This is a genomic window from Halolamina rubra, assembly GCF_000739555.1.
Lineage (GTDB): Archaea > Halobacteriota > Halobacteria > Halobacteriales > Haloferacaceae > Halolamina > Halolamina rubra.
Genome location: NZ_BBJN01000045.1, coordinates 1 through 54,914, shown reverse-complemented (window position 1 = coordinate 54,914; position 54,914 = coordinate 1). Strand labels below are relative to the sequence as shown.

57 protein-coding genes and 5 pseudogenes (1 of these 62 running past the window's edge) are annotated in these 54,914 nt (G+C 70.1%); 27 read left to right on the top strand and 35 right to left on the bottom strand.

Annotated elements, in window-relative coordinates:
• Positions 1–710, bottom strand: the 5' portion of a protein-coding gene (locus ACP95_RS12280) for a PGF-pre-PGF domain-containing protein (RefSeq protein WP_049981483.1). It extends 766 nt beyond the left edge of the window; the window shows 710 of its 1,476 coding nt (coding positions 1–710); it begins with the start codon at positions 708–710; the stop codon falls past the left edge of the window.
• Positions 711–1,195: 485 nt separating this feature from the next.
• On the opposite strand from ACP95_RS12280, the gene ACP95_RS12275 reads away from it, so the two are divergent.
• Entirely contained in the window at positions 1,196–1,765 is a 570-nt protein-coding gene (locus tag ACP95_RS12275; RefSeq protein ID WP_049981510.1) for a DUF7344 domain-containing protein, read from the top strand.
• A complete protein-coding gene (locus tag ACP95_RS16155; protein ID WP_049981482.1) occupies positions 1,762–2,316 on the top strand; it encodes a hypothetical protein in 555 nt (184 codons plus the stop codon). The genes ACP95_RS12275 and ACP95_RS16155 overlap by 4 nt, the downstream gene beginning before the upstream one ends.
• A 15-nt stretch (positions 2,317–2,331) precedes the next feature.
• Here ACP95_RS16155 and ACP95_RS12265 read toward each other — a convergent pair whose 3' ends face one another.
• Positions 2,332–3,537, bottom strand: coding sequence for a CaiB/BaiF CoA transferase family protein (locus tag ACP95_RS12265; RefSeq protein ID WP_049981481.1), 1,206 nt, complete (start codon positions 3,535–3,537; stop codon positions 2,332–2,334).
• An 85-nt stretch (positions 3,538–3,622) separates the two neighbouring features.
• Positions 3,623–4,267, bottom strand: a complete 645-nt coding sequence (locus ACP95_RS12260) for an HAD family hydrolase (RefSeq protein ID WP_049981480.1) — start codon at positions 4,265–4,267, stop codon at positions 3,623–3,625.
• Positions 4,268–4,418: 151 nt separating this feature from the next.
• Between ACP95_RS12260 and ACP95_RS16385 the strand changes: the two genes are divergently transcribed.
• On the top strand, positions 4,419–4,532 hold the full coding sequence (locus ACP95_RS16385; RefSeq protein ID WP_237560443.1) for a hydrogenase maturation nickel metallochaperone HypA: 114 nt from the start codon (positions 4,419–4,421) through the stop codon (positions 4,530–4,532).
• Between the two features lie 39 nt (positions 4,533–4,571).
• Here the strand turns inward: ACP95_RS16385 and ACP95_RS12255 are convergent, their stop codons facing one another.
• The gene (locus ACP95_RS12255; RefSeq protein ID WP_049981479.1) at positions 4,572–4,766 is read right to left on the bottom strand and encodes a cold-shock protein; all 195 of its coding nucleotides are present in this window, start codon (positions 4,764–4,766) and stop codon (positions 4,572–4,574) included.
• A gap of 116 nt (positions 4,767–4,882) precedes the next feature.
• Here ACP95_RS12255 and ACP95_RS15815 point away from each other — a divergent pair, with 116 nt between their 5' ends.
• From ACP95_RS15815 to ACP95_RS12240, 4 genes are read left to right on the top strand one after another with little or no spacing between them, the layout of a single operon-like run.
• Entirely contained in the window at positions 4,883–5,053 is a 171-nt protein-coding gene (locus ACP95_RS15815; protein WP_154018541.1) for a hypothetical protein, read from the top strand.
• Complete coding sequence (locus ACP95_RS12250) at positions 5,050–6,309, top strand: CaiB/BaiF CoA transferase family protein (RefSeq protein WP_082224681.1); 1,260 nt, start codon at positions 5,050–5,052, stop codon at positions 6,307–6,309. The genes ACP95_RS15815 and ACP95_RS12250 overlap by 4 nt, the downstream gene beginning before the upstream one ends.
• Positions 6,306–7,385, top strand: coding sequence for a LeuA family protein (locus ACP95_RS12245; RefSeq protein ID WP_049981478.1), 1,080 nt, complete (start codon positions 6,306–6,308; stop codon positions 7,383–7,385). Before ACP95_RS12250 ends, ACP95_RS12245 begins: the two co-directional genes overlap by 4 nt.
• Before the next feature lie 52 nt (positions 7,386–7,437).
• A complete protein-coding gene (locus ACP95_RS12240) occupies positions 7,438–8,370 on the top strand; it encodes an acetamidase/formamidase family protein (protein WP_049981477.1) in 933 nt (310 codons plus the stop codon).
• Between the two features lie 3 nt (positions 8,371–8,373).
• On the opposite strand, the pseudogene argF reads toward ACP95_RS12240, so the two are convergent.
• The 9 genes and pseudogenes from argF to ACP95_RS12195 form a co-directional block, all read right to left on the bottom strand.
• A pseudogene (gene argF / locus ACP95_RS12235) lies at positions 8,374–9,302 on the bottom strand (ornithine carbamoyltransferase).
• Positions 9,303–9,315: 13 nt separating this feature from the next.
• Positions 9,316–10,422, bottom strand: coding sequence for a [LysW]-lysine hydrolase (locus ACP95_RS12230; RefSeq protein WP_082224680.1), 1,107 nt, complete (start codon positions 10,420–10,422; stop codon positions 9,316–9,318).
• A complete protein-coding gene (locus tag ACP95_RS12225) occupies positions 10,419–11,561 on the bottom strand; it encodes an aspartate aminotransferase family protein (RefSeq protein WP_049981476.1) in 1,143 nt (380 codons plus the stop codon). The genes ACP95_RS12230 and ACP95_RS12225 overlap by 4 nt, the downstream gene beginning before the upstream one ends.
• Positions 11,558–12,454, bottom strand: coding sequence for an acetylglutamate/acetylaminoadipate kinase (locus ACP95_RS12220; RefSeq protein WP_049981507.1), 897 nt, complete (start codon positions 12,452–12,454; stop codon positions 11,558–11,560). The genes ACP95_RS12225 and ACP95_RS12220 overlap by 4 nt, the downstream gene beginning before the upstream one ends.
• A complete protein-coding gene (gene argC / locus ACP95_RS12215; RefSeq protein ID WP_049981475.1) occupies positions 12,445–13,485 on the bottom strand; it encodes an N-acetyl-gamma-glutamyl-phosphate reductase in 1,041 nt (346 codons plus the stop codon). Before argC ends, ACP95_RS12220 begins: the two co-directional genes overlap by 10 nt.
• Positions 13,482–14,387, bottom strand: coding sequence for a lysine biosynthesis protein LysX (lysX, locus tag ACP95_RS12210; RefSeq protein ID WP_049981474.1), 906 nt, complete (start codon positions 14,385–14,387; stop codon positions 13,482–13,484). The genes argC and lysX overlap by 4 nt, the downstream gene beginning before the upstream one ends.
• Positions 14,387–14,557, bottom strand: a complete 171-nt coding sequence (gene lysW / locus ACP95_RS12205; protein WP_049981473.1) for a lysine biosynthesis protein LysW — start codon at positions 14,555–14,557, stop codon at positions 14,387–14,389. The genes lysX and lysW overlap by 1 nt, the downstream gene beginning before the upstream one ends.
• 270 nt (positions 14,558–14,827) lie before the next feature.
• Entirely contained in the window at positions 14,828–16,333 is a 1,506-nt protein-coding gene (gene argH / locus ACP95_RS12200) for an argininosuccinate lyase (RefSeq protein ID WP_049981472.1), read from the bottom strand.
• The gene (locus tag ACP95_RS12195) at positions 16,333–17,565 is read right to left on the bottom strand and encodes an argininosuccinate synthase (RefSeq protein WP_049981471.1); all 1,233 of its coding nucleotides are present in this window, start codon (positions 17,563–17,565) and stop codon (positions 16,333–16,335) included. Before ACP95_RS12195 ends, argH begins: the two co-directional genes overlap by 1 nt.
• Positions 17,566–17,962: 397 nt before the next feature.
• Here ACP95_RS12195 and ACP95_RS12190 point away from each other — a divergent pair, with 397 nt between their 5' ends.
• Positions 17,963–18,457, top strand: coding sequence for a cation:proton antiporter regulatory subunit (locus ACP95_RS12190; protein ID WP_049981470.1), 495 nt, complete (start codon positions 17,963–17,965; stop codon positions 18,455–18,457).
• A 28-nt stretch (positions 18,458–18,485) separates the two neighbouring features.
• Positions 18,486–19,805 (top strand): cation:proton antiporter, encoded by a 1,320-nt coding sequence (locus ACP95_RS12185; RefSeq protein ID WP_082224679.1) that lies wholly within the window; start codon positions 18,486–18,488, stop codon positions 19,803–19,805.
• A 24-nt stretch (positions 19,806–19,829) separates the two neighbouring features.
• On the opposite strand, the gene ACP95_RS12180 is transcribed toward ACP95_RS12185, so the two are convergent.
• The gene (locus ACP95_RS12180) at positions 19,830–21,053 is read right to left on the bottom strand and encodes an aminotransferase-like domain-containing protein (RefSeq protein WP_049981468.1); all 1,224 of its coding nucleotides are present in this window, start codon (positions 21,051–21,053) and stop codon (positions 19,830–19,832) included.
• A gap of 95 nt (positions 21,054–21,148) precedes the next feature.
• On the opposite strand from ACP95_RS12180, the pseudogene lhgO reads away from it, so the two are divergent.
• Both lhgO and ACP95_RS12170 read left to right on the top strand, forming a co-directional pair.
• Positions 21,149–22,356, top strand: a pseudogene (gene lhgO / locus ACP95_RS12175) (L-2-hydroxyglutarate oxidase).
• The gene (locus ACP95_RS12170) at positions 22,349–23,818 is read left to right on the top strand and encodes an acetyl-CoA hydrolase/transferase C-terminal domain-containing protein (protein ID WP_049981467.1); all 1,470 of its coding nucleotides are present in this window, start codon (positions 22,349–22,351) and stop codon (positions 23,816–23,818) included. Before lhgO ends, ACP95_RS12170 begins: the two are co-directional and overlap by 8 nt.
• 22 nt (positions 23,819–23,840) lie before the next feature.
• Here the strand turns inward: ACP95_RS12170 and ACP95_RS12165 are convergent, their stop codons facing one another.
• The 3 genes and pseudogenes from ACP95_RS12165 to ACP95_RS12155 all read right to left on the bottom strand — a co-directional run bounded on the left by ACP95_RS12165 (position 23,841) and on the right by ACP95_RS12155 (position 27,197).
• Positions 23,841–24,065 carry a hypothetical protein gene (locus tag ACP95_RS12165; protein WP_049981466.1) on the bottom strand — a complete coding sequence of 75 codons (225 nt, stop codon included), beginning with the start codon at positions 24,063–24,065 and terminating at the stop codon, positions 23,841–23,843.
• Positions 24,062–26,049: pseudogene (locus ACP95_RS12160) on the bottom strand (TRAP transporter permease). The gene ACP95_RS12165 and the pseudogene ACP95_RS12160 overlap by 4 nt, the downstream one beginning before the upstream one ends.
• A gap of 89 nt (positions 26,050–26,138) precedes the next feature.
• Entirely contained in the window at positions 26,139–27,197 is a 1,059-nt protein-coding gene (locus tag ACP95_RS12155) for a TAXI family TRAP transporter solute-binding subunit (protein WP_049981465.1), read from the bottom strand.
• Positions 27,198–27,439: 242 nt separating this feature from the next.
• Here ACP95_RS12155 and ACP95_RS12150 point away from each other — a divergent pair, with 242 nt between their 5' ends.
• Positions 27,440–28,477 carry a mannonate dehydratase gene (locus ACP95_RS12150; protein WP_049981464.1) on the top strand — a complete coding sequence of 346 codons (1,038 nt, stop codon included), beginning with the start codon at positions 27,440–27,442 and terminating at the stop codon, positions 28,475–28,477.
• 43 nt (positions 28,478–28,520) lie between these two features.
• On the opposite strand, the gene ACP95_RS12145 is transcribed toward ACP95_RS12150, so the two are convergent.
• On the bottom strand, positions 28,521–28,787 hold the full coding sequence (locus ACP95_RS12145) for a hypothetical protein (RefSeq protein WP_049981463.1): 267 nt from the start codon (positions 28,785–28,787) through the stop codon (positions 28,521–28,523).
• Positions 28,788–28,958: 171 nt separating this feature from the next.
• Here ACP95_RS12145 and ACP95_RS15890 point away from each other — a divergent pair, with 171 nt between their 5' ends.
• Together ACP95_RS15890 and ACP95_RS12140 are read left to right on the top strand one after the other, a co-directional pair.
• The gene (locus ACP95_RS15890) at positions 28,959–29,195 is read left to right on the top strand and encodes a hypothetical protein (RefSeq protein ID WP_161782069.1); all 237 of its coding nucleotides are present in this window, start codon (positions 28,959–28,961) and stop codon (positions 29,193–29,195) included.
• Positions 29,138–29,866 carry a hypothetical protein gene (locus ACP95_RS12140; RefSeq protein ID WP_049981462.1) on the top strand — a complete coding sequence of 243 codons (729 nt, stop codon included), beginning with the start codon at positions 29,138–29,140 and terminating at the stop codon, positions 29,864–29,866. Before ACP95_RS15890 ends, ACP95_RS12140 begins: the two co-directional genes overlap by 58 nt.
• Here the strand turns inward: ACP95_RS12140 and ACP95_RS12135 are convergent.
• From ACP95_RS12135 to serA, 3 genes are all read right to left on the bottom strand, one after another.
• On the bottom strand, positions 29,863–31,248 hold the full coding sequence (locus tag ACP95_RS12135) for a M20/M25/M40 family metallo-hydrolase (RefSeq protein ID WP_049981461.1): 1,386 nt from the start codon (positions 31,246–31,248) through the stop codon (positions 29,863–29,865). The genes ACP95_RS12140 and ACP95_RS12135 overlap by 4 nt on opposite strands.
• A gap of 110 nt (positions 31,249–31,358) precedes the next feature.
• A complete protein-coding gene (locus ACP95_RS12130) occupies positions 31,359–31,850 on the bottom strand; it encodes a molybdopterin-dependent oxidoreductase (protein WP_049981460.1) in 492 nt (163 codons plus the stop codon).
• Between the two features lie 84 nt (positions 31,851–31,934).
• Positions 31,935–33,509 carry a phosphoglycerate dehydrogenase gene (gene serA / locus ACP95_RS12125; protein WP_049981459.1) on the bottom strand — a complete coding sequence of 525 codons (1,575 nt, stop codon included), beginning with the start codon at positions 33,507–33,509 and terminating at the stop codon, positions 31,935–31,937.
• A gap of 164 nt (positions 33,510–33,673) precedes the next feature.
• Between serA and serB the strand changes: the two genes are divergently transcribed.
• Positions 33,674–34,312, top strand: coding sequence for a phosphoserine phosphatase SerB (gene serB / locus ACP95_RS12120; RefSeq protein WP_049981458.1), 639 nt, complete (start codon positions 33,674–33,676; stop codon positions 34,310–34,312).
• 200 nt (positions 34,313–34,512) lie between these two features.
• Positions 34,513–35,637 (top strand): MBL fold metallo-hydrolase, encoded by a 1,125-nt coding sequence (locus ACP95_RS12115; protein WP_049981457.1) that lies wholly within the window; start codon positions 34,513–34,515, stop codon positions 35,635–35,637.
• 56 nt (positions 35,638–35,693) lie between these two features.
• Here ACP95_RS12115 and ACP95_RS12110 read toward each other — a convergent pair whose 3' ends face one another.
• Positions 35,694–35,912: a YgaP family membrane protein gene (locus ACP95_RS12110; protein WP_049981456.1), complete on the bottom strand. Its 219-nt coding sequence runs from the start codon at positions 35,910–35,912 to the stop codon at positions 35,694–35,696.
• A gap of 245 nt (positions 35,913–36,157) precedes the next feature.
• Here ACP95_RS12110 and trxA point away from each other — a divergent pair, with 245 nt between their 5' ends.
• Positions 36,158–36,514, top strand: a complete 357-nt coding sequence (gene trxA / locus ACP95_RS12105) for a thioredoxin (protein WP_049981455.1) — start codon at positions 36,158–36,160, stop codon at positions 36,512–36,514.
• An 81-nt stretch (positions 36,515–36,595) separates the two neighbouring features.
• On the opposite strand, the gene ACP95_RS12100 is transcribed toward trxA, so the two are convergent.
• A complete protein-coding gene (locus tag ACP95_RS12100; RefSeq protein ID WP_049981454.1) occupies positions 36,596–37,771 on the bottom strand; it encodes a pyridoxal-phosphate-dependent aminotransferase family protein in 1,176 nt (391 codons plus the stop codon).
• A 108-nt stretch (positions 37,772–37,879) separates the two neighbouring features.
• Here ACP95_RS12100 and ACP95_RS12095 point away from each other — a divergent pair, with 108 nt between their 5' ends.
• From ACP95_RS12095 to ACP95_RS12085, 3 genes are all read left to right on the top strand, one after another.
• Positions 37,880–38,191 (top strand): MTH1187 family thiamine-binding protein, encoded by a 312-nt coding sequence (locus ACP95_RS12095; RefSeq protein ID WP_049981453.1) that lies wholly within the window; start codon positions 37,880–37,882, stop codon positions 38,189–38,191.
• Positions 38,192–38,260: 69 nt separating this feature from the next.
• Complete coding sequence (gene mch / locus ACP95_RS12090) at positions 38,261–39,196, top strand: methenyltetrahydromethanopterin cyclohydrolase (protein WP_049981452.1); 936 nt, start codon at positions 38,261–38,263, stop codon at positions 39,194–39,196.
• Between the two features lie 3 nt (positions 39,197–39,199).
• A complete protein-coding gene (locus ACP95_RS12085; RefSeq protein WP_049981451.1) occupies positions 39,200–39,709 on the top strand; it encodes a hypothetical protein in 510 nt (169 codons plus the stop codon).
• On the opposite strand, the gene ACP95_RS12080 is transcribed toward ACP95_RS12085, so the two are convergent.
• Both ACP95_RS12080 and ACP95_RS12075 read right to left on the bottom strand, forming a co-directional pair.
• A complete protein-coding gene (locus ACP95_RS12080) occupies positions 39,706–40,107 on the bottom strand; it encodes a hypothetical protein (protein WP_049981450.1) in 402 nt (133 codons plus the stop codon). The two genes, ACP95_RS12085 and ACP95_RS12080, sit on opposite strands and share 4 nt — an antisense overlap.
• Before the next feature lie 46 nt (positions 40,108–40,153).
• A complete protein-coding gene (locus ACP95_RS12075; RefSeq protein WP_049981449.1) occupies positions 40,154–41,773 on the bottom strand; it encodes a GTPBP1 family GTP-binding protein in 1,620 nt (539 codons plus the stop codon).
• 203 nt (positions 41,774–41,976) lie between these two features.
• On the opposite strand from ACP95_RS12075, the gene ACP95_RS12070 reads away from it, so the two are divergent.
• Positions 41,977–42,792, top strand: a complete 816-nt coding sequence (locus ACP95_RS12070; protein ID WP_049981448.1) for a hypothetical protein — start codon at positions 41,977–41,979, stop codon at positions 42,790–42,792.
• Positions 42,793–42,860: 68 nt separating this feature from the next.
• Positions 42,861–43,229, top strand: coding sequence for a winged helix-turn-helix transcriptional regulator (locus tag ACP95_RS12065; RefSeq protein ID WP_049981447.1), 369 nt, complete (start codon positions 42,861–42,863; stop codon positions 43,227–43,229).
• Here the strand turns inward: ACP95_RS12065 and ACP95_RS15385 are convergent.
• On the bottom strand, positions 43,226–43,858 hold the full coding sequence (locus ACP95_RS15385; protein WP_049981446.1) for a sensor histidine kinase: 633 nt from the start codon (positions 43,856–43,858) through the stop codon (positions 43,226–43,228). The two genes, ACP95_RS12065 and ACP95_RS15385, sit on opposite strands and share 4 nt — an antisense overlap.
• Positions 43,855–44,190, bottom strand: a complete 336-nt coding sequence (locus ACP95_RS15885; RefSeq protein WP_049981445.1) for a hypothetical protein — start codon at positions 44,188–44,190, stop codon at positions 43,855–43,857. Before ACP95_RS15885 ends, ACP95_RS15385 begins: the two co-directional genes overlap by 4 nt.
• Before the next feature lie 124 nt (positions 44,191–44,314).
• Between ACP95_RS15885 and ACP95_RS12050 the strand changes: the two genes are divergently transcribed.
• The 3 genes from ACP95_RS12050 (at position 44,315) to tpiA (ending at position 46,223) form a co-directional block, all read left to right on the top strand.
• Positions 44,315–44,926: a class I SAM-dependent methyltransferase gene (locus ACP95_RS12050; protein WP_049981444.1), complete on the top strand. Its 612-nt coding sequence runs from the start codon at positions 44,315–44,317 to the stop codon at positions 44,924–44,926.
• A gap of 69 nt (positions 44,927–44,995) precedes the next feature.
• Positions 44,996–45,520, top strand: coding sequence for a multiprotein bridging factor aMBF1 (locus tag ACP95_RS12045; RefSeq protein WP_049981443.1), 525 nt, complete (start codon positions 44,996–44,998; stop codon positions 45,518–45,520).
• Between the two features lie 58 nt (positions 45,521–45,578).
• The gene (gene tpiA, locus ACP95_RS12040) at positions 45,579–46,223 is read left to right on the top strand and encodes a triose-phosphate isomerase (protein WP_049981442.1); all 645 of its coding nucleotides are present in this window, start codon (positions 45,579–45,581) and stop codon (positions 46,221–46,223) included.
• A gap of 105 nt (positions 46,224–46,328) precedes the next feature.
• On the opposite strand, the gene ACP95_RS15810 is transcribed toward tpiA, so the two are convergent.
• The 8 genes and pseudogenes from ACP95_RS15810 to ACP95_RS12005 form a co-directional block, all read right to left on the bottom strand.
• Positions 46,329–46,667: a hypothetical protein gene (locus tag ACP95_RS15810; RefSeq protein ID WP_154018539.1), complete on the bottom strand. Its 339-nt coding sequence runs from the start codon at positions 46,665–46,667 to the stop codon at positions 46,329–46,331.
• Between the two features lie 207 nt (positions 46,668–46,874).
• On the bottom strand, positions 46,875–47,156 hold the full coding sequence (locus tag ACP95_RS12035; protein WP_049981441.1) for a hypothetical protein: 282 nt from the start codon (positions 47,154–47,156) through the stop codon (positions 46,875–46,877).
• The gene (locus ACP95_RS12030) at positions 47,156–48,202 is read right to left on the bottom strand and encodes a hypothetical protein (RefSeq protein WP_049981440.1); all 1,047 of its coding nucleotides are present in this window, start codon (positions 48,200–48,202) and stop codon (positions 47,156–47,158) included. Before ACP95_RS12030 ends, ACP95_RS12035 begins: the two co-directional genes overlap by 1 nt.
• Positions 48,203–48,312: 110 nt before the next feature.
• A pseudogene (gene dinB, locus ACP95_RS12025) lies at positions 48,313–49,649 on the bottom strand (DNA polymerase IV).
• Positions 49,650–49,733: 84 nt separating this feature from the next.
• Positions 49,734–50,162, bottom strand: coding sequence for an HTH-type transcriptional regulator LrpA1 (lrpA1, locus tag ACP95_RS12020; protein ID WP_049981439.1), 429 nt, complete (start codon positions 50,160–50,162; stop codon positions 49,734–49,736).
• 101 nt (positions 50,163–50,263) lie between these two features.
• On the bottom strand, positions 50,264–51,202 hold the full coding sequence (locus ACP95_RS12015; protein WP_049981438.1) for a thiamine pyrophosphate-dependent enzyme: 939 nt from the start codon (positions 51,200–51,202) through the stop codon (positions 50,264–50,266).
• 3 nt (positions 51,203–51,205) lie between these two features.
• Positions 51,206–53,095 (bottom strand): 2-oxoacid:acceptor oxidoreductase subunit alpha, encoded by a 1,890-nt coding sequence (locus ACP95_RS12010; protein ID WP_049981437.1) that lies wholly within the window; start codon positions 53,093–53,095, stop codon positions 51,206–51,208.
• Positions 53,096–53,227: 132 nt separating this feature from the next.
• Positions 53,228–53,449 (bottom strand): hypothetical protein, encoded by a 222-nt coding sequence (locus tag ACP95_RS12005; protein WP_049981436.1) that lies wholly within the window; start codon positions 53,447–53,449, stop codon positions 53,228–53,230.
• Positions 53,450–53,583: 134 nt separating this feature from the next.
• Here ACP95_RS12005 and ACP95_RS16650 point away from each other — a divergent pair.
• Positions 53,584–53,871 (top strand): annotated as a pseudogene (locus tag ACP95_RS16650) (PKD domain-containing protein); the annotation flags it as partial.
• A 315-nt stretch (positions 53,872–54,186) separates the two neighbouring features.
• Positions 54,187–54,914 (top strand): hypothetical protein (locus ACP95_RS15800; RefSeq protein WP_154018537.1); only part of this gene is annotated, 728 nt, incomplete at its 3' end.

The window sequence follows — 54,914 nt, the reverse complement described above, 5'->3', positions numbered from 1 at the left end:
ACCGTGTACGAGCGGTTCGGGCTGGTCACCGCGAGCCGGTCCAGGGTGAGGTTACCGCCGCTGAGGAGCGCGAGCGGGCCGGCGTCGAACTCGGTCGACGCCCCGGGTTCGGCGCTGAGGGCGGTGAACCGGCGGGAGTCCTCGGTCGGCGCGACCACCCGCGTCGCGAACCCGTCGACCGACGCGGTTTCTGTCGCGGTGTCCGCGGCGAGCTTGTTGGTGTCGCTGGCGGCCGTCGCGGGCTCGGCCACCCGCGAGTGGATCGTGATGTCGTCCACGAACCCGTCGACGCGGCCCGTCGTGTCGACCGTGAGCGAGACGGCGACGGACTCGTTGGGCGCGAGCGTGACGTTGTTCGCCTCGGACTGGATCGGCTCGCCGTCGACGGCGAACGTCACGGCGTCGGAGCCGTGTGTCAGCCAGACGTGGGCGTACCGGGAGCCGTTGTACCGCACCCGGAACACGTCGCCGATGGTCGTCCGGCCGTCGGCGTTGACGCCCTCGCCGTCGATGTCGGGGTTGGAGGGAGAGAGGTCGACGACGAGCTCGTCGTCGGCGTCGAGGTAGGCGTAGTCGCTGCTCGGCGCCAGGGCTACGTCTTCGCCGAGCTGGTCGGTCGGGCCGGCGAACAGCGGCGAGGCTGCCGACGGGAACGCGAACGTTCCGGCGAGGACGAGCGTGATGGCGAGGGCGAGCGTTCGGCGGTTCACTGTGGATCGATTGTTTCGTGATCCCCGCCCCGCAGGCGGGGGTGTTACCTCTCAGTTACCATGCACGTACCGTAGTATTGGTACCGCTGAACTGGGTTCAGGGAGTGCTTGTACCGCCGCTGACCTGGCCGGTGGTGTCTACACGCTGTTCAGGAGGCGCGTGTCGCGACCTCGAAACGAGTTCCCTCAGAGACAGGTGAACGACAGGCGTCTGACGTTGTATGAGCGGTTCGGAGCCTACAACTATCCCCTTCTCGTCCGTGGGTTTCGTCGGAAATGGCGGTTAGTATCAGATTACAGTACAAGACGAGAACCGGGGAATATAGCGTTCAGGCCGCTCCTGATGCTGTTTCACGAACTTCGCAGATTTATGACTACCCTACCTATCTACTAAACTATACCTAGTGTTTATGTGGCACTACACTAACATTCTCACTGTGTCATCCTCAACGCAGAGCCGCCAACAGGGGGAGGTTGCCGGCGAGGTGGTCTCGGGATCGGTCGGGGCGGAGTCCCCGAACCTCTCCGACGACGAGCTGTTCGAGGTGCTCTCGAACCGCCGTCGTCGATACACCGTCCACGCACTGGAGGAGACGGATGGCGCAGCAGAGATCGGCGACGTGGCCGAACAGGTAGCCGCCTGGGAGTACGACGTGGCCGTCGACGAGGTGTCCTACGAGGAGCGAAAGCGGGTGTACACGGCGCTCCAGCAGTCACACCTCCCGATGATGGACGAGGCGGGCATCGTGGAGTTCAACAAGGACCGGGGGCTGGTCGAGCCGACGGCGTCGCTGAACGACATCGAGGTGTACATGGAGGTCGTTCAGGGGAACGAGATCCCCTGGAGCGTCTACTACCTCGGGCTCTCGGGCGTCGCCGCCACGCTCACCGGGGCGGTGTTCCTCGAGGCCTGGCCGTTCGCCCTGTTCCCCGACGTGGCGTGGATGAGCGCCCTCACCGCGATGTTCGCCGTCTCCGCGGTCGCCCACACGTACTACGCCCGGGGGCAGCGCATCGGCGAGAGCGACAAACCGCCCGAACTCAGGCGAGAATGAACCACCGACGCGCGGTCAGCGTCCTGTTCGCAGCTGCGGCGGCGACGATGCTCGTCACCGCGAGCTTCGGCTTCACCGGCGTCAGCGCCGACCGCGGCGTCTCGGTCGCCGTCGTCGAGTCCGAGAACGCGTACGTGGGGGTCTCCGTCTGTGAGACGGACAGGGGCAGTGATAACGGCTCGAACCCGGTGAAGGTCACCGTCTCCAACCAGTTCTCCGCGCCGTTTACTGTCACGTTGATCTCGGGTGACGGCAAATCAGTGGAACCGAACCCGAACAAGGCCGAAATCGAGCCCGGTGATACCAGGATGTACCCCAACGCGTTCGGCGAGGAGCAGGTGACGGTCGAGGTCGTCGGCGGCCTCGACGCCTCCGTCACCGCGGAGGTCGGTGAGCAGTGTACTAATGGCATTTCCGCTACCACCCACGGGAACGGAACGGCGACGCCGACTGTGACGCCGACCCCGAGTTCGAACGACACTGCCACCGAAACGCCGACTCCCGAACCGACGGCGACACCGACACCGACCCCCACGCCGGACGACGCCTGATTCGCCCCAGCCCGCTCAGACCGCGCCCTCTTCCTGCAACCGTTCGATCTCCTCGTCGCTGTACCCCAACTCCGAGAGCACCGCCTCGGTGTGCTCGCCGAGCAGCGGCGGGTGGCGCCGCGCGGTCGCGGCGTACTCCCCGAACTGCATCGGCGACCCCGGGAGCTCGAGCTCGCCCGCGGTCGGGTGGCTGACGCGCTGGCGCATCCCGCGGGCCTCGACCTGCGGGTCGTCGAACGCCTCCAGCACGTCCCGGATGCGGCCGACCGGCACGTCGTTGGTCCGGAGCAGGTCGACGACCTCGTCGACGGTCTCGTCGGCGAACGCGTCGGTGAGGATCGACTCCAGTTCGTCGCGGTTGTCGACGCGGCGCTCGTTGGTCTCGAAGCGCGGGTCGTCGACGAGATCGGGGCGGTCGATCGACTGGCAGAGCCGGTGCCAGATGGCCTGGCTCGCGCAGGCGACGACGACGTAGCCGTCGGCGGCCTCGAACGCCTGGTACGGCGCGATGTTTGGGTGTCGGGAGCCCATCCGCTCGGGCGCCTCGCCGGAGGCGAACCCGTCGGTCGCCATGTACGTGAGCCAGCCCAGCAGCGCGTCGAACAGCGCGATGTCGACGCGGTCACCGCCCTCGTCCGCGAACTCCCGGCGGAACAGCGCCGCCAGGATCGACTGCGTGGCGTACATCCCCGCCGCGAGGTCGGCGACGGCGACGCCGACGCGCACGGGCGGGCGTCCCTCCTCGCCGGTGATGCTCATCATCCCGCCCTCGGCCTGCATCATCAGGTCGTACGCCGGGCGCTCGGCCTTGGGGCCGTACTGGCCGTACCCAGTGATGGAGCAGAACACCAGCCCCGGGTTCCGCTCGCTGAGCGTCTCGTAGTCGAGGTCCCACTCCGCGGCTTTCCCCACCCGGAAGTTCTCCAGCACCACGTCCGCCTCCGCGGCGAGGTCGCGGAACGTCTCGCGGCCCGCCTCTGTGGTGAGGTTCAGCGTGATCGAGCGCTTGTTCCGGTTGATGCTGGCGTAGTAGGAGGCCACCTCGTCGCCGAACGCCGGCGGGGTCCAGTGGCGGGTCTGGTCGCCGCCGTCGGGTCGTTCCACCTTGATCACGTCGGCGCCGAGGTCGCCGAGCTGCATCCCGCAGAACGGGCCGGCGAGCACGCGCGAGGCGTCGAGCACGGTGACGCCGTCGAGCGGGCCGGTCGGGTCGTCGCTCATGCCCCGACTCCGACGGCCCAGCGGCTTAGTGGTTCCCACATCCGCGAGCGCACCGACGCGCCGGATCGACCCGGAACCCGACGGCTCAGTGGTCCACGACGCCCGTTTCGGCCAGTCGATCCGGCAGCGCGGTCAGGTCGCCGTCGACGGGGACGTAGCGCCCGCCGTGGCGGTCGATCCCGCCGTCGGCGTCGGGGTCGTCGCCGACGTGAACCAGCGCGTCGACGGGGACATCGAGTTCGGCGGCGACCGCGGCGAACGCCCGCCGGTCCGGCTTGCGCCAGCCCACGTCGAGGCTCGTCACGACCGTGTCGAACTGGTCGCGGAGGCCGACCCGCGAGAGCGTCCGCGGGACCAGTCCCGGGACCGCGCAGTTCGAGAGCACCCCCGCCGGGGCGTCGACGGCGGCGAGGGCCGCCTCGGCGCCAGGGAGGACTGAGGCCTCCCGGTCGAAAGCGTCGAGCACGGCGGCCTCGACCACTCCGGGGTCGGCGTCGACGCCGCGGCTCGCGAGCGCCCGTCGCGTGTGAACCGGCAGCGAGAGCTCGGCCCGCTCGGCGGGGTCGACGTACCGGTCCGCGTACGCGTCGGCCCAGTCGGCCGGCACCTCGACGCCGCGCTCGGTCAGCCGTGTCGCGATGGCCTCGGCCGGGTCGGGCGGGCGGGGGACCGAGACGAGCGTCCCGAAGCAGTCGAACGAGGCGGCGGGGCCCGTTCGGCGGTCGGTCATCGGCCCGACGTTCGCTCGGGAGCGCGCTAAGGCTTTTGACTGCCGGCACCGCCGGCCATCGGGTCCCTTCAGTCACGGATCACGATCGCCCGTGCGACCCTGTCGTGTACCACGGCAACATTTACCACTCCGTAGCACCCATCACGAATCGATGGTCGGCCCTCAGTTCGTCTGCCGGGAGTGTACACGGACGGTGAGCAACCGCTCCTACCGGGCGCTCTGTCCGGACTGCGGCGGCGAACTCGGCCGACAGCGCTTGCGCTAACTGCTCGTCGGCGCCGCCGAAGAAAACGGTCGGCCGGGGCTACAACCGAGTCAGGTTGGTCGCCCGCGGCCCCTTGTCCGCCTGTTCGATGTCGAACTCCACCTCCTGCCCTTCCTCGAGGTCGGGGCCGCCGACGTCCTCCATGTGGAAGAACACGTCGTCGTCCGCGTCCTCGGTCTCGATGAAGCCGTACCCTCCGGTGTCGTTGAAGAACGCAACCTTGCCTGTCGCCATCGCTATCTCCGGTTTTCGTCTTGTGCGTGCTCGGATATATATGTGTGGGTAAGTCACACGCGACTCACGTGAACGCGTATCAAGACTGAAGTGGGTTCACAGCCTCCAACGGGGGTATGTACCGCGCCGATCCTTGTCCCAGGTTGGACGCCAACTACGACCCGAGCGAGCGGGTCGACGACTGGACCGTCTCCACCCCGGTCAGCACTGCTGAGGCCATCGACGACGGCGAAACCGGCCCTCACGGCGACGCGCTCGTCGCCGCGCCAACCGCATCCTCTCGATGACCCGAGACGACGGTTCGGCCGACGGGGCGGGTGCCGACGGCGGTCACCGCGTCGCGCCGGAGCTGCTGCCCGGCGCCGAGGGACGACCGCTCTCGGACGTGACGGTGCTCGAGTTGGGCCACATCATCGCCGGCCCGTTCTGCTCGATGCTGCTGGCCGATCTCGGTGCCGAGGTGATCAAGGTCGAGCACCCGAACGGCGGCGACGCCGTCCGGGATTCCTCGGCGGTCGGCAACAGCTCGTTCAACTACGTCAACCGCAACAAGCTCGGCGTCACAGTCGACCTGAAGTCCGAGGAGGGGAGCGCGGTGTTCGCCGAGCTCGTCGAGGAGGCGGACGTGCTGATCGAGAACTTCGCGTCCGGCACCGCCGACCGCCTCGGCGTTGGGTACGACGACCTGAAGGAGATCAACGAGGAGCTGGTGTACTGCTCGATCAAGGGGTTCAACGAGGGCCCCTACGAGGAGTACCCCGCGCTCGACCCGGTCGCCGAGGCGCTGTCGGGCGTGATGAGCGTCACGGGCCGCCCCGGCCAGCCGCCGGTGCGCTGTGGCACCAGCCTCGCGGATATGGCCGCCTCGCTGTACGGCGCCATCTCCATCCTCGGCGGCGTGCGCCAGCGCGACGCGAACGGGGAGGGGCAGCACGTCACCGTCCCGCTGTACGGGAGCACCGTCTCGCTGATGGGCTACTGGCTCGCGTACACGCAGGCCTACGGGAGGGCGGCCGACCCCATCGGCGCCGGCCACCCCAACTGGGCGCCGTACAACGCCTACCAGTCCGCCGACGGGGAGTGGGTGTTCGTCGGCCCGTCTTCCCAGCGGCAGTGGGAGGCGATGTGCGAGGCGCTCGACGTGGACCTCCACGAGGAGGAGCGCTTCGCCACGCTCGAGGACCGGCGTGGGAACCGCGAGGCGCTCGACGAGCGCGTCGGCGCGGCCTGCGAGCAGTTCGACGCCGAGGAGCTCATCGCTCGCCTGCGCGACGCTGGCGTCCCGGTGGCGCCGATCAACGACACGCAGGACGTGGTCGACGACCCGCACCTCCGGCAGACCGACGCGTTCGGCTCGATCCGCGCGACGGAGGGCGAGGGTGGCGACATCGACGTGCCGCGCTACCCGGCACGCTCGACGGGGTTCGACCGCGTCGAGAATACCGATCCGCCCGAGCTCGGCGAGGACACCGACGCCGTGCTGGAGGCGCTGGGGTACGACGCGGCGGAGCGCGAGCGGCTCAGGGATTCAGGGGCGGTATGAAGCTCCTCGACCTCACGCTCCGGGAGGGCGAGCAGCGCCCCGCCGTGGCGTACAGCGTCGACCAGAAAGTCGGCGCCGCCCGCGAACTCGACGCGCTGGGCGTCGACTACCTCCAGATCGGCTTCCCGGTCGCCGACGAGCGGACTCGCCGGGCCTGCGACCGCCTCGACATCGAGGCCGACATCACGGGGCTCGCCAGAGCCGTTCCGGGCGACGTGGAGGCCGCGCTCGACGCCGGCGTCGACGTGGTGGACCTGTTCGCGCCGACGAGTGACAGACAGCTCGACGCCGTGCTCGGTTCCTCCCGCGAATCGATGGTCGAGTCGGTACAGGAAGCCGCCGAACTCGCCAGGGAGGGCGGCGCCGACGTCCAGTTCACCGCGATGGACGGGTTCCGCACCGATCCGGCCCACCTCGACGACCTGTTCGCGGCGGTCGACGCCGACTGGTACACGGTCGCGGACACGGTCGGCTCCCGGACCCCGGCGGGCGTCGAGCAGTTCCTCGCCGACCTCGACACGGACCTCGACGAGATCGGCGTCCACTTCCACGAGGATCTCGGCGTCGGCACGGCGAACGCGCTGGCGGCGGGCCGCGCGGGCGCCGGGAAAGTCGACGTGTCCGTCGGCGGCATCGGCGAGCGCGCCGGGAACACGCCGACCGAGGAGCTCGTCGCCGCCGCCGCGGTCGGCGAGGAGCCAGTCGATCTCGCGGTCGACGAGTCGTCGCTGCTCCCCGTCGCCGAGCGCGTGCTGGACGCGCTGGGCGAGGACGTCGAGCCGACGAAACCGCTGCTCGGCGCCGAGGTGTTCTCCCACGAGTCCGGCCTGCACACCGCCGCGATGCTCGAGGAGCCGTCGACGTTCGAGCCGTTCGAGCCGGCCCGGTTCGGCGGCGAGCGCCGGCTCCTGTTCGGCGGGAGCACCGGCGCGGGCGCGGCCCGGAAGCTGCTCGAACGCGCCGGCCGGGAGCCCACTGACGACCGAGTCGAGGAGCTGCTCGATCGACTCGCTGAACGCGACGAGGCGGTCGGCGTCGACGAGGCGGTCGAGTTGGCCGGCGAGGTGGACGCGTAGCCGGGCCCGCCGCCGACAGCACCTTTTTGCTGACACCAACCGACCGACGCGTATGGACAGAGACACGATAAGCGACGACACCCACGGCGTCGTCTACGAGTTCGCGCCCGAGATGGAGCCGGTCCGGACGGTCGAACCCAACACGAGCCTCACGTTCGAGACCCGGGACAGCCTGAACGGGGCGATCCAGAGCGACGACGACCTGCTCGACCAGATCCCCGACGAGGTCAACGCCGCCACCGGCCCCGTCGCCGTCGAGGGCGCCGACCCCGGCGACGTGCTCCGGGTCGAGATCGAGGACGTGCGCCTCGCGGAGGACCGCGGGCGGGTCGTCACCACCCCTGGGTTCGGCCTCATGCAGGACGACGCGGACGTGGAGGCCCCCTTCACCCGGATCACGCCAGTCGAGAACGGCGAGAACTACGACGACGGCCGGCCGCGGGTGCGGTTCGGCGAGCGCTCGATCCCGGCCGACCCCTGCATCGGCACCATCGGCGTCGCGCCCGCGATGGAGTCGTACACGACGCTCGTCCCACACGACCACGGCGGCAACCTCGACACCAACGACGTGAGCGCGGGCTCGGTGCTCTACCTCCCGGTGTTCCAGTCGGGCGCGATGCTCGCGATGGGTGACTCGAAGGCGGTGATGGCCGACGGCGAGATGTGCGGCACGGGCGCCGAGATCGCGACCGACGTGGACGTGACCGTCGACGTGATCTTCGACCCGGCGTTCGACCTCGAGCGGCCGCTGATAGACACCGGCGACGAGTGGAAGACCGTCGCCAGCGCCGAGACGATGGAGGAGGCGGCGAAGCTGGCCCACAGGGACGCGATGAAGCTGCTCTCGTACGAGCACGGCTACAGCCCGACCGAGGCCCACACGTTCGGCAGCCTCGTCGGCGGGCTGGAGATCTCGCAGGTCGTCGACCCGCTGGTGACGGTGCGGAACGCGATCCCGGCCGAGCACGTCTCCTCGCCGTTCTGACCGTCAGGCGGACAGTAGCTCCAGCAGGAGCGCCTGCTGGGTCGGCTTGCGGTTGCCGGCCTGCTGCCAGACGACCGACTGCTCGCTCTCCAGGGCGGCGTCGGTGACCTCCTCACCGCGGTTGGCGGGCAGGCAGTGCAGCAGCTTGGCGCCGCCGGCGAGCAGCGATTCGTCGACCTGGAACCCGTCGAACGCGGGCAGTTTGTCCGCGCGGCTCTCGCTCTCGCCCATGCTCATCCACACGTCGGTGTACACCGCGTCGGCGCCGGCGACGGCGGCCTCGGGGCTGTCGAACTGTGCCGGCTCCCCGCCGAGCGAGGCGGCGGTCGCGACCGCCTCGTCGTCGACGCCGTACCCCGCCGGCGTCGCGAGGCGCAGGTCGACGCCAGCGAGCGCGCAGCCGACGACGAGCGAGCGCGCGACGTTGTTGCCGTCGCGACCCACGCGAGCGTCGTCTCCTCGAGCGTCTTGCCGGACTCCGCCGCGATCTCCCTAAGCGTCAGCAGGTCGGCGAGCGTCTGGCAGGGGTGGGCGTCGTCGGTGAGCGCGTTCACCACCGGCACGTCGGCGTAGTCGGCGAGTTCCTCGAGGTCGGCGTGGCCGTTCAGCCGCGCGACGACCGCGTCGACGTACAGCGACAGCGCGCGGGCGGTGTCCTTGATCGGCTCGCCGTGGCCGAGGTGGATATCGTCCTGGCCGAGGAACGTGGGGTGACCGCCGAGCTCGGTCACGCCGGCCTCGAAGGAGGTCCGGGTGCGCGTCGACGGCTTCTCGAACACCATCGCCACGGTCCGATCGTCCAGCCGTGCCGTCTCCTCGCCGGCCTTGATCGCGGCGGCGCGGTCGAGCAGCCGGCCGAGCGCCGACGGCGAGAGCTGGTCGATCGTGAGCAGGTTCGTCGGGAACGTGGGAACGGTGTCGTTGTCGTACATCGGTTTGAGTCGGTCAGTCGGTGAGCTGTGCACAGGCGGTCGTCAGGACGGCGCTCGCGCGGTCGAACGCGGCGAGCGGCAGGCGCTCGTCGGGCGCGTGGTCGAGGCTGGCGTCGCCGGGGCCGTAGGTGACGGTCGGCACGTCCCAGGCGTCGGCGTACAGGTTCGCGTCGGCGGTCCCGGTCTTGTGGAGGTGGGTCGGCTCGCCGCCGGCCTCGCGGATCGCCGTCCGGAGCGCCGCGGGCAGCGGGCCGCGGGCCGAGGCGACGTGGGGCGGGATCGACTGCCCCCACGCGATCTCCCCCGCGTCGAGGCAGTCCTCGACGACCGCGCGAACGGAGTCGGGCGTCTCGCTCGGCGGCACGCGGAACCGCGTCGCCATCGACGCCGCCACCGCCGTCCCGTCGTCTGTGGGCCCGCCGTCGACGGACGCCGCGGTGGCGGTGATCGTGTCGAAGCCGCCGGGCGCTTCGTCGGCGTTCGCCGCCTCGACGGCGGCACGGACGCGCTCCCACCACGCGGTCGCGTGGTCGATCGCGGTCGCCTCGGGACGCGCGCCGTGGCCGGCCGGAGTCGTGACGGCGTACTCGCCGGCGACGATCCCGCGGTAGCCGAGCGTGATCGCGTCCCAGCCCGAGGGCTCGCCGTTGATCACTGCCGCCGGCGCCTCGCGGTCCTCTATCAGGTGGCGCGCGCCGCGGGAGTCGGTCTCCTCGCCGACGACGCCGACGAACGAGGCGCCGGTTTCGACCGCGGCGACGGCCATCGCCGCCAGCGCGCCCGTGGCGTCGACGCTGCCGCGACCCCAGAGCACGGGGCCCACAGCGCCGAGTTCGTCGTCCCCGTCCTCGACGCGGACCGGGATCTCGCCCGGCACGGTGTCGACGTGGGAGGTGAGCAGCACCGCGTCGTCGCCCGGCGCGCGGACGTTGCCGGCCTCGTCGATCCACGCCTCGCGGTCGTGCTCCTCGAAGAAGCCGGCCAGTCGGTGTGCGGCGGCGGACTCGTCGCCGGAGTGCGACGGCGTCGAGACGAGGTCGGCCAGCAGTCGGCGCCCGGTCGTGTCGAGGACGCCCTCGGCGCCCGGGATCGCCGCGGCCGGGTCGGCGGAGACGGTCACGAGAGCACCTCCACGAGGCTCGCGACCACGCTGTCGGCGTGGCCCTCGTCGATCACGAGCGGCGGGAGCAGGCGCACGACCGAGCGCCCGGCGGGGAGCGCGAGCACGGCTTCCTCGAGCGCGAGATCGCGCAGTACGCGCATCGAGCCGCGCTTGACCTCGATGCCGATCAGCAGCCCCTCGCCGCGCACCTCGCGCACGGGGAGGTCGTGGGCGTCGACGGCCGCGCGAAGTTCCGCGCGGAGGTGCTCGCCGACCGCGGCCGCGTTCGCGGGCACGTCGCGGGCCTGGATCTCGGTCAGCGTCGCCCCCGCAGCGGCGGCGACGAGCGGGTTGCCGGCGAACGTCGAGCCGTGGTTCCCCGCGCCCTCGGCGATCCAGTCCGCACAGAGCGTCACCCCCAGCGGGAGGCCCGAGGCGACGCCTTTCGCGGCCGTCAGTACGTCGGGGACGACGCCCGCGGACTCGCAGGCCCACATCGTCCCCGTGCGGCCGAGGCCGGTCTGGATCTCGTCGAGGACGAGCGCCGCGCCCGCGTCCTCGGTCACCTCGCGGGCGGTCTGGAGGTACGCGTCGCCGGCGGGGTGGACGCCGCCCTCGCCCTGGATCGGCTCGAGGAACACCGCCGCGGTCTCGTCGTCGACGGCGTCGGCGAGCGCGGCGGCGTCGCCGTAGGGGACGAACTCGACGCCGCCCGGGAGCGGGCCGAACGGGTCGCGGTACTCGTCCTTCCAGGTCAGCGAGAGCGCGCCGAGCGTGCGGCCGTGGAACGCGCGCTTCGCGACGACGACCTTCTCGCGGCCCGTGGCAGAGCGCGCGAACTTCAGCGCGGCCTCGTTGGCCTCGGTGCCGGAGTTGGGGAGCCACACCTTCGAGATGTCGCCCGGCGCGACGGCGGCCAACTGCTCCTGCAGCGCGGTGCGCGCGGCGACTGGGTAGGAGCCCTGGACGTACAGCAGGTCCTCGGCCTGCTCGCTGATCGCGTCGACGACCGCCGGCGGCGAGTGCCCCAGCGGCGTGCAGGCGTAGGAGGCGCCGAAGTCGAGGTACTCGGTGCCGTCGCTGGCGGTGAGCGTCGCGCCCTCGCCGGACTCGATCGAGATTGGCTTCTCCGAGAACACGAACCCCTCTCCCGTCACGCAGACTCACCCCCGGCCGGTTCGGCAGGTTCGGTGACGGCCGCGGGGGCGATCCACGTCCCGTGGCCCGCCAGCGCGGCGAGCAGGGGCTTGCGGAGCCCGGCGTCGGAGACGACGACGCCCGCGGCGCCGCCGGTGAGCGCCTCCTCCGCGGCGTGGACCTTGCGGCTCATGAACCCCTCCGCCGCGGCCTCGACGGCCGCGAACTCGGCGGGCGTCGACGCCTCGTCGATGAGCGTCTCGGGATCGTCGGGGTCCTCGTAGACGCCTTCCACGTCGGTGAGGAGCACCAGTTCGGCGCCGAACTCGGCCGCGAGCAGCGCGGCCACGCGGTCGGCGTCGGCGTTGGCGGCGGTGCCGTCGTCGGCCAGCATCGGCGGCGAGACCGTCGGCACGTAGCCGTCCGCGAGCAGGGAGCCCAGGAGGTCGGCGTTGACCGACTCCGGCTTGCCCGCGTGGTCGCCGCGGCGGATCTTCCGCTTGCCGTCCTCGACCACGCGGACCGCGGACTTGCGCGAGCCCGTGACGAGGCCGCCGTCGACGCCCGAGAGCCCGACGGCGTTGACCCCCGCCGCGCGGAGGTCGGTCACGAGTTCGGTGTTGAGCTTGCCGGGGAGCACCATGGAGAACACTTCGAGCGTCTCTTCGTCGGTGAACCGGCCCGAGACGCCCGCGGGGGTCTCGACGTACTCCGGCTCCTCGCCGAGTGCTTCGAGGGTGTCGTCGACGGCCGTCGAGCCGCCGTGGACGACGACGACCTCGCGGCCGCTGGCGACGACGTGGGCCACGTCCTCGATCACGCCCGCCGGGTCGACCGCGCGGGCGCCGCCGACCTTCACGACCAGCGGCGGCTCGTCCGGGCCGACGACCGCGTTGGACTCGCTCACGGCGATCCCACCGGGTGGAGCCCCTGCTGTGTCAGGCCGGCCGTCTCCTCCAGACCGAACGCGAGGTTGGCGGCGTGGACCGCCTGCCCCGCGGCGCCCTTCATTACGTTGTCGATGGCCGCGAACGCGACGACGCGCTCGCCGTCGGCGGCGAAGCCGACCTCCGCGAGGTTCGTGCCCGCGACGGATTTCGGCTCGGGGTAGCGGTAGACGCCGCCCCCGCCGGCCACGAGCCGGACGAACGGCTCGTCCTCGTAGGCGTCGCGGTAGGCGCTCCAGAGGTCGGCAGTGCCGACCGTGCCGACGGCCCCGGTCGGGAACGTGTGGCAGGTCGCGGCCGCGCCGCGAACCATGTCGACCGCGTGGACCGTGAAGGAGAGCGAGAGCCCCAACTGGGCCTCGATCTCGGCCTCGTGGCGGTGGCCAGTGGGCGCGTACGGGCGGACCACGCCCGAGCGCTCCGGGTGCGACGACGCCGCGCCGCCGCCGGCGCCGCCCTCCGAGGAGCCGACCTTGAGGTCGGCGACGACCCGATCGTCGGGCAGCAGGAGGCCGGCATCCACGAGCGGCTTCAGCGCGAGCATCGTCGCCGTGGCGTTGCAGCCGCCCGAGGCGACGATGTCGGCGCCCTCGAGCCCGTCGCGGCCGAGTTCCGGGAGCGCGTAGGTGGCCCTCTCGAGGTACTCCGGCGCCGTGTGGCCGTCGTACCACTCGTCGTACGCCGCCTCGCTGTCGAGACGGAAGTCCGCCGAGAGGTCGATCAGCGTGTCGGCGGCGTCGAGGTACGACTCGACGTTGGCCATCGAGACGCCGTGGGGCGTCGCCGCGAACAGCGCGTCGACGCCGTCGAGCTCGGCGGGGTCGGTGAAGCGCAGGTCGAGTTCGCGGAGGTTCGGGTGGACGTGGCCCACCGTGCGGTTCTCGTACTCGCGGGAGGTCGCCTGCACGAGCTCGAACTCGGGGTGGGCCGAGAGCAGGCGGAGCAGCTCCCCGCCCGCGAAACCGGAGGCGCCGACGACGCTCGCGGTGAGGGTCACGGCTGTACCTCCGCCGGCGTGGCCTCGTTCCCGGCCTCCTCGGCGGCGACCTTCGCCTCCAGCCAGTCGACGACCGTCGCCGCAACGTCCATGTCGACGGCCGCGTTGAGCGCCTTGAACTCGACGGTGTGGTTGACCTCGTGGACGGTGTACTCGTCGTCGGCGCCGTCGCCATCGAGTTCCATGAGGTCGACACCGAGCAGGCCGCCGCCGACGGCCGCGCTGGCCTCGCGGGCGAGCTGCTCGACTTCGGCGGGCAGGTCGAACGACTCGGTGTCGGCGCCCGCGGCGGCGTTGGTGAGCCAGTGGTCGGAACTGCGGCTCATCGCCGCCACGGGCTCGCCGTCGACGGTCAGCACGCGCAGGTCGCGGCCGGGCTTGTCGACGAACTGCTGAACGTAGAACACGCTGTGCTCGTAGTGCCCCAGCGTCTCCTTGTGTTCGAGCACGGCCTCGGCGGCCGAACGCGACTCGAGTTTCGCCATCAGTCTGCCCCACGACCCGACGACCGGCTTCAGCACGCAGGGGTAGCCGAACGACTCGATCGCCTCGAGCGCCGACTCCGTGGTGAACGCGACGGTGGTCTCCGGCGTCGGCACGCCGGCTTCCGAGAGCGCGAGCGTCGTCTCGACCTTGTCCGAGCAGACCTTCGCGGTCTCGGGGCTGTTGACCACCGGGAGGTCGTAGTGCTCGACGAATCGGCTCGCGTAGCGCGAGCGGGAGGTCGCCATGCAGCGGTCGAGCACCACGTCACACTCGCCCAGCGGCTCGGGCGGCGCGTCGAGGCCGAACGTCGCCTGGCGCACGTCGACCTTGTGGACCTCGTGGCCGCGCTCGCGCAGCTCCGTCAGCAGGAGCTTCTCGTCCGGGCGGATGCGGGAGTAGAGCAGACCGACCTCCATCACTCCCCCCAGTCCTCCGCGAGCTCGGGCGCCTCCGCCAGTTCGGCGGGGTCGACGCCCAGTACTTCCAGCTCCGTGCCACAGCTCCCGCAGTCGACGATCTCGCCGACCTCGACGTCCTCGGGGAGTGCGACGCTGTCACCGCAGGTGACGCAGTTGGCTGCTGTCATCGTACTCCGAGGGAGGCGACGGGAGTACTTTAATCCATCTATTCAATCACTGCAAAATAAACGCGTAGCTGGCTCTATTCGTCGAATTCGGACGAATCGGTGCCGCGCGGAAACCGCCGCGACGGCGCGAGTGGAGTAGTGGCCCGGGCGGGCCGCGGCCGCGGGAAGCGGCGCGGCCGGGTCGGGAGCCGTCGACCCCGGATCGGCCGCGGCGGCCGGAGCCGCGGCTGCCGCCGCCGGAGCTGCGGGAGCGCAGGCGTCGATAGGGTTTCAGACATACTCGTTCACCGCCGCCGTGAAGCGGTCCTCGGCGGTCGCGAGCGCCTCGCGGTGGGCGTCGACGGCCGCGGCGTGGTCGGCGTGGCTGTCGCGCAGGCGCGTCAGCGACTCATCGACGGCCGCCGCCGCGGGGCCGCCGCGGGAGTCACGCGCCGCGACGCTCCCCGCCGGCGAGAGCAGGTCGGCGAGCGTCGACTGGTCGACGTACGCCGAGAGGGAGTCGTCGAGGCTGGCGGTCGCCGCCGCGTCGAGCGCGTCGATCTGTTCGTCGACGGTCGCGTCGTCGTCGATCTCCGTCGCCGCCACGGCGACGAGTTCGTGCGCGCTGCGGAACGGGAGGCCCGCAGCGGCGAGCGCGTCCGCGACGCCCGTCGCCGTCGAGAACCCAGCGCCGGCGTCGGCCGCACAGGCCGCGGCGTCCCACTCGGCGGTGGCGACCGCGCCCGCGGTGACTTCGGTCGCCTCCGTGGTGATGTCGACGGCGTCCCAGGCGTGCGGCGTGGCGCGCTGGAGGTCGCGGTTGTACGCGCGGGGGAGCCCCTTCAGCGTCGTCAGCAGCCCCGTCAGGTCGCCCGCCGCGTCGCCGGCGACCGCACGGACCAGCTCCAGCGAGTCGGGGTTCTTCTTCTGGGGCATGATCGAGGAGGTCGAGGCGTACGCGTCGTCGAGATCGACGTGGCCGTCCTTCGCGCCCTCGATCAGGTCGGTCGCGAGCCCCGAGAGCGTCGTCGACAGCGCGGCGAAGGCGCCACAGCCCTCGAGCAGGAAGTCGCGCGCGGTCACCGCGTCGGCGGCGTTCTCGACGACCTCGTGGAACCCCAGCAGCTCCGCGGTGCGCTCGCGGTCCACGTCGAACGTCGTGCCGGCGAACGCCGCGGCCCCGAGCGGCGAGCGGTTCGTGCGCTCGTAGGCGGCGAGGAGACGTTCCGTGTCGCGCGCCACGGCGCCCGCGTAGGAGGCGAGCAGGTGGCCAACGGTGGTCGGTTGGGCGTGCTGGCGGTGGGTGAACCCCGGGACGACGGTGTCGGTCTGCTCGGCGGCCGCGTCGAGCAGCGCCGCGCGGAGGTCGAGGCTGGCTTCGGCGGCGTCGAGCAGGTCCTCGCGGAAGCGGTAGCGGATGCAGGTCGCGACCTCGTCGTTGCGCGAGCGCGCGGTGTGCATCTTCCCGCCCGCCGGCCCCACCTCGGCGACGACCGCCGACTCGATCGCCTCGTGGACGTCCTCGCCCTCGGGGAGCGCGTCGTGGCCGGCCGCCTCGACCGAACCGAGCGCGCCGAGGATCGCCGCGGCGTCGTCGTCGGCGACGATCCCCTGCTCGGCGAGCATCAGCGTGTGGGCGCGGTCGACCGCGAGGTCGGCGGCGAAGATGCGCGCGTCGGCGTCGAGGCTCGACATGAACGAGCGCGCCGGGCCCCCGGCGAAGCGCTCGCGGCGGATCACGGTCTCGCCGCTCGCCGCCGCGTCGTCGCCGGCCGCTCCGTCGCCGTTCCCGCTCATCACTCTCCGCCGTCCGTCGAGAGCGTCGCTTTCTCCTGTTCGTCATCGGTCTCGGCGCTCGCTTTGACCTGGTTCGCGAGGCGCTCCTGGAACCCGTGGTACTTCGCGACGCCGGTGGCGTCGGCCTGCTCGATCCCGTCGACGGTCTCGGTGTTGAACGAGGCCGCGTTCTCGGAGTAGACGCCGTACTCGGACTCGCGAGCGACCGGGCGGACGTGTCCGCCCTGGAGTTTGACGGTCACCGTGCCGGTGACTTTCTCCTGGGAGGCGTCGAGGTAGCCGTTCAGGCTCTCCGTCAGCGGGGAGAACACGAGCCCGCGGTAGGCCTGTTCGGCCCACTGCTGGTCGATCTGAGGCTTGAAGTCGCGCTCGGTCTTCGTGAACACGAGCTGTTCGAGCGCCTCGTGGGCGGTGAGGAGCACCGTCGCCGCGGGGTGCTCGTAGTTCTCGCGCACTTTCAGCCCGAGCATGCGGTCCTCGAGCATGTCCGTGCGGCCGACGCCGTGGGCGCCCGCCAGCGCGTTGAGCTCCTCGATCAGGTCCACGGGGTCGAGAGCGTCGCCGTCGACGGCGACGGGGTAGCCGTCCTCGAACTCGATCTCGACGAGTTCCTCGCCGCCGCTGGGGGTGTCCGTCCACTCGTAGATCTCCTCGCTGGGGACGTGGCTCGGGTCCTCGAGGTCACCACCCTCGACCGAACGGGACCAGAGGTTCGTGTCGATGCTCCAGGTGCCCTCGTTGCCGGCCTCGACGGGCAGGTCGCGCTCGGCGGCGTACTCGACCTCCCACTCGCGGGTGAGGCCGAGTTCGCGGACGGGGGCGATCACTTCGAGGTCGGAGCCGCGCCAGACCGTCTCGAAGCGGAGCTGGTCGTTCCCCTTCCCGGTACAGCCGTGAGCGATCGCGTCGCAGCCCTCTTGCTGCGCCACGTCGAGGATCGCCTCGGCGATCACGGGACGGGCCAGCGCGGTGCCGAGCGGGTACCCCTGATACGTCGCGTTCGCGCGCACCGAATCGAGGCAGAGCGACGCGAACTCGTCGGTGGCGTCGACGACGTGGATATCCAGCCCCAGCGCGTCGGCGGTCTCGCGGGCCTCCGCGAACTCGGCCTCCGGCTGGCCCACGTCGACCGTGACGGCCATCACTTCGTCGTAGCCGTACTCCTCTTTCAGTAGCGGGACACAGACGGTGGTGTCGAGTCCACCGCTGAACGCGAGCGCGACTTTCGTCATACACGACTCTGACGGACGCTACCTGATAAATACAGCGCTTTCAGTCCCGTAAGAAAATGTGCTACGACACGCTACCCGGACGAAGGAGTGGTGAACGACGGCGAAACGGTACGGGAGGGGTGAGGTGGAGTTGGGCCTAGGCGGCCCGCGGCCGGAACGCGACCCGTCGCTGTCGGACGGCAGCGACAGCGGTGTCGACGGGCGAGCCGTCGACGGCGGTGGTCGCGTGAGTCACGGGTGGGAGTGAGAGGCAGGGAGTGAAAGGTGTTTCGGCGGCACTCGCAGTCACCATCCACGGCGACCGTCCTGGAGGCGCCGCCAGCGTCGGCGGGGTCGCGGTTCCCCGGCGTCGTCGGGCGGGACACCCCTTTATCAGTACGCCGTCGCTTCTTTGGGTATGACCGTTTACGAGAGCGACCTCCCGGGCGTCGGCAAGAAGTTCGAGATCGAGCTCGACGACGGGGGGCTTCTCGTCATCGTGACGCACAACACGGGGAAACGGGAGGTGTTCCTGAAAGCCGACGCCGACGCGGACAGCGAGAAACTGTTCGAGGCGTCGGACCGCCTCGCGCGGAAGATCGGGACGATCCTTGAGGGGGCGTACTTCCAACCAGTGCAGTCAGAACAGGGAGAGACCGTGCTCTCGGACGACACGTACATCGAGTGGTACAGCGTCTCCGAGACCGCCGACGTGGCCGGGAAAACCCTCGCCGCGGCCGACATCCGCGGCCGGACGGGCGTCTCCGTCGTCGCGATCCAGCGCGGCGACGAGCTGATCTCGCCACCGACGCCGGAGACGGTTCTCGAGGTCGGCGACACGCTGGTCATCATCGGCGACCGCGAGGACTGCGCAGAGTTCGAGGAACTGCTGGGCGCCGGGCTCGAGGAGTGAGCGCGGGGGTGTGTCGAGGTGACCGATAGTGGCGGCTGAGACGGCGCTGCTCGACGTCGGGGTGTTGTTCACGGCGGTCGCGGTCAGCGGCGCGGTCGCGAGTCGGGTCGGCCAGTCGGTGATCCCGTTCTACATCGTCGCCGGCGTGGTGCTCGGATCGAACGTGCTGGGCGAACTCCCGACGCTGCCGGGCAGCGAGATCGGCGTCGGCGGGGTGACGATCACCGTGCCCGGCGCGACCGTCGGCGGCGTCGATCTGCTCGCCGCGGTCGGCGGGCTCGCGCTGGCCGAGACCGACTTCGTCGTCGTCGGCGCGGAGATCGGCATCGTCCTGCTGCTGTTCTTCCTCGGGCTCGAGTTCAACCTGAACCGACTGCTGGCGAGCAGGACCCGGATCGGCAAAGCGGGCTCCGTCGATCTACTGCTCAACTTCGGGGTCGGGCTCGTGCTGGGCTACCTCGTGTTCGGGAGCTTCCTCGCGGCGTTTCTCATCGCCGGGATCGTCTACATTTCCTCGAGCGCGATCATCACGAAGTCGCTGATCGATCTGGGCTGGATCGCCAACGACGAGTCGGAGCCGATGCTCGGCACGCTGGTGTACGAGGACCTGTTCATCGCCGTCTACCTCGTGGTCGCGTCCGCGCTGGTGCTCGGCGGCGGTGACATCGGGCAGGCGGCGGGGGAGATCGGGGTCGCCGTCGCGTTCATCCTCGCGCTCCTCGCGTTCGTCACCGTCGGGACCGAGTTCTTCAAGCGACTGCTCGAGGTCGACACGAACGAGTTCGTCGTCGTACGGACGCTCGGGCTGACGATCCTCGTCGCCGGCGTCGCGCTCGCGCTCGGCGTCAGCGAGGCGGTCGCCGCCTTCTTCGTCGGGATGGCGTTCTCCTCGACGGATCACGTCCACGAGCTGGAGCAGCTGCTCGAACCGCTGCGGGACGCGTTCGCGGCGGTGTTCTTCTTCTGGATCGGGCTCGTCACCGACCCGGGGCTGTTCACGCTGTCGATCCTCGGGACCATCGTCGCCGCGGCGCTCGTGACGACGCCGACGAAGCTGGCGAGCGGCTACCTCGCCGGCCGGATATACGGGCTCAGCGACCGCCGATCGGTCCGTGTCGGGTTCGGGATGACCACCCGCGGCGAGTTCTCGCTGATCATCGCGAGCCTCGCGCTCTCCGGCGCCGGGAGCGGGATCGCGGTGGGGACGGTGGAGACAATCTACGCGTTCACCGTCGGCTACGTGCTCGTGATGAGCGTCCTCGGCACGTCGCTGATGCAGTACTCGGACCGCCTCGAACCCGTCGCGGTGTCGCTGCTCGAACGGGTCCGCGGCGGAACGGCAGGGTAAGCGCAGTCGACTAGGAGGTGGGACCTACTCCAGTTGGGCGGCGGCCGCCCGACCCAGCGCCGCGACCCCCGCTTCCAGTTCCTCGGGCGTGCAGTGGCTGAAGGAGAGGCGGGCCGAGCGCGTGCCGCGCCCGTCGTCGCCGACGAAGAAACGCTGGCCGGGGAGGTACGTCACGCCCTCCTCGGCGGCCCGCGGGAGCAGCTCCTCGGTGTCGACGCCCTCCGGGAGCGTGACCCAGAGGAAGAAGCCGCCCTCGGGTTCGGTCCACGACGCCCCCGGCGGGAGGTGGCGCTCCAGCGCGTCGAGCATCGCGTCGCGGCGTTTCTCGTAGCCGTCGAGCAGGCGCTCCAGCGTCGGCTGGTAGTGGCCGGCGTCGATGTAGCGCCCGAGCACGCTCTGGGTGAACGTGTTCGTGCCGCCGGCGGCCATGGTGCCGATCTGCTCGATCAGCGGCTCGTCGGCGACGACCCAGCCCGTCCGGACGCCGGGGGCGATCGTCTTCGAGACGGTCCCGACCCGGATCACCCGGCCCGAGTCGTCCATCGCCGCGAGCGGCGGCGGCGACTCGCCACCGAAGCGGAGTTCGCCGTAGGCGTCGTCGGCGACGATCAGGAAGTCGTACTCGTCGGCGAGTTCGAGCACGCGCTCGCGGCGCTCGCGGGTGAGCGTCGCGCCCGTGGGGTTCTGGAACTCCGGGATCGTGTACAGCAGCTTCGGCGTCGGCTCGCCCGCCGCCTCGCGGGCGTCGAGCGTCGCTTCGAGCGCGTCGGGGTCGAGCCCCGCCTCGTCGAGGTCGACGCCCGTGAGTTCGGCGCCGCGGTTGTCCAGCACCGAGAGGCTCCAGACGAACGTCGGCGACTCCACCAGCACCTCGTCGCCGGGGTCGAGAAACGTCGAGGCGATCGCGTCCAGCGCGTACGTCGCACCGTTGGTGACGAACAGCTCGTCCCGGGTGGCGTCGATGCCGCGGGCACGCTCGCGTGCCAGCAGCCCGTCGTGGAGGCGCTCGACGTACTCGCCGCCGCCGTACTGCAGCACGTCGGCGCCCTCCTCCTCGAGGACGGTCTCGGTCGCCGCAACCAGCTCCGCGGTCGGGAACGAGTCGGGGTAGGGGAAGCCGTACGTCAGCGGCACCGCGTCGTCGGCGGCGGGGGTGGCGCTGCTGGCGTACCCCCCGCGCTCCAGCCGCTCGCGCACCGGCGACGCGAACAGGTGGTCGAACCGCTCGTCGCGCGCTTGCTCGGCCATGGACTCCGTCGTCGGCGCCGCCGGATAAACCCACTCGTGGCGGAAAGCGGCGACCGAACAGCAGCTATAAGCGCGCGCTGGCGGAAGCAATCGCCATGATGCGCCACGACGTCGCCATCGTCGGCGGCGGCTGCGTCGGGCTCTCGGTCGCGAAACATCTCGCGGAGTCGACCGACCTCGACGTCGCCGTCCTCGAGAAGGAACACCACCTCGCGAGCCACCAGAGCGGCCGTAACTCCGGCGTGCTCCACCCCGGGTTCAACTACCCGCCCGAGTCGAAGAAGGCCCGCTTCGCCACCGAGGGGACCGCGCGGATGAAGGAGTACTGCGACGAGCACGACATCCCCTGCGAGGAGTGGGGCGTCCTCGTCGTCGCCAAGAACGACGCCGAGGAGCGCCGGCTCGACGACCTCGCCGAGCAGGCCGAGGCAAACGGCGTCGCCTACGAACTCCTCGACTCCCAGGCGGCGATCCGGGAGCACGAGCCGTACGCCGAGGGGCAGGCCGCGCTGTACGCGCCGGAGGCCGCCTCCGTCGACGCCGAGCAGTACGTGTACGCGCTGGCGAAGGAGGTCCGCGAACTCGGCGTGACGCTGTACACCGGCTACGAGGTCCGACAACTGCGCCAGTCGCCGGCCGGCTACCGCCTCGAGACCAGCAACGGGCAGTTCGACGTGTCGCTGCTGGTCAACGCCGCCGGCCTCCACGCCGACACGCTGGCCCACCAGGTCGGCGTCGGCGAGGAGTACCAGGTCGTCCCGTTCCGCGGCGAGTACTACGAGGTCCGCCCGGAGCGTGCCGAGCTCTGTGAGACGATGATCTACCCGACGCCCGACCCGGAACTCCCCTTCCTCGGCGTCCACTACACCCGGCGCGCCGACGGGAAGGTGATCGTCGGCCCCAACGCCGTGCTCGCGTTCGGCCGCGAGGCGTACGCCAACACCGACCTGAACCCCGCGGAGCTGTTCGAGACGCTCAGCTACGAGGGGTTCCGAAAGCTGCTGTCCTCGAGGAAGATGCTCGGCGTCGCGTGGGACGAACTCAACAAGTCCTACCGCAAGTCGAAGTTCGTCGAGGCGTCCCAGCGGCTCGTGCCCGACGTCGCGCCGAGGACCTCAACAAGAGCTACTCGGGGATCCGCGCCCAACTCGTCAGCGAGGACGGCGAGCTCGTGAAGCAACCGCTGTTCGTCGAGCGCGACGACGCCGTCCACATCCTCAACGCTGTCTCGCCCGGGATGACCTCCTCGCTCCCCTTCGGCGAACACATCGCCGAGACGATCGCCGAGAAGCGCGATGACTGAGGCCCCGGAGTACCCCGTCGAGGAGCGGCTGCACGGCGACCTCCCGCTGACCGACGCCGACGCAGCCGCGGCGTCGATCGACGCCGACGCGACGCTGCTCACCAGCGGCTTCGGCAGCGTCGGTTACCCGAAGGCGATCCCGCTCGCGCTGGCAGAGGACAACCGCGACCTGTCGCTCACGCTCGTGAGCAGCGGGAAGGTCGGCGAGGAGATCGACGTCGACCTGATGGCGGCTGACGCGGTCGACCGGCGGATGTCCTACCAGTCCTCGGAGGTCGCCAGGGAGCTCACCGCGCGCCGTGAAGTTGCGTTCAGCGACCGGAACGCTTCCTCGCTGGGCGACGACGTGCAGTACGGCGGCGTCGTCGACCCGGACGTGGCCGTCGTCGAGGCGGTCGCGGTCGGCGAGGGCTGGTTCGTCCCCTCGACCTCGCTGGGACAGGTGCCGGCGTTCGTCGACGCCGCCGACCGGCTGTACGTCGAACTCAACCGCCACCAGCCGCTGGCGCTGCAGTCGCTGCACGACGTCTACCGACCCGAAGCGCCGCCGAACCGCGGGCCGATCCCGCTCGCGGGACCGGGCGACCGTATCGGCGACCGCCACGTCTCCTTCGACCCCGAGAAGCTGGCGGGCGTCGTCGAGACCGACAGCGCCGACGCGACGTACACGTTCCGCGACCCGACCGACGACGACCTCGCGATCGCGGCCAACCTCCGGAACTTCCTCCGCGGGGAGATGGCGCGCTCGTCGGTGTTCGACGAGGCGCTCACGCTCCAGTTCGGGGTCGGCTCGCTCGGCAACGCGCTGATGGGGGAGCTCGCGGATCTGGACGTGGGCGATCGCGACCTGATCTACTTCGGCGAGCTCGTCCAGGACGGGCTGTTGGATCTGCTCGACGACGGACGCCTGACTGCGGCGAGTGCCACGTCGCTGGCGCTGACCGACGAGGGCCAGCAGCGACTGTTCGAGCACGCCGAGCGCTACGCTGAGGACGTGGTGCTCCGGCCCGCCGACGTCTCCAACCACCCGGGACTGATCGACCGCTTCGGCGTCGTCGCGGTCAACAGCGCCGTCGAGGTCGACATCTACGGCAACGTCAACTCCACGCACGTCGCGGGCGAGCGGATGCTCAACGGCGTCGGCGGCTCGGCGGACTTCAACCGGAACGCGCTGGTGACCGTCTGTGCGCTGCCGTCGACGCTGAACGGCGGCGAGATCTCCCGGATCGTCCCGATGAGCTTCCACGTCGACCACACCGAACACGACGTGGACGTGTTCGTCACCGAGCAGGGCGTCGCCGACGTGCGCGGCCGCTCGCCGGTCGAACGCGCGGAACTGATCGTCGAGAACTGCGCACACCCCTCGTTCGCGCCGGAGCTGCGCGCGTACCTCGACGACGTGTGCGAGCGGGAGCACCACATCCCACACGACGTGGAACGCGCTGCCGAGTGGTTCGAGTGAGAACGGAAGGAAGCGGTGGCGCCTACAGGTAGAGCACCAGCCACCAGACGAAGCCCACGATCAGCAGCAGGCCGGTCAGCAGCTCGAGCGCGTTGGTGTAGCGCTCGCCGTAGGTTTCGCGGAACCGCTGCACCTTCTCGAGTTGGCGGTACGCCGGCATCAGCGGCTCGGGCACGACCTCGCCGAGCCCGCCGGCGTCCTGCATCGACTCCTCGGCGACCGCTTCGGGTGATTCGTCGCCGCTCATTGGCTCGCACCTCGACTGAAGGGGAGTTCGAGCCCGTGGTTCATCACTTTCTCGGCGACGAACACGCCGACGAACGTCGCGATGCCGGCGAGTTTCACCAGGTCGTTCGGGAACACCATGATCACTAGTCCCAGAACCGTGAGCAGCCCCCTCGCGGCGAGCTTCCGCCCGGGGGACATCTGGAACGGGTAGTTGAGTCCGTAGATGATCGTGATCGCGCCGAGCAGGACCAGCGTCCCGACGACGAGCGTGTTGCCGCCGAGGGACATCGAGATCAGCCCGGGGTTGTAGACGAACGCGACCGGCAGGACGAACAGCGGCGCGGCGATCTTGATCGCGGCGCCGCAGGTCCGCCAGAAGTTCGCCTTCGCGATCCCGGCGGCGACGACGGCCGCCGTCGCCACCGGCGGCGTGATTCCGGCCAGGATCGCCGCGTAGAACATCGTGTAGTGGGCCGTGATCGGCTCCACGTTGAAGTCGGCGACGAACGTCGGCACGATCAGGATCGCGACGACGACGTACGCCGCCACGGTGGGCATGCCGACGCCCATCAGGATCGCGACGACCATCCCCAGCAGCACCGCGAACAGCAGCACGCCGCCGGAGATGTTGATCAGCAGCAGCGCGATCTTCGCCGGGATCCCGGTGGTGCTGAACACGTTGACGACGCCGCTGATCACGACCAGGATGATCGCGATCGGCGCCAGGATGATGGCGCCGCGGCGGAACCCGTGGAGCGTGTCCTTCAGCTGGCTCCAGAGCTCCGCGACCGGGCTCACGTCGGAGCCGTCGACGACGCGCTGGACCGTCGGCATGAAGATGCCCGTGAGCGTCATCGCGACGACGGTGTACAGTGCGGAGGTCATCACGGTGAACTGGGCGATCCCCAGCAGGTAGATCAGCAGCGCGAACGGCACGCCGAACCGGATCGCCTCGAACAGCTTGTCGCTGTTCGTGAGCTCCTCGTCGAAGAACTCCGAGAACTCCATCTCCTGACTGCTGGCGTCCGACACCGCGGTGTAGTGGACCGCGATGGAGATCGACAACACCAGGATCGCCGCGGGCACGAGCCCGGCGACGACGATGTTGAGGTACGGGACGCGAGGTAGGAGGCCATCACGAACGCGGAGGCGCCCATCACCGGCGGCAGCACCTGCCCGGAGGTGGAGGCGACCGCCTCGATGGCTGCCGCGCGGTGGCCCTTCATCCCGGACTCCTGCATCGTCGGGATGGTGAAAGAGCCCGTCATCGCCGCGTTGGCGGTGTAGGAGCCGTTGATCGAGCCGATCACCGCCGAGGCCAGCACCGCCGTCTGGGCGACGCCGGACTCGATGTACTTCGCGGTCACGATGGCGACCCGGAGGATCAGGTCGAAGGCGCCGTAGGCGAACAGCAGCCCCGCGTACAGCAGGAACGGCGCGATCCAGGACGCCGTGATCTGGGTCAGGCCCCCGTAGAAGCCGTAGAGGTCGGTGACCGTCGCCTGCAGCAGCGTCGCCTGGCTCATCCCGGCGTGACCGAGCACGCCCGGCACCAGGTTGCCGTACATCCCGTAGATGAACACGCCGCCGACGAGGCCGAGGAACACGTTGCCGAACTCCCGCCAGGTGAGATACATCAGCGAGAGGATCACCATGCGGGCGAGCATGTACTCGTGTTCGAGCGCGTACCCCTGCCGGAGCAGGTAGACGTCCTCGAAGTTGAAGAAGAAGTAGATCGAGGCGGTCATCAGCGCCACCGACGACGGGATCAGCACCACGGCGTCGATCCAGTCGCCGTCCTCGACGGCGAGCCGGGTCTCGTTGAGCGCGTACACCGTCATAATGCCGCCGACGAAGCCGGCCGCGTAGCGAACCTGCGAGATGACCTGCGTCTGCGCCCAGAACAGCACCCCGACCCAGAACAGCACTGCTGCCAGCGCGACCGTGACGTCGAGACCCCGGAGGAGACCGGACGCGCGTGCGGATTCAGAATCTGTACTCATACCGGTTTGATAGTGCGAGTTGCATACTCATTTGCTGTGTCGTACGAAGCGGCGGTCCGGAGGCGCGTGGATCGCCGCGCTGTTCGGGGTTAGGCGCTCTCGCCTTCCTGCAGGCTGTCGTCCCAGGCGTCGTTGTCCTTGTAGTACTGGACGGCGCCCGCGTGAACGGGGATGTTCTCGCGCGCCGAGCCGAGCATGTCGGCCGTGCTCTCGAAGTCGTTGAACTGCTCCTCGCCGTCGTTGACCGTGTCGTTGTGCTCGTCGACGACGCGGCAGAGCTCGTAGACGGCGTCCTCGTCGGCCTCGGGGTTGAACGTGTAGTTCACCTCGAGGTTCCAGTGGAACATCTCGTCGGTGCCGATGTCGGCCTCGGCGATGGGCCAGTCCTCGTAGCTCGTGGTGCCGGTGCCGGCGCCGGGGTACGACTCCGCGGACTCCCGGAGCGCGTCGGTCGGCTCGACGTAGTGCACGTCGACGCGGGAGGCGATCTCCTGGACGAACCCGGTGTAGCGCACGCCGGGGGTGCCGTAGGCGATCGTGGCGTCGATCGTCCCCTCCTCCATCGCGCCGGGCGCGGAGTCGACGCTCATGTTCTGGATGTTCATCTCGTCGTACACGTCCGCCGTCGGCTCCTGCGACCAGACGTCGAGCGTCGTCGCGCGCGTCGAGTAGCCCGGCTCGGCGGGGTAGACGTTCGCGCCGGCGAGGTCGTCGAACGTCTCGATCCCCGTGCCGTCCCGCGCGATCACGAAGATGCTGTACGGGAAGGCGTAGAACCCGTACTGCGGGATGCTGTCGACGGGCTCCTCCGAGAACGCGCCGTCGTCGCTCATCGCCTTGCTCAGGGAGTTGTTGTCCGTGATCCCGGCGTTGAACTGGTCGTTGTCCATCCGTCGGATCGTGCCGATGTACCCCGGGCTCTCGATCGTGGAGTACTCGAGCGTGTCGCTCTCCTCGCTCACCGCGCGCTCGACCGCGAGGCCGACGTCCTGGGTGCCGCCCGCCGACGTACCGACGCGAAGCGAGAGATCGTCACTGCCACCGCCGCCGCCACCGCCACCGCCGCCGCCACAGCCGGCGAGGCCGACGGCGCCGGCGACCGCGGTACCATACAGGAACTCTCGTCGAGTCGTGGGTCTATCTGCCATGTCCACCGGAACTGCAAGGTCGACCGTTAAGGACCTGTCTGTTTATTTCATCAAAATGTGAAAGTGTAACTTCAGAATTATCCGGTTAGCCGCGATCTTTAATGGTCGTTTGTACTGTTTTTCGACCAAACAGGTTCAATTCAACAACTTATACGGACTGATATATGCCGGCAGCTGACGGGTGGACCTGGTTCTGCCCGCCAACTCAATCTTTATCCCCGCCATCCCCCTCCGGGGAACCGATGCCAGCGGACACTCCCGCCGACGTGCAGACCGATCCCGAGGCGATGCGGGTCGCCATCGGGACGTACAAGCCCGCGACCGACGACTTCCTCCGGTTCGCCGCCCAGCTCGGCGTCGACGACGTGCTGCTGACGCCCCACCGTCACGAGGGGTTCGACTCCGCGCTCCCGCTGGGGGAGGCGTGGTCGGTCGACCGACTCGTCGAACTCCGGGACCGGGCCAACGACGCCGGCCTCCGGCTGTACGGCGTCGAGAAGCTGCCCGTCCCGCTGTACGAGATCCTCCTCGCCGACGACGCCGCCGAGCGCGAGTCGAAGACGGCGATCGTCGCCGACACGATCCGCGCGATGGGCGAGGCGGGGGTCCACGTGCTCGGCTACAGCGGCCACCCGCCCGACGGCGCCGTGCGCACGACCCGCGAGCACGCGGTTCGCGGCGGCGCGCAGGCGTCGGCGTTCGACATCGACGAGATCGACGCCGTCGACCGAACCGGGCCGGACCGGGACGTGACCGAGGCGGAGATGTGGGAGCGCTACGAGGCGTTCCTCCACGCGGTCGTCCCCGTCGCCGAGGACGCCGGCGTCACCCTCGCGGTCCACCCCAGCGACCCGCCGGTCGAGGAGCTGTTCGGCATCCCGCTGCTGTTCCGCAGCCGCGAGAACTTCGAGCGCGCGCTGGCGATCCACCCCAGCGACTCCCACGGGCTCAAGCTCGGGATGGGCTGCTGGTCGGAGATGGGCGAGGATCTGCCCGACGTCATCCGGCAGTTCGGCGCGAGCGACGACCTCGTCTACGCGCACTTCCGGGACGTGGTCGGCACCGTCCCGCGGTTCAACGAGACGTTCGTCGACGCCGCGGCCGGCAACTTCGACGAGTACGAGGTGATGCGGGCGCTCGACGAGGTCGGCTTCACGGGCGTGATGACGCCCGACCACGTGCCGCTGATGGAGGGCGAGACCGACTGGGAGTTCGGCAGCACGCTCGGCCGCTCATACACCGTCGGTTACCTGAAGGGGATGCTGAAGAGCCTCGAGTGAGCCGTCGACGCCGACCTCGCCGTCAGGCCTCCCGACGCCGTGTTCAAGCCTCGGCCCAGTCCTTGAGCGCGTCCCGCACGGCCGCGAGGTCGTCGGTGTCGCCGGCGACACGTTCCTCCACGAGCACCCAGCCCTCGTCGTCGCGGTAACCCATCCCGTACAGTTTGTCGTTCGCCTGGATGGCGAGGTGACGGATGCCGTCCTCGGCGCGGGCGAGCGCGGCAGCCTCCACGAGCGCGTCGCTCTCCCGGAGCCCGCGCAGTTCCTCCTCGGTCAGCGGCCGGTCGGGCAGCGAATCGAGTTCGAACACGGGCGCCGATTGCGGCGACCCCGTGAAACCGGTTCCGGAGCCGTTCGGGGGTCTCCCTATCGAACCAGAACCCGCCGCAGAGGGCGTTAACCGCACGATACCGCCGGCAGGGCGCCGGGTTGACAGCGAAACGGCAACAACGGTTTTCACTCGCCGGGCGATACTACCCGCATGGTCTCCCTCACAAGACGGACCGCCCTCCGAACCGGCGCCGCCGCCGCGCTGGCGGGGCTGGCAGGCTGTTCCGGCGGCATCGGCGGCAGCGCGAGCGCGAGTACGACCGTCTACGGCGACTGGACCCCCGAGCGCGAGGGACGGGCGCGGAGTCCGGCGGCGAGTCGATGTGGGCGATGGAGCCCGCCGACCTGGCCGAGGCCCGCTACGCGCTCGGCGACCGCTACGACCTGATGGCCGCGTTCCTCGAGCCGCCGGTGCCGACGATGGAGTTCGGCGAGCTCGACTCGGTGTACTACACGGGCGGCTGGACCACTTCGCTGTACGGTGTCGAGGCCGAGTTCGACCGATCGGAGATGGTGACGGCCTACCGGGAGGAGCTGGGCGCCGAGACCGTCAACAGCACGTACAGCGACTACGAGCTCTACCGCGTCGACGCGACGCTGCACTCCTACCTCGTCGGCGTCGCCGAGGGCCGGATCGCGATCGCGGCCAACGGCGACCGGGACCGCGCGGCGCTGGAGTCGCTCATCGATGCCCGCGAGGACGGCGACCGCCGCGTGAGCAACGACGGGCCGCTCTCGTCGATCCAGTCCGCGATCGGGCAGGAGCCGTACACCCGGATCTCGATCGGCGACGAGGTCGGGATCCAGGTCGGCGAGACGACGCCGACCGCCGTCGCGGCCGGGTTCAACGTCACCGACACCGAGGAGGAACTGGTCAGCATCAAGACCGGGTTCGTGCTCCCGGAGACAGTCACCGATCCCGAAGCCGCCGTCGAGGCCCGGGTGAACGGCGACGTCTCCGTCGGCGTGCTCGACTTCGGCGACGCCGAGGTCTCCACCGAGGCCGGCGTCGTGGTCGCGACCGAGGAGCGCCCGATCGGCGACGCGATCTCGCTCTAGGCGCGGCCGAACAGTTCGACGCTGGTCAGGACGCCGCTCCGGAAGCAGTCGAGCGCCAGGTTCTCGTCGGGCGAGTGGTTGTTCTCGTCCTCGTTGGCGTACGGCACCGTCACGCACGGCAGTCCCAGCTCGCGCTCGAACACGGCCGTGGGGAGCGAGCCGCCGAGGGTCGGCTTCAGGATCGGCTCGGTCGGCCACGCGGCCGTGACGGCGTCCATCACCGGCTCCCGGATGGGGTGGTCCAGCGGCGTCCGCTGGGGGTACATCTGCCCCATCTTGGTGACCTCCACGTCGCAGACGCCGGTGGCGTGCTCGTGGACGTGGGCCTCGAAGGCGTCGTAGATCGCCTCGGGGTCCTGGTCGGCGACGAGGCGCATGTCCATCTTCAGCGTCGCCGTCGACGGCAGCACGGTTTTGCTCCCCTCGCCGCCGTACCCCGAGGTGAACCCGCAGATGTTGCAGGTCGGGTAGTACAGCAGCTTCTCCAGGTAGCTCTCCCCCGGCCCCTCGGCGAACGCCGGGATGTCGAGATCCGCCTTGATCGCCTCGGCGTCGAACGGCATCGCCGCCAGCGCCTCGCGGTCGCGCTCCTCGATCGGTCGCACGTCGTCGTAGAACCCGTCGATCGTCACGCGGCCGGTCTCGTCCTTCAGCGAGGCGACGATGCGGACCAGCTCCCACGCCGGGTTGGGGACCGGGCCGCCGTAGTTGCCCGAGTGGAGGTCACGATTGGGCCCCGTCACGTCGACCTGGACGTACTGCATCCCGCGAGCGCCCATCAGGACGTGCGGCCGACCGGACTCGTCGATCGGGCCGTCGGCGACGTACGCGAGGTCGGCGTCGCCCAGCACGTCGGCGTACTCCCGGACCACGCCGTCGAGGTTCGGGCTGCCGCTCTCCTCCTCGCCCTCGAGCAGGAGCGTCACGTTGGTCGGCAGCCCGGTCGTCTCCCGCAGCGCGCGGACCGCACAGAGGTGGGCGAACCACTGGCCCTTGTTGTCGCCGGCGCCGCGGGCGTAGATCCTCTCGCGACCGTCCGGCCCCGCGCGGATCGTCGGCTCGAACGGCGGGGTGGTCCACTCGTCGGGATCGGCCGGCTGCACGTCGTAGTGGCCGTAGACGAACGTGGTCGGCGCGTCGTCGGCGCCGTCGACGGCGTCGGCGTCCGCCTCGGCCCGGGCGATCACCGCCGGCTGCCCCGGCGTCTCGACGCGCACCACGTCGTCGAAGCCGTACGACAGGCAGAGCTCCTGAACCAGCTCCACGCAGTCGGCGACGCCCTCGCCGGTCGCGCTGATCGACGGCTGGGAGAGGAGCTCGAACAGGTCCGCGAGCTGGTCGTCCTCGTGGTCGTCGACGAACTGCCGCGCGTCGGCGCTCATCGGCGCTCACCTGTGGGTTCGTTCATGTGTACTCGTGACACGGGACGGGGTAAATCCCCATCGAACCCGGCGACCGGCGCAGTCCCCGCAGGCGACGGCTCGGCCCCGCCTCACTCGACCCGACCGAGCGCGATCTCCCGGGCCGTATCGTCGGGGCGCTCGGTCGTGAGTTCGATCACGTCGACCCACTTAACGCTCTCCCAGCAGTCGGCGTCGCCCGGCTGGACGAGCCGCGCCGGGCCGCCGTGTTCGGTCGGCAGCGGCTCGCCGTCGAGTTCGAGCGCCAGCACCGCGTTCTCGAGGCGGTCGAGCCGGAAGGCGCAGGCGTAGTCGCCGTCCATCGCGCGGACGAGCGCGAACTCCGTTTGCGGCGTCGGGTCGACGCGGTCGAGCAGGTCGCCGACCCGGACGCCGCGCCAGGCGAGCCCTTCGGCGACCCAGCCCGCCTCGCAGGCGAAGTCGCCGGTGAACGCCGCCGCCGGGAGCGCCGCGAGGTCGGCGGCGTCGAACGTCCGTTCCCGGCGGACGCTCCCGCGGATAGTCAGCGCCCAGTCGTCGGTCGTGACCGATCCGGGAACGTCGTGGCTGGGGAGGTCGTCCATCGGTCGATACTGGGGGCCGTGGCCCATGAATCCGGCCACGAACCAGTACGGGAGGGCGTCGATCGAGCAGGAGCGCCGGCGACCCTAGAGCGACAGCTGCGTCACGTCGATGATCCGCCCGTCGCTGGTCAGTTCCGCCATCGCCGACTCGGGCACCTCGTTGTCGAGGCTATACACCGTCAGCGCCTCGCCGCCGATCGTCTCGCGGGCGTTGTACATCCCCGCGATGTTCACGTCGTGGTCGCCGAGCACGGTGCCGATGTGGCCGATCACGCCCGGCGCGTCCTCGTTGCGCGCGACGAGCATGTGGCCGTGCGGGAGCGCGTCGACGCGGTAGCCGTCGATCGAGACGAGCCGGGGCTCGTCGCCCGTGAACAGCGTCCCCGACACCGCGAGCTCGTCGTCGCCGTCGCCGACGGTGACGGTGAGCAGGCTCCGGAAGTCCTCGGAGCTCCGGGTCTTGGTCTCGGTCACGTCGACGCCGCGCTCCTCGGCCACTCGGGGGGCGTTGACGGCGTTGACCTGCCACTCGAGCGGTTCGAAGGCGCCCTGCAGCGCGCTAGCGGTGACCAGTTCCACGTCCTCGTCGGCGATCTCGCCGGCGTAGGACACCTCGATCTCCTCGACCCGACCGTCGAACAGGCCGGCGGCGACGCGGCCGGCGGTCTCCGCGAGCCCGATGTACGGCTCGATGCGCGGGAACGCGCTCTCGTCGACCGACGGCGCGTTGAGCGCGTTCATCACCGGCTCGCCGTCGAAGGCGGCGAGCACCTGCTCGGCGGTGGCGACGGCGACGTGCTCCTGGGCCTCCGCGGTCGAGGCGCCGAGGTGGGGCGTCAGGACGATGTCCTCGACCTCGCGCAGCCGCGACGCCTCGGGTAGGGGCTCGTCGGCGAACACGTCGAGCGCCGCGCCGGCGACGACGCCGTCCTCGACAGCGTCGGCCAGGGCGGGCTCGTCGACGACGCCGCCGCGGGCGACGTTGATCACGTAGCCGTCCTCCATCTGCGCCAGTTCCGCCTCGCCGATCAGCCCCTCCGTCTCGTCTGTCAGCGGGACGTGGACCGTGAGGAAGTCGGCGCGGTCGATGCAGTCGTCCAGTTCGACCAGTTCGGCGCCGATCTGCTCGGCGCGCTCCTCGCTGATGTACGGGTCGTAGGCGACCAGCTCCATCCCCAGCGAGCCCAGCCGCTTGGCGGCCTCCTGCCCGACGCGGCCCAGGCCGACGATCCCCAGCGTCTTGCCGTTGAGCTCGGTGCCGAGGAACTCACCTTTCGCCCACGAGCCCTCGGTCATGCGCCCGTGGGCCTGCGGGATCGAGCGCGCGGTCGCGAACGTCATCCCGACGGTGTGTTCGGCGGCCGCGCGGACGTTCCCCTCCGGCGCGTTCGCGACGATCACGCCGTGGTCGGTGGCGGCGTCGATGTCGATGTTGTCGACGCCGATGCCGGCGCGGCCGACGATCTGGAGGTTCGGCGCGGCGGCGAACAGCTCCTCGGTCACGTCGGTGCCGGAGCGGACGATCAGCGCGTCGGCGTCGGCGACGGCGTCGAGCAACGCCGTCCCGGCGGCGTCGTACGCCGTCTCTACCTCGTGGCCCGCCTCTCGAAGCCGCTCGATCCCGGCGTCGGCGATCGGATCCGTAACGAGTACTCGCACGGCCGGAGTGAGCAACCCGCCGGGGTTAACGCTTTCTCCACCGTGTGGCCGGTTACCACCCGAAAATAGCCACGATCGTGCATTTATAACGGTTCACGAAAGTATACCTGTTCAGCTACGTGCGCTTTCACAAGGGGAATAACCCCGGCGCTCACAGGGAGGGTATGAGCCTCGTCGCCTTCGACTTCGACGGCACGCTCTCGGACTCGGAGATGCTGATCGCGCTGGGCGAACGCCACGGCGTCGCCGACGCGATCGGCGAGATCACCGCCCGCGCGATGCGGGGGGAGATCTCCTACGCCGAGAGCCTGCGGGAACGCGCAGCGATGGTCGCCGGCCTGCCCGACCACGAGGCCGCCGCGGCCTACGAGGAGACCACGCTCCGACCGGGCGCCGCCGACGTGATCGAGCGCTTGAACGACGCCGGCCACACGACGGCGATCCTGACCGGCGGGTTCACGCCCGGCGTCGAGGCGGCGCTGTCGCGTGACGGCGCGAGCGTCGACCGCCTCGTCGCGAACGACCTCCCGACGGCAGAGGGCGAGCTCACTGGCGAGGTCGAGGGGCCGCTGATCGAGGGGACCAAGGACGACGCGCTGCGGGCGCTCTGCGAGGAGTACGGCGTCGACGCCGCGGACACCGTCGCCGTCGGCGACGGCGCGAACGACCTGCCGATGCTGCAGGCGGCGGGCCACGCCGTCGGGTTCGAGCCGAAGGACGCCGTCGAACCGCACTGCGACGACGTGGTGACGACGATGGACGCGCTGCGGGAGCTGTTCGAGCGGACCGGACTGCTCGCCTGAGCGCGGGGGACCGGCCCGCGGAGCGATCGAAATCGGCGGTCCGCTCCGTCGGTTGTGTCGGTGCCACATCGGGCGGCGGCGGCGACGGCCCACGACGCGGTGTTCTACCGGCCGGTCGAGGCAGCGAAAACCGGTATCGACGGGCAGTAGCCGGCCTGCCAACAGGTTTATGGCTCAGAGCGTTCGTAATATTGGACGTAATGAGCAAGACCGACATCGACGCGGGCGAGGTCGCCCGTCGGATCGTCGAGGACGACGCCGAGGAGCTGTTCGTGCTGGACGTGCGGAACGAACCGGACCACGACGAGTGGCAGATCCCGGGCAGCACCAACCTCCCGGTGTACGACGAACTGCTGGCCCACGACTTCTCCGGCCTCGAATCCCGCCTCGACGAACTCCCCGAGGACACCGAGATCGCCATCGTCTGCGCCGCCGGCGTCACCTCCGCCAGGGCCGCGGAGTTCCTCCGTGACAACGGCTACGACGCGAAGTCGATCCCGAACGGGATGAACGCCTGGGGGCGCGTCCACCGCGAGTACGCGATCGACGACGTCGACGGCGTCGTCCAGATCGTCCGCCCCGGCACCGGCTGTATCTCCTACCTGGCCCACGACGGCGACGAGGCTGTCGTCGTCGACCCGACGCAGTACGTCGATCGTTACCTGAACGCGGCCGACGAGCACGACCTCGAGATCGTCGGCGTCGCCGACACGCACGCCCACGCCGACCACGTCTCCGGCGCGCGGCGCCTCGCCGGCGAGCTCGACGTGCCGTACTACCTCCACGGCGATGACGCCGGCGAGCTCGACGACGTGACCCGGATCGAGGACGGCGACGGGATCCCCGTCGGCGAGCGGACGCTCGACGTGCGGTTCACGCCCGGCCACACGCCCGGCAGCGTCTCCTTCGAGTTCGGGAACGCCCTCCTCTCGGGCGACACGCTGTTCCTCCGTAGCGTCGGCCGGCCCGACCTGGAGGACAGCTCCGAGGACGCGGTCCGCGAGGCGGCGAGCCAGCTGTACGACAGCCTCGAGACGCTCACCGAACTGCCCGACGAGACGGTCGTGCTCCCGGGCCACTTCAGCGACGAGTCGATCCGCCCGCTCGCGACGAAGCTCGGTGATCTCCGCGCGGAGACGACGAACGAGCTGCTGAGCTACGTCGCCGACGGCGACGAGACGGCGTTCGTCGAGACCATCGTCGAGAGCCTCTCCGACGAGCCCGCGAACTACAACCAGATCAAGCAGATCAACTGGGGGAAAGAGCAGCCGAGCGGCGACGTGGAGTCGCTCGAACTCGGCCCCAACAACTGCGCGGCCAACTGATCGGCACAGCGCCTATCGAGAACAGGTAGCCCCGACGCTCGGGGCGACGCGCCGTTTTACTGCCGCGAGAACGTGTCGAACCCGAACACGCGGTGGATCAGACACCGCTGGGTGAGCCCGGTCCCGAGTAACACGGCGCCGACGACGAGCAACACGGCGCCGACGGTCGTTCCGCCGGGGATCGTGCCGAGCAGCGCTGCGACACCCAGGATCGCGAGCAGCGGTCCGGCGACGAGGCGTGCGGTACGGTCGAACCCGCCGACGTTTCGCTCCATACTCGAGGGTTCGTCCACTCGATCATAAACCTTCGGCCCGTATTGTGTGGTGAGTTCAAAACTCCAGCCGAGCCGGGCGGCGGCCGCGGTGAGTTGGAAGCCAGTCGAGTCGCCGATAGCTGTGAAAACTTCCGCTATCTCGGAGCTCCTCGATTTTCCCGGCTCGCCACGTCGACGACACTCGACGCACAGTCTTGCTCGATGAGTCCAAATCTATAAACGGCTGGGCTGCTTACCCGGAGTCGATGGCAACCGAACCTTCGGACGGACACGCCGCAGCGACCGGGGAACCGATCCACGTCGACGGCGAGGAGGCGCTCGAAAGCATCGTCGCCGAGAACGACGTGGTGCTGGCGGACTTCTACGCCGACTGGTGTGGCCCGTGTCAGATGCTCGAACCGGTCGTCGAGACGCTGGCCGAGGAAACCGAGGCCGCCGTCGCCAAGGTCGACGTGGACGCGAACCAGATGCTGGCGAACGCCTACGGCGTCCGCGGCGTCCCCACGCTCGTCCTGTTCGCCGACGGCGAGCAGGTCGAGGAGATCGTCGGCGTCCAGGGCGAGGACCGCCTGCGCTCGCTGATCGAGAGCTACGCGAACTAGGCGGTCGGGTTCTCCACTCCGGATTCTCCACTCCGGATTCTCCACTCGTTCGACGCCCCCAGCGACCGCGTCGCCGTGTCGCTACCGGCCGAGCTCCTCGTTCGCGGCGTCGACGGCCGCCGAGGTTTCTACGTCGACGCCGACCGACTCGAACGCCTCGCCGATCGTCCGGATCCCGCGGCGCAGCTGGTCGTCGGTGATGTTCCCCATGTTGCTCACTCGGAAAATCTCGCCGCCGAGGTGGGCCTGGCCGCCCGAGATCGAGACGCCGCGGTCCGCGACGGCGTCGAAGAAGGCGTCGCTGTCGTCGCCGCGAGCGCCCGCCGGGAGTTCGATCGCGGTGAGCGTGTTCGAGTAGTCCGTCGCTTCGTTCAGCTCCGGGAACGACTCGAGCCCCATCGCCCACATCGCCTCGCGGAACGCGGTCGACTGCCGGCGGTGGCGCGCGATCCGGTCGGGCATCCCCTCCGCTTCGATCTCCTCGACGGCGACCGCGAGCCCGCGGAACAGCGGCACCGCGCTGGTGAAGGGCGTCTGGTGCTGGCCCGCCTTCCGGCTGTGCCAGTCCAGGTCCTCGTAGAACGGTGCGGACTCGCCGTCGACGTGGGCATCGACGCCGTCGGCGACGTACAGCGCGGAGACGCCCGGCGGCGCCGCGAGCGCCTTCTGGCCGTCCGTGACCGCGACGTCGACGCCCCAGTCGTCGATCCGGAACGCGTCCCCACCGATCGAGGTGACGCCGTCGACGACGAAGCGGGCGTCGTGGTCGGCGGCGATCTCGCCGATCTCCTCCACGGGGTTCAGGAGCCCAGTGCTGGTCTCGTTGTGGACGACGGTGACGACTTCCGTCTCGTCGCTCACGGCGTCGGCGACGGTGTCGAGGTCGATCGGTTGCCCCCAGTCGAACTCGACCGGCGTCACCTCGCAGTGGCGCTCGGCGATGCGCTTGAACCGCCGGCCGAACTTCCCGTTGACGACTGCGACGAGTTCGTCGTCCGCGTCGACGAGGTTCGCGACGGCGGCCTCCATCCCCATCGTCGCCGTGCCGTTGAGGATCAGCGCCTCGCCGCCGCGCGCGGTCCGCTCGCCGTCGAGGCTCGACCGCTCGAACACGTACTCGAGCCCGTCCTGTGCGCGCTCGTACACCGCCTCGAACGCGGCCGAGCGGTGGGAGACCATCGGTTCGCTCATCGCCTCGCGCGCCGCCTCGCTCATCGGTACCGGGCCGGGGTTGAGAAGTAGGAACTCGTCTCGCATGTGTGAGCGTCCGCCCCAGGCGTGTTAAGCCCCTCGTTCGTGTGGTGGGGACTCACACGCCATCGCCCCGGCGATAGAGCGAAACGTGCTCGGGCCGTACGCTCGGGCATGACCGTAGTCGCGTTCCTCTCCGTCGCACCGGCGACCGACGAGTCGATGGGCGCCGAGGTCGCGAAGGCCGTCGCCGCCCTCGACGAGTTCGACGTGTCCTACGAGACGACGCCGATGGGGACCACCATCGAGGCCGACGAGATCGGCGAGCTCTTCGCCGCCGCGCAGGCCGCCCACGAGGCCGTCGACGGCGACCGTGTGGGCACGTTCCTGAAGATCGACGACAAGCGGACGAGCGACGCCGACGCCGCGTCGAAAGTCGAGTCGGTGGAGGCCGCGCTGGGTCGGGAGGCGAAGCGGGAGCGCTGAGGCGTCGTCGACGCGTCGACGCCCGTACCGGACTGAAAACCCTTTACGCGGGGCGGCGGGAGTACGCCCATGGAGAGTATCAACCGGATGGCGGTCGAGCTGGTCGACGAGGCGCTCGACTTCGCCGACGAGCTCAACGTCACGCCGTACGAACTCGACTCGGGCGCGACCGTGCTCGACTTCGGCGTCGAGGTCGACGGCGGCGTCGAGGCGGGCGTGCTGCTGGCGGAGATCCAGACCGCGGGGCTGGCGACGATCACGACCCGGACCGGCCGAGTCGACGGCGCGCCCGTCCCGCACGTCGAACTGTCGACCGACCACCCCGGCGTCGCGCTGCTCTGCTCGCAGAAGGCGGGCTGGGAGCTCGAGTTCGAGTTCTACGACGGCCTCGGCTCCGGGCCGGCCCGGGCGCTGGTCGGCCAGGAGACCGAGTTCGAGGCGGTCGGCTACTACGACGAGTTCGACCTGACCGTCCTCGCCGTCGAGAGCATCGACCTCCCGGACGAGCGCGTCGTCGAGCACGTCGCCGACCTCGCCGGCATCGAGGAGAGCGGCGTGTTCCTGCCGACGTTCGCGCTGGGGTCGATCTCCGGCAGCGTCGCCGCGGGCGCCCGCGCCCCGGAGTCGGCGGTCTGGCAGCTGTTCGAGGCCGGCTACGAGCCCGACGACGTGCTCTCGGTCTCCGGCAGCGCGCCAGTCGCGCCGGTCGGCTACGACGAGAGCGAGGCGATGGCCCGCACCAACGACGCGCTGGCCTACGGCGGCGAGGTCCACCTCACCGTCGCCCGCGCCGACGAGGACGCGTTCGCGGCGATCCCCTCGACCGCCGGCGCGGAGTTCGGCGAGCCGTTCGCGGAGATCTTCGACGCTCACGACTGGGACTTCGAGGCGCTGCCGGAGTCGGTGTTCGGCCCCGCGGCCGTCACCGTCGACGTGGTCGACGGCCCGACGTACCGCTTCGGCGAGCGCGACGAGGCGCTGCTGGCGGAGAGCTTCGGCTTCTGAGGCATGCGGCTCAAACCGCTCCCCGAACCGCCGGGCGACCTCGGCGACGGCCGGACCGTCTTCGATGCCGTCGCGGACGCGCAGTCCGCGGTCCCGCTGGTCCCGGGCAGCGAGAACGACTGCTGTGCGCGCCTGATGCGCCGGGAGGGGTACGAGAGCCGCGACGTGGCCCGGTCGTGGCTCACGTTCCTCCGCGCGCTGGAGCTGGCCGAAGAGACCGACGACGGGTTCAAGCGAACCGACCGCGAGCCGACTCCCGAGAACGTCCGCGCGTCGTTCCGCGAGCGCGTGTTCGGCGCCCGGGAGACCCTCGACGTGCTCGAGGCGGCCGACGAGCCGCTCGGCGCCGAGGCGGCGTTCGAGCGCCTGCGCGAGACGGTTCCGGGCTGGGAGCGCCACCGCAGGCGGTCGTGGGTCGACCACTGGCAGGATCGAACCGAACGGCTGCTCGACTGGCTGGTGCTGCTCGATCTCGCCGACCGCGTGGACGGCGGCTACGTCGCGAGCGACTAGGGCGCCGGCGCGTCGACGGCCTCCCGGCCGAGCACGAGCGCGCGGGCCGCGGTGCCGCCGAGGTACGTCGCGGCCGCGCCGCCGCCGACGGTGAGCATCGTCCCCATCTCGACCGTGAGCAGCAGCGCCACGGCGCCGACGCCGACGGCGGTGCCGATCGCCGCCTCCGCCAGCGTCAGCAGCGCCCGTGTCCGGAGCCGCTCTACGCGGGCCAGCGCCGGATACGCGCCCGCGAGCAGCAGCGGCATGCCGACGCCCAGTCCGACGACGACGGCGTACGGTTCGGCGCCGACGACCCCCCGGCCCCCCAGCAGGAGTTGGGCGACCGCCGTCACGCTCGCCGTGAGCAGGACGCCGCCGCCGAACAGGCCCAGCCGTCGCTTCGCGGTCGACTCCATTCGGTTCCGAGGAGGCCGGCCGGCGCGAAAAGGGTTCGGGCCCAACTCAGTTCGGGTCGATCGACCGGACGGTGCCGACGCCCTTGCTCTGCCCCTCGCGGAACACGAACCGCTGGCCCTCCTCGATCAGGTACGGGCGGAACTTGAACCGGATCGTCGTCCGGCCGTTGTCGCCCGGGAGCAGTCGGCCGCCCTCGGGCGAGAAGATCGCGGCCTCGCTGAGCGTCTCGAGGTGGACGACCGGCTCGTACCCCTCGCCGATCTTCGTCGGGTGGTTCAGCACGACCACCTCGGCCTCGAACTCGCGGACCGGTTCGGGGTCGGCGTCGCGGGGGAGCAACGCCATCCCGCGTTCGATCTCGCTCTCCTCGACGCCCTTCAGCGCGATCCCGACGATCTGCCCCGCGCTGGCCTGGTCGACCCGGTGGTAGTGCATCTCGATCGAACGCACCTCCACCTCGCGGAAGCTCCCGTCGGCCATCGGGCCGAGCAGGAGTTCGTCGCCGGCCTCGACGGTGCCGGCGTTGACCGTGCCGGAGGCGACGGCGCCGACGCCGGTGACGCTGTAGGAGCGGTCGACGTACATCCGGAACGGCGCGTCGGCGTCGGACTCGCGCTTGGGGAGCGCCTCGAACAGCGTGTCGAGCTCGTCGAGGCCGGCGCCCGAGACCGCGCTGGTCCGCAGGATCGGCACCGTCTGCCCGATCTCCTCGATCGCGGCGTCGACGCCGTGGCGCGCGACGGGGAGCGGCGTCTCCCCCACCTCGCGCAGCATCGCCTCGACCTCGTCCTCGACTGCCTCCACGCGCTCATCGCTCACGGCGTCGACTTTCGTGATAGCGACCATCGTCGGCAGCTCGGTCGCGAGCAGGATCCCGAGATGTTCGCGGGTCGTCTTCGTCGGGCCGTCGTCGGCCGCGACCGCGAGCAGGCCGTAGTCGAGCTTCTGCCCGACGATCCCGCGGATCGTCGTCCGGAGCCACGGCTCGTGGCCGACGGTGTCGACGAAGCTGACGAGTCGGTCGGCCTCCTGCACCACCCGGGCGCGGTCGCTCTTGCGGTCCGGGTTGTCCATCCGGACCGCCCCCTCGTCGTCCTCGAAGCCGTAGACGGCGTAGGAGAGGTCGGCGGAGAGCCCGCGCTCGACCTCGTGTGGCTGCACGTCGAGGAACGATCTGGTGCCGCCCTGGCCGTCGTCGCGCTCGCCGGTGACGAGCGTGCCCACGAGCGTGGACTTCCCGTGGTCGACGTGGCCCGCGGTGCCGACGACGACGTGTTCGTCGTCCTCGTCCTGTTCGAGCATCGCGCCCTCGCGGAGGGTGGCGACGCCGACGAGTCCCTCCCCGGCGTCGCCCTGGATCCCCCACGTCTCCACGTCCTCGATGTGGGCGTCGGCCTCCTCTGCCAGCAGGGAGAGCACGTCCATCGACTCCGAGAACGCCTCGGGGGAGATGCCCGCGATCGCGCCGTCGTCGTCGACGCCGACGACGTACGTCGCCTCGCCGTCGCCCGAGAGCACGCGGTGGCGGAGCTGGGCGGCCAGCGACTCCATCCGACCGTCCGCCAGGTGGGTGTCGCGGGTGAGCCGCGTCTTGAACTCGATCGGGCCGCCCTCCTCCTCGCCGCGCTCCAGGGCCCGACGGAGCGGGGCCCGGTCTGCGCTCATGGGGCGGGGTAGGCGCCGCGGCCGATATATGCCTTTTCGTGTCGTGTCTCACCATGCCACGGTCGAACCGACCGTACGGTTCCCCGTCGAACCCCGTAACCGCTCCATAACTAACCCCGCCTCGGCTGATTGTCGCGTCGATGCCGAACCGATCACTCGACAGAACCGGGAGCCGCCTCGCCGCCGTCGAGGTACCGTAGGGGATGCAGGCAGTCGCCTCCGCCGTCGACGACCGGCTCAGAGCCGTCGGCCAGCGGCTCGTCGACCGTCACCCCCGCTGGGAGTCGGCGCTGCTGCGGGCCCGGGACGGCTACGCGCGGGCGACCGTCCGGCTCAGGTGGCTCGCGAACCGACTGCGGTACGCCGCGCCGCCGGCGCCGTACCGGCTCGTCAACGTCGATCCCGCGGCGATCGAGCGCGTCGGGCCGGTCGCGAGCCCGAAGTTCAAACACGCCGGCGCGGTCGTCGGCGGCGACTGGGACCGCGGCGGCGACCCCTTCGCGGAGATGGACGTGTTCCGCGCCTACGAGCGCCACTTCGAGCAGGGCGTCCCGTGGCAGGCGACCGCGTTCTACGACCGCGTCGTCGGCCAGATCGAGGCCGGCAGCCCGCAGTGGGGCTGTCGGACCCGGCGGGAGTTCGACGCGCGCTGCGACCAGCTCGACGAACTGTACGAACGCATCGACGAGGACGGCTACCGAACCCAGGAGGAGCTACACGCCGGCGCGGCGAGCGACCCGATCGAGGGCAACGGTCGAAGTCGGCGCGCCCTGAAGACCGAGCGGTTCAAACACGAGATCGCGGTCCACGTCGGCCGCGACGGCGACCTGCTGTTCGCCGACGGGCGGAACCGGCTCTCGATCGCGAAGCTGCTCGACCTCGACGCCGTCCCGGTTCGGGTGCTCCGCCGGCACCGACGCTGGCAGGCGGTCCGGGACGCCTGGGTGCGCGGCGACCCCGTGCCGGCGGCGCATCGCGACCACCCGGACCTCGCGGGGCTGGAACGCGGCGATCGGTGATCTGTGGAGTGAGCCCACCCCTCCCCAGGGGAAGGGGTTATGGCTGTCGGCGTACAACCGGGTAACAGATGTCCACCGATATCGAGGATGCCGGCGCGGCCCGGGAGAGTCAGGCCGACAACGTCTGCCCGGTCGTCGACGCCGTCGAACAGATCGGCTCCCAGTGGCGCCTCGTCGTGCTCCACGACCTGACCGAGGGGGAGAAGCGGTTCAACGAGCTCAAGCGGTCGACGGAGGCCAACGCCCGCACGCTCTCGCGCGTGCTCGACGACCTGCAGGAGTCCGGGTTCGTCGAACGCCGTCTCGAGGAGGACGCTCCCGTCGCGACGTACTACTCGCTGACCGGGAAAGGCGAGTCGCTGGCGCCGGTGTTCGACGAGATCGAGTCGTGGGCCAACGAGTGGATGGAGAGCTGTCAGGCGGCGGCCGACGACTAATCCGTTCTGAGTTCGACCCGCGCCCCGTCGTCGCTGGTCGCCACGATCTCCCAGCCGTGAGCGTCGGCGATCCGCCGGACGATGCCGAGCCCGGCGCCCTGCCCGCCGTCGGTGGAGTACCCCCACGCGAACGGGTCGCCGCCGCCGAACCCGGGGCCGTCGTCGACGACGGCGAAGCCGGCGTCGGTGTCGGTCACCCGGACGCTCACGCCCGCGTCGTCGGTGCTGCCGTGCTCGACGCTGTTGCGGATCAGGTTCTCGAGCAGCAGCGTCACCAGCTCCGGGTCGCCCGCCACGCTCCCGTCGGCGTCGACGCTGACCGACGCCTCGGGCGCCCGGACGCGTTCGGCGGCGTCCTCGGCGGCCGACCCCAGGTCGACCGGTTCGGGGTCGTCCACGTCGCCGGCGGCGATGGCCTCGGCCTCGTCGGCCAGCCCCTCCAGCCGGTCCAGCGCGTTCCGTACCTGATCGACCGTCGGCCCCTCGAGCGAGTCCACGGCCAGTCGGGCCGCACTCAGGTGGTTCCGGAGCTCGTGGGACACCGTCTCGCCGTAGGACGCCAGCGGATCGTGTTCGACCGCCGGCTCCGCCGCGGTCGCCGACGCCGCGAGCAGCCGCTGGCGGATCACCGACGCCGCCGCCTCGGCGCCCGCGGGCGCCTGCTCGACGCCCGGCGGGAGCTGTCGGGCTTTCGACCCCCACGAACACCCCCCGGAACCTGCCGCCCCCGGCGCGCGGCGGCGCCGAACACGTCGCCGGGGCGCCACTCGCCGCCGTCGACGACGACGAGCAGGTCGACCGCCACGGCGTCGAGCGTCGCGAGCGCCTCGGGGGCTGACGCCGCCCGCGTCGCGTCGACGCCGCCGGCCGCGAGCGTGCGCACGAGCGCCGCCGCTCTGTCGCCGTTCCCGAGAACGAGAACGCGACGGTCGGCGAGCGACGACTCGTGAGTCCGCGTCACACGGCCCTGTTCGACCCCATCCGGAATAAACGCTCGCTCTGGATCCGAGATCTGATAGCTGAATCGTGCAGTGTGTTCACGCGGCTGCGGAAGCGGTTTCACGGATGGCTCGCGATACCCCGTCGTGGACGAACGCCGATCGACGGTCCGGGCGGGCTACGACGCGATCGCGGCGACGTACGACGACCAGCGGACGGCGGACCCGGCAAACAACGAAGGGCTCGTGGCTCTCCGGGAGTCGCTGCCGGCGCGCCCACGGGTGCTGGATCTCGGCTGTGGCGCCGGCGCGGGGCCGCTCCAGTTCCTCCCTGACGAGCGCGCGGTCGGGCTGGACTTCTCGGGCGAACAGCTCCGGATCGCACGGGACCGCGTCGACGCCGACCTCGTCGCGGGGGAGCTGACCGCGCTCCCGTTCGCGGCCGACAGCTTCGACGCCGTCACCGCGTTCTACGCCGTGATCCACCTGCCGATCGACGCCCACGCCGACTGCTACGCCGAGGTCGCCCGGGTGCTGGAACCCGGCGGCGAGTTCCTGTTCAGCATCGGCGACGACTGGGCCGGCGAGAACGACGACTGGCTCGACAGCGGCGAGCGGATGGCCTGGTCGTTCCCGCCGCTCTCGGAGACCGAACGGCTGCTGGAGGCGGCGGGACTCCCCGTGGTCGAGCGCTACGGCGTCGAGAGCCGGATGGACGACGCCGAGTGGCCGTTCCTCCGCTGTCGACGCGAGGGCTGACCCGTCGACGGCGTCCGGCCGTCCCGGCGCTGCCGGTTCCTTTTTACTGCCAGACCCGCTACGTCGCGTATGGCCCAGTGTGAGATGTGCGGCGCGGAGAAGTCCTCGCTCACCACGACGAAAGTCGAGGGCGCGGAACTCGAACTCTGCGACGACTGCAAGGATTTCGGCACGGAGGTCAAAACCGAGTCGAGTTCGACGACCTCGACGAAGTACTCCACCTCCTCCTCCGACGGGAGCTCGTCGTCATCCTCGAGCGGCGGAACCAGCTCCGGCGGCGGTGGCGGCCGCCGTCGCGACATGTTCGACCAGATGGACGAGATCGCGGGCGACTACGACGAGCAGATCCGGAGCGCCCGCGAGCGCGAGGGGCTGAGCCGAGAGGATCTCGCGAAAGAGCTCAACGAGAAGGCCTCCCTCATCGGCAAGCTCGAACGCGGGGACATCCTCCCGAGCGACGACGTGCGCGCCAAGCTCGAGAAGCGCCTCGACGTGTCGCTGGCCGAGGGGTCCGACGACGACACCTCTGACTGGGAGACCGACTCCTCGATGACCCAGACCCTCGGCGACGTGGTCGAGCGGAAGGGCGAGTAACGACCCCGCGCCGCCCAGAACCGCCTACCTATTTGCTGGTCGGGCCCCGCCTCCCGACGTGTTCATCCTCGTCAACCTCAAAGCGTACGACTGCAACCCCGTCAGCGTCGCGAGAACCGCCGCCGAGGTGGCCGACGACACAGGCGCCCGCATCGCGGTCGCCCCGCAGGCGGCCCGCCTCGGCGCCGTCGCCGCGACGGGCGTCGAGACGTGGGCCCAGCACGTCAGCCCCGTCGACCACGGGAGCCACACCGGCAGCACCCACGCGGCCGCCGTCGAGCGCGCGGGCGCCGTCGGGACGCTGCTGAACCACTCCGAGAGACGACTCAAACTCGCCGACATCGACGCGAGCCTCGACGCCGCCGACGCGGCGAGCCTGGAGACGGTGGTCTGTGCGAACAACCCCGACCAGATCGCGGCCGCGACGGCGCTGGCCCCCGACGCGGTCGCGGTCGAACCCCCGGAACTCATCGGCGGCGACGAGTCCGTCGCGACGGCCGACCCGGGGATCGTCCGCGACGCCGTCGACGCCGCGGCCGCGGTCGACGACGGCGTCGAGGTGTTCTGTGGCGCCGGCATCGCGTCCGGCGAGGACGTTGCCGCGGCCCGTGACCTCGGCGCCGACGGCGTGCTCCTCGCCTCGGGCGTCGCGCTCGCCGACGACCCCGAGGCGGTGCTGCGGGATCTCGTCGATCCGCTCTAAGTACGAGTCGGACAGCGTGTGAGGTCTCTTCGTTTGAAAGTCATCCGGAACAGCCGGTGAGTGGGTTGTGTATCTTTCAAATATAGTCCAACGAATACTCTCACGTCAATTTACAGTGTTAATGAGGACAAACCCAAATACTGCGAATCCAACTGCCAACAGCGCCATCCCAATCCAGATTAGCGTTGGCAAATCGAACGTCAAGAGCAACGAGACTATCATTAGAAACGCGCTGACACTCAAAACTGTAATTAGGCCAATACTAAAGTTTGCCAGCTTTTTCTGCCTTTGTCTCTTATCCTTGGCTTCTGCCGGGCTTTCGTTTTTCTCCGGAGTGAGTCCAACTATCACGAATCTTGTAGTCAGTACTACGACTGGAAGAAATAAACCAATCACCTGTAATGAACCCATCACAACAGACAATATAAGACTATCCGAGGCCATCTAAATAGAGTGTTATCTCAACCACATTCAACCTTTTCCTGAACATTGACAAGTGAATACTCTGAATGTAGCATCCGCAAGCGAAGCGAACGGTTCTGCGGTCCTGACCGACGGTAGCTACGGCTTTTTGGAATCGACGGGTTTTGCTGGGGAGTTGAGGCGAGCGTCACCGACGCTCGCCGATGCTTCGGGAAACGAGGTTGAGGTTCAGTCCTGGCGCTCCGCGATCACGTAGTGGTCCTCGCCCTGCTCGACCAGCGTGCCGCCGTCCCGGAGCGTGACGACGTAACCGGTCGGCGTGTGCTCGATCTCGTGGCGCGGGCGCACCCGGACGAGGTTCCCGATGAACTGCGCCGACGGCGGCTTCTGGGCGGCGCCGCAGTCGTAAACGGTCACCAGCTCGTCGCCGGCGTCGGCCTCGTACACCACCAGCCGCGCGTGGAGATCGAGCCGCCAGCGCCCCGGCTCCGTCTCGGGGAGGGCGCGCATCAGTCCAGCCCGGCCGCGCGCTCGATGGCGTCGACGGCGTCGCCGACCGTCCGACCGTCGGCGTCGCCCTGGAACGCCTCGGCGACGAGGTCGGGCAGCGCGTAGCGGTACCGCCCGGCGCCGTCGTGTTCGATCACGCCGGCCTTCCGCAGCGTGCGGTTGCGCGCGTAGGCGTACTGGCGCTCGCCCGACCCGCCGGCGGCGACGTGGGCGTCGACGGGCGCCGCGTCGCCGGCCGCGCGGTAGTGGGCCAGCATTCCCCGGGTCACGTCGTCCAGCGCCTCGATCCCCTCGACGAACGCGTCGATCACCGCGTCCGCGTCGCGCCGCTCCACCCGGCGGACGAGTCGACTGAGCCGCTCCCCCCTGTCGGCGGTCGGGTCCGGGGGCGTCTCCGCCGCAGCGGCGTCGTCGGCATCGGCGGCCGAGTAGTCGGTGTCGGCTCCAGATTCGTCGGTCCCCGCCGCCGCCTCCTGCTCGGCCGTCGGCACCCGAGCCGACAGCGCGTCGGTGCTGCTCCCGAGCGAGCCGCCCGTCAGGTCCGAGCCGGCCTCCATCGTCACGCCGGTCGGTTCGTCCGGGTCGAGCGCCGGCTCCACCGTCGGCGGGTCGCGGCGCTTCGAGGAGGCCGTCCGGACGGGTGCGAGCCCGGAATCGTCGGCGTCGGCGGTCGTCGACGGCCCGGAGCCGGTCGAACCGGCGCGCTGGCGACTGGCCGTCGCCTCGCGCGCAGGCGTCTCACCGTCGCGGTCGTCGCGGGGAGTCGCTTCGCTCGTCTCCCGGAGCGGGTCCGTCGCCGGCTCCCAGTCGCCGGCCGATCGCCGCTCGGTCTCGCCGTAGTCGTCGGCGCTCGCCGTCCCCTCGTCGGTCCCCGCCGCCGCCTCCTCGGGGTCGAGGTAGCGGCGGTCGAGCTCGGCCTCGAGGCGCTCGATGCGGTCGGTCTTCGCGTCGAGCTCCGCCCGGAGCGCCGCGAACGAGTCGATCAGCGGGAGCGAGACGGCTTGCCCGTCGTCGCCGTAATCGTCGTGGTCGGTGTCGTCGGTCATGGTGGTGGCGTCGCCGCCCCGGCTCGCGCCGGGGAACGGCGTGAGCGACCGTGTCGGTCGCCGGAGTCGTCGTATCAGACCCACCGCGGCCACATAGGGTTTCCGCCGGGCTACTCGAACTCCTCGAGGGAGAACTGCCCCGAGCGGTCCTCGCCCGTCGCTGGCTGGCCGGGTGGGTCCGTGGACTGCTCCTCGGCGGCGTCCCCGTCGTCGTCGCTGCCGTCGGCGACACCCTCGGTCCGCGGTTCCTGCCCGTCGAACCCGTCGAGGCTCGCCTGCTCGCCCGCGGTGAAGCTCAGCTTCGACACCCGGACGCCGAGCTTCCGGACCGACTCGCCCTCGAACTCCTTGAGCAGCGAGAGCGCGACCTCCTCGACGAGCTCCGGCTCGTCGACGGGGCCCGAGAGCGACTCGGCGCGCGTGTTCACGTCGTACGGCGTCGTGACGACCTTGATGCCGATGGTTCGGTAGAGGGCGTCCTTCGACCGGGCGCGTTCCGCGACCGCGGCCGCGAGCGCGCGGACCTTCTCCCGCATCGCCGCCTCGTCGCTGGTCGCCTCGCTGAACGACGACTCCCGCGAGAGGCTCTTGGGTAGTCCGGTCGGGGTGACCTCGCGGTCGTCGACGCCCCGGGCGCGGTCGTACAGCTCGCGCCCACGGTCGCCGAACCGGTCCTGCAGGGTCGCGGGGTCGGCCGACGCCAGGTCGCCCGCGGTCTCGATCCCCATCTCGCGGAGGTTGCCCGCCTGACGGGGCCGACGCCGTGGATCTCCTCGATCGGGAGGGGGGCGAGGAACTCTGCGACGTCGCCGGGCGGGACGACAGTCAGCCCGTCCGGTTTGTCGTGGTCGCTGGCGACCTTCGCCGCGGCCATGTTCGGCGCGACGCCGACGCTCGCGGGCACGCCCACCTCGCGGGCGATGCGCTCGCGGACGTGCCGGGCGAACCCCTCCGCCAGTGTGCGCTGCTCGGCGGCGCCGGAGGCGCGGGTGGCGTCGTCGACGGCTTCCCACGACGTGCGGTCGGTCACGTCGAGGTACGCCTCGTCGATGCTCACCTCCCGCACCGTGTCGGCGCAGTCGTGGAGGATCGCCTTCACCTCGCTGGCGACCGACTGGTAGAACTCCATGTCCACGGGTCGGTAGTGGCCGCGCTCGTCGTCGGCCGAGCCGAGATCCGGGCGCTCGACCGGCGGCAGTCGGTCGACGGCCTGGGAGATCGGCTGGGCGGAGTCGACGCCGTACTCCCGGGCCTCGTAGGAGGCGGTGGCGACGGCGCCGATGGTCTCGCCCGCCTCGTACCCCATGCCGACGACGACCGGCTCGCCGCGGAGCTCGGGCTCCCGCAGGCGTTCGCAGCTGGCGTAGAAGCAGTCCATGTCGACGTGGAGCACCACCCTGTCGGGCGACTCGTCGTCGCCGGTCCCCGGGAGGGTGCTCCCGCTCATGGGCTAGCGTCTGGGCGGGACGGAGAAGAGCGTTTCCCGAGCGCGGCGGAACTGGAACCGGTGCGGCGTCGGACCGGCCGCGAGCTACTTCAGCCGCTCCTGCAGGAACGTGGGGTGGGCGGCGGTGATGCCGTCGATATCGAGCACTTCCTCGTTGATCACGTCGCCGAGCGAGTCGCCGTCCTCGGCCCGGATCTCCGCCATCAGCATGTGGTCGCCCGAGGAGCTGTACAGCGACTCGACCGCGTCGAGTCGCTTGAGCGCGTTCGTGGCGTCGACGTACTGCTCGCTGTCGACGTCCATCCCGACCAGCGCGATCGACTGGCCGGTGAGCTTCTTGGGGTCGACCTCGGCGGAGTAGCCCACGATGACCCCCTCGTCCTCGAGCTGGCGGACGTACTTCCGGACCGTCGGCTTCGAGACGTCGGCGCGCTCGGCGATCTCGGAGACCGACGCCTGCGCGTCCGCCTCCAGGATCTGTAGGATCCGATCTTCCGTGGCCGACGTAGTCATGGAAGCTGCTTCGGTGCCGGAGGAAAAATGCCTTGCGAAGCGGAAAGCGATAGTCGAGCGGAACGAACCGCCGGTAGCAGCGTGCTACCGGGCCGCGCTGCTCACTTGTGGTCGTCGATGAACATGTCCGCGGAGCGCTCCCAGTCGTAGTCGTCGTCGAAGTAGCGCTCGGCCAGCGGCTCGTCGGGCATCTCGCCGATGTTCTGCTTCTCCTGCTGGTAGGACGGGCGACCCTCGTCGACGTAGTACTTCCCGGTGAGGACTTTCCCCTCGTGGAGCGACTCTTCGGTCTCTCGCATCATCGCCGCCGCCTCGTCCCGGTTCGTCGGGTCGAACTCGTAGTCGTCGTTCTCGTTCACGTCGATGTACGGGACGTACTGCTTCGCGTCCTTGTTCCAGGTCGGACACTGGGTCAGGAAGTCGATGTGCGCGAACCCGTCGTGCTCGATCGCCTCCTTGATCAGCTCCTTCGCCTGGTTGGGGTTGACCGCGGCCGTCCGCGCCACGAACGACGCGCCCGCGTTGAGCGCCATCGAGAGCGGTCGGATCGGCTCCTTCGCCGAGCCGTGGGGCTGGGTCTTCGACTTGTGGCCCTTCGGGGAGGTGGGCGAGGTCTGGCCCTTGGTGAGGCCGAAGATCTCGTTGTTGAACACGATGTAGGTGAAGTCGTGGTTCTCCCGGGCGGTGTGCATGAAGTGGTTCCCGCCGATCCCGTAGCCGTCGCCGTCGCCGCCGGCGGCGATCACTTCCAGCCCGGGGTTGGCGAGCTTCGCGGCTCGCGCCACGGGCAGTGCGCGCCCGTGGATCGTGTGGAACCCGTAGCTGTTGAAGTAGGAGTTCAGCTTCCCCGAGCAGCCGATCCCCGTCACCGTCAGGGTCTCGTCGGGCGTGCGCCCGGCCTCGGGCAGGGCGCCTTTCAGCGCCTTGAGGACGCCGAAGTCGCCACAGCCCGGACACCACGTCGGCTGGGGCTCGATGCCCGGCGTGTACTCGTCCTGTTCGATCTCGCGTTCTTCGCCGATTGCGCTGAATGCACTCATAGGTCAGTCACCTGCCGCGGGTACGAACGTCGTCTGGTGGTCAGTCGTCTCCTCGCCGTCGACCGTGTTGTGGAACCCCTCGACGATCTCGCCGGGTTCGAACGGGTTGCCGTTGTACTTGAGCAGGCTCGACAGCTTCGGGCCGTACTCGCCCAGCTGTTTCTGGGTCAGCCCGCGGAACTGGGCCGAGGCGTTCATCTCGACGACCATCACGCGGTCGACGCTCTCGATGAACTCCCGCACCTCCCCCTCCGGGAACGGTGCGAGCTCGCCGACGGCCAGCGCCTTCACGGACTCGCCGTCGTCGTTGAGCCGGTCGACCGCCTCCTCGACGGTGCCGACCATGCTGCCGAACGCGAGCACGCCGTAGTCGGCGTCCTCGGGACCGTAGTTCACGTTGAGCCCGTCCTCGTTCAGCTCCTCGCGGATCGACTCGAGCTTCCGGCTGCGCCGGTCGACCTGCGCGACCCGGTTGTCCGGGTCCTCGCTGATGTGGCCGGCCTCGTTGTGCTCGTTGCCGGAGGCGAGGAAGCGCCCGCCCTTCTGGCCCGGCACCGAGCGCGGCGAGACGCCGTCCTCGGGTTCGTGGCGGAAGCGCTGGAACTTCCCGCCCGGCTCGTGGGGCGCCTCGGCGATCTGGTCCTCCGTGAGCGTCTGCCCGATGTCGGGGTTGGGCTCGCGGTCGAAGTGGCTCGCCGGGACGTTGCGGTACTCCCCGGAGAGCTTCTGGTCGTAGAGGATGATCGTCGGGATCTGGTACTCGTAGGCGATCTGGAACGCCCGTCGCGCGTGGTCGTACGCCTCCGCGGGGTCCGCGGGGGCGAACACGACGCGGTTCGAGTCGCCCTGTGAGGTGTACAGGACGTGCTCCAGGTCGGCCTGTTCGGGCTTCGTCGGCATCCCCGTCGACGGGCCGGCTCGTGCGGCTTCGAGCAGCACGATCGGCGTCTCCGACATCTCCGCCAGTCCGAGCGGCTCGGACATCAGCGCGAAGCCGCCGCCGGAGGAGCCGGACATCGCCTTCACGCCGGTGTGGGCCGCGCCGATCGCCAGCGACGCCGCGGCGATCTCGTCCTCGACCTGCTCGGAGATCCCTCCCACGTCGGGGAGCACCTTCGACATGATCGTGAACACTTCCGTCCACGGCGTCATCGGGTAGCCGGCGATGAACCGGCAGCCCTCGTCGAAGGCGCCGTAGGCGATCCCCTCGGAGCCGTTGACGAGCACCTGCTCCTCCTCGTGCTCGCCCTCGGGGCAGGAGACCTCGACGCCGCTGAGGTCGTAGTCCTCCAGCACCGCGTCGTACGCCTCGTTCAGGATCTCGAGGTTGGGTTCGAGGATCTTCTCGGGCATCGCGTCCGTCATCAGCTCCTCGATCGCCTCGACGGGGATGTCGGCGATGGCGCAGGTGGCGCCGACGCCGGCGGTGTTGCGCATCACCTCGCGGCCCTTCTCGCGGGCCAGCCCCCGGAGGTCGAGCGGGAACACGTGCCAGTCGTTCTCCTCGACGCGCTGGTCGAAGTTCGGTACCTCGTCGGCGTCGATGAGGCCGGAGTCGTAGACGATCACCCCACCCTCCCGGAGGTCGTCGAGGTTCTCCGAGAGCGGCTTGATCTCCTCGGTGCCGTAGTACGCCTCCTCCTGCGGGTTGCGCGCGAAGGAGTCACCGAGGGCCAGCAGGAAGTCGTAGCCGTCGCCCCGCGAGGTCACGCCGTCGGGCGCGGCGCGGACTTCCGTGTACGTGTGACCGCCGCGGATCCGCGACGGGTAGTGTCGGTGGGTGAACACGTCGAGCCCAGACCGCATCAACGCTTTCGCGAAGTTCTGGCTGGTCGAAGCGATCCCGTCGCCGGAACCCCCCGCGATCCGCCAGATGAGTTCGTCGTCAGTCATGAGTGGTACGGCGACCCGCGTGGGGCCGCGTCTTTATGGGTGTTCCCACGCCGAACTCAAAGCACTTGCTATGAGTTGTCGTGGAAAGATCGTGAGGAATACCCCGCGAGGCGGGAAAGAAGATTCGACCGGTCAGTGCCCGTCGTCCTGATCCGGCAGCCCCTCCAGATACCTGGCGAGCAGCAGGACGCCGGCGACGATGACGGCGCCGCCGACGGCCTGCAGCGGCTGGGCGAGCTGTGCGTTGTGCATCCCCATCTCGGTGCCGAGCTCGACGCCCACCAGCAGGACGGCGAGTCCGGCGGTCATCGCACCCGTCAGCAGGTAGGGCATCGAGGACTCGTTCTCGACCATGGCCGGAGAGGGGGCGGCGAAGCGTAAATAACGCACGGACACGTCGCCGCCGACCCGCCGCCGCGCCGCCAGCCGAATCCGAGATTCTCCACGGAATTTAAGTACGAAAGCGGTAAGAAGAACCTCACGTTTCGATGAAACTACGCTCGATCGCGCTCGCCACCCTCCTGGTGGTCGCAGGCGTGACGGTGCCGGTGGCCGCCGGCGACGACGGTCGCCCGCTCGCGGATGCGGGACTCGATCAGACCGCGACCGTCGGGGAGACGGTGTTCCTCGACGGCGGCGGCAGCCTCGACCCGGACGGCGAGATCGTCGCGTATCGCTGGTCGATCGAGACGCCGAGCGGGGAGACGATCACCCCCGTCGAGCCGGCGTCGGTGACGACCCGCTTCGTGCCCGAGGAGCCCGGACGGTACGACGTGCAGTTGACCGTGACGGGCGACGACGGGCAGGAACACAGCGACACGCTGTACGTCGACGTGGAACGCGCGCCCGATCCCGGGCCGTCGACGCCGGCCGAGACGTCGACGCCGTCGTCGACTCCCGAACCGGTACCCAACTCGGAGCCGACGCCCGAACCGGTAGCGACTCCTGAGCCGGCGTCGACGCCCGAGAGCGGGTCGAGTTCCGAGCCGACGCAGACGGCGCCGACGGGCGACGGGAGCACGTCGGCACCTGCGAACCAGCGACCGACTGGGTCGATCAACGGCCCCTCGTCGGTGGCCACGGGCTCCTCGGTGACGTACACGATCGACGCGACCGATCCGGACGGCGAGATCGTCGACCGGTGGTGGCTCCCCACGGCGCTGGCGTCGTCGCCCGCCGGACAGGGGGAGCTCCGGAGTCGAACGCGGCGGTTCACCGTCGACGGGACGCCCGGGACGACCGCGGAGGTCGCGGCGATCGTCGTCGACGACGACGGGGCGACGGCGACGCTGACGAAGCCTGTCGACGTGCGGAACGCGCACCCGAGCGCCTCGATCGAGGGCGACGGCACGGCGGTCGTCAACTCGACGAAGAGGTACCGGCTCGTCGCGTCGGACCCCGACGGGCAGATCACGTCGGTGCGTCTGGTGAGCGACGATGGGTCGGTCGAACCGACCGAGCCGATGCCGTGGCGCGGGCCGACCAGCAGCGGCGAGTGGGCACGCTCGTTCCGGTTCACGGAGATCCCCGAGGACGACGGGACGGTGACGTTCGAAGCGACCGTTCGTGACGAACACGGCGGGGTGACGCGGGTGGAGAAGGAGGTATCGGTGGCCTCAAACAAAGAATTACTTCAAAACCCAACTTCTCAAGCACCACCTCAAATACTCAGACTGGATGCATCATTTATAGATAGCCCAGAAGGGATCAACAGCAGGCAGATTCTGTTCAGTGCAGTTGCGAGTGACGATGATTCGGATCAGTTGACATTCGATTGGCGAATTGGCGACGTCGCATTGCTAAGTAACAGAGCAGGGGG

Coding starts and splice junctions, on each gene's coding strand:
- ACP95_RS16155 (WP_049981482.1), top strand. CDS start 1,762: ATGAACCACCGACGCGCGGTCAGCGTCCTGTTCGCAGCTGCGGCGGCG.
- ACP95_RS12265 (WP_049981481.1), bottom strand. CDS start 3,537: ATGAGCGACGACCCGACCGGCCCGCTCGACGGCGTCACCGTGCTCGAC.
- ACP95_RS12260 (WP_049981480.1), bottom strand. CDS start 4,267: ATGACCGACCGCCGAACGGGCCCCGCCGCCTCGTTCGACTGCTTCGGG.
- ACP95_RS16385 (WP_237560443.1), top strand. CDS start 4,419: ATGGTCGGCCCTCAGTTCGTCTGCCGGGAGTGTACACGGACGGTGAGC.
- ACP95_RS12255 (WP_049981479.1), bottom strand. CDS start 4,766: ATGGCGACAGGCAAGGTTGCGTTCTTCAACGACACCGGAGGGTACGGC.
- ACP95_RS15815 (WP_154018541.1), top strand. CDS start 4,883: ATGTACCGCGCCGATCCTTGTCCCAGGTTGGACGCCAACTACGACCCG.
- ACP95_RS12250 (WP_082224681.1), top strand. CDS start 5,050: ATGACCCGAGACGACGGTTCGGCCGACGGGGCGGGTGCCGACGGCGGT.
- ACP95_RS12245 (WP_049981478.1), top strand. CDS start 6,306: ATGAAGCTCCTCGACCTCACGCTCCGGGAGGGCGAGCAGCGCCCCGCC.
- ACP95_RS12240 (WP_049981477.1), top strand. CDS start 7,438: ATGGACAGAGACACGATAAGCGACGACACCCACGGCGTCGTCTACGAG.
- lysX (WP_049981474.1), bottom strand. CDS start 14,387: ATGGAGGTCGGTCTGCTCTACTCCCGCATCCGCCCGGACGAGAAGCTC.
- lysW (WP_049981473.1), bottom strand. CDS start 14,557: ATGACAGCAGCCAACTGCGTCACCTGCGGTGACAGCGTCGCACTCCCC.
- argH (WP_049981472.1), bottom strand. CDS start 16,333: ATGAGCGGGAACGGCGACGGAGCGGCCGGCGACGACGCGGCGGCGAGC.
- ACP95_RS12195 (WP_049981471.1), bottom strand. CDS start 17,565: ATGACGAAAGTCGCGCTCGCGTTCAGCGGTGGACTCGACACCACCGTC.
- ACP95_RS12190 (WP_049981470.1), top strand. CDS start 17,963: ATGACCGTTTACGAGAGCGACCTCCCGGGCGTCGGCAAGAAGTTCGAG.
- ACP95_RS12180 (WP_049981468.1), bottom strand. CDS start 21,053: ATGGCCGAGCAAGCGCGCGACGAGCGGTTCGACCACCTGTTCGCGTCG.
- ACP95_RS12170 (WP_049981467.1), top strand. CDS start 22,349: ATGACTGAGGCCCCGGAGTACCCCGTCGAGGAGCGGCTGCACGGCGAC.
- ACP95_RS12165 (WP_049981466.1), bottom strand. CDS start 24,065: ATGAGCGGCGACGAATCACCCGAAGCGGTCGCCGAGGAGTCGATGCAG.
- ACP95_RS12155 (WP_049981465.1), bottom strand. CDS start 27,197: ATGGCAGATAGACCCACGACTCGACGAGAGTTCCTGTATGGTACCGCG.
- ACP95_RS12150 (WP_049981464.1), top strand. CDS start 27,440: ATGCCAGCGGACACTCCCGCCGACGTGCAGACCGATCCCGAGGCGATG.
- ACP95_RS15890 (WP_161782069.1), top strand. CDS start 28,959: ATGGTCTCCCTCACAAGACGGACCGCCCTCCGAACCGGCGCCGCCGCC.
- ACP95_RS12140 (WP_049981462.1), top strand. CDS start 29,138: ATGGAGCCCGCCGACCTGGCCGAGGCCCGCTACGCGCTCGGCGACCGC.
- ACP95_RS12135 (WP_049981461.1), bottom strand. CDS start 31,248: ATGAGCGCCGACGCGCGGCAGTTCGTCGACGACCACGAGGACGACCAG.
- ACP95_RS12130 (WP_049981460.1), bottom strand. CDS start 31,850: ATGGACGACCTCCCCAGCCACGACGTTCCCGGATCGGTCACGACCGAC.
- serB (WP_049981458.1), top strand. CDS start 33,674: ATGAGCCTCGTCGCCTTCGACTTCGACGGCACGCTCTCGGACTCGGAG.
- ACP95_RS12115 (WP_049981457.1), top strand. CDS start 34,513: ATGAGCAAGACCGACATCGACGCGGGCGAGGTCGCCCGTCGGATCGTC.
- ACP95_RS12110 (WP_049981456.1), bottom strand. CDS start 35,912: ATGGAGCGAAACGTCGGCGGGTTCGACCGTACCGCACGCCTCGTCGCC.
- trxA (WP_049981455.1), top strand. CDS start 36,158: ATGGCAACCGAACCTTCGGACGGACACGCCGCAGCGACCGGGGAACCG.
- ACP95_RS12100 (WP_049981454.1), bottom strand. CDS start 37,771: ATGCGAGACGAGTTCCTACTTCTCAACCCCGGCCCGGTACCGATGAGC.
- ACP95_RS12095 (WP_049981453.1), top strand. CDS start 37,880: ATGACCGTAGTCGCGTTCCTCTCCGTCGCACCGGCGACCGACGAGTCG.
- mch (WP_049981452.1), top strand. CDS start 38,261: ATGGAGAGTATCAACCGGATGGCGGTCGAGCTGGTCGACGAGGCGCTC.
- ACP95_RS12085 (WP_049981451.1), top strand. CDS start 39,200: ATGCGGCTCAAACCGCTCCCCGAACCGCCGGGCGACCTCGGCGACGGC.
- ACP95_RS12080 (WP_049981450.1), bottom strand. CDS start 40,107: ATGGAGTCGACCGCGAAGCGACGGCTGGGCCTGTTCGGCGGCGGCGTC.
- ACP95_RS12075 (WP_049981449.1), bottom strand. CDS start 41,773: ATGAGCGCAGACCGGGCCCCGCTCCGTCGGGCCCTGGAGCGCGGCGAG.
- ACP95_RS12070 (WP_049981448.1), top strand. CDS start 41,977: ATGCAGGCAGTCGCCTCCGCCGTCGACGACCGGCTCAGAGCCGTCGGC.
- ACP95_RS12065 (WP_049981447.1), top strand. CDS start 42,861: ATGTCCACCGATATCGAGGATGCCGGCGCGGCCCGGGAGAGTCAGGCC.
- ACP95_RS12045 (WP_049981443.1), top strand. CDS start 44,996: ATGGCCCAGTGTGAGATGTGCGGCGCGGAGAAGTCCTCGCTCACCACG.
- ACP95_RS15810 (WP_154018539.1), bottom strand. CDS start 46,667: ATGGCCTCGGATAGTCTTATATTGTCTGTTGTGATGGGTTCATTACAG.
- ACP95_RS12035 (WP_049981441.1), bottom strand. CDS start 47,156: ATGCGCGCCCTCCCCGAGACGGAGCCGGGGCGCTGGCGGCTCGATCTC.
- ACP95_RS12030 (WP_049981440.1), bottom strand. CDS start 48,202: ATGACCGACGACACCGACCACGACGATTACGGCGACGACGGGCAAGCC.
- lrpA1 (WP_049981439.1), bottom strand. CDS start 50,162: ATGACTACGTCGGCCACGGAAGATCGGATCCTACAGATCCTGGAGGCG.
- ACP95_RS12015 (WP_049981438.1), bottom strand. CDS start 51,202: ATGAGTGCATTCAGCGCAATCGGCGAAGAACGCGAGATCGAACAGGAC.
- ACP95_RS12010 (WP_049981437.1), bottom strand. CDS start 53,095: ATGACTGACGACGAACTCATCTGGCGGATCGCGGGGGGTTCCGGCGAC.
- ACP95_RS12005 (WP_049981436.1), bottom strand. CDS start 53,449: ATGGTCGAGAACGAGTCCTCGATGCCCTACCTGCTGACGGGTGCGATG.